Source organism: Emticicia aquatilis (assembly GCF_014644295.1).
GTDB lineage: Bacteria > Bacteroidota > Bacteroidia > Cytophagales > Spirosomataceae > Emticicia > Emticicia aquatilis.
The window spans coordinates 1-54203 of sequence record NZ_BMKK01000020.1 but is presented as its reverse complement, the minus strand read 5'-3'; the positions used below and the strand labels follow the sequence as shown (position 1 = coordinate 54203).

29 protein-coding genes are annotated in these 54203 nt (G+C 37.1%); 7 read left to right on the top strand and 22 right to left on the bottom strand.

What is annotated here, in order from left to right:
- A partial coding sequence (locus IEX65_RS26915; protein ID WP_188771326.1) for a beta strand repeat-containing protein occupies positions 1-5066 on the bottom strand: 5066 nt, incomplete at its 3' end.
- A gap of 385 nt (positions 5067-5451) precedes the next feature.
- On the opposite strand from IEX65_RS26915, the gene IEX65_RS26910 reads away from it, so the two are divergent.
- Complete coding sequence (locus IEX65_RS26910) at positions 5452-7452, top strand: tetratricopeptide repeat-containing sensor histidine kinase (protein WP_188771325.1); 2001 nt, start codon at positions 5452-5454, stop codon at positions 7450-7452.
- Complete coding sequence (locus tag IEX65_RS26905) at positions 7449-8087, top strand: response regulator (RefSeq protein WP_229250928.1); 639 nt, start codon at positions 7449-7451, stop codon at positions 8085-8087. The genes IEX65_RS26910 and IEX65_RS26905 overlap by 4 nt, the downstream gene beginning before the upstream one ends.
- Before the next feature lie 467 nt (positions 8088-8554).
- Here the strand turns inward: IEX65_RS26905 and IEX65_RS26900 are convergent, their stop codons facing one another.
- From IEX65_RS26900 to IEX65_RS26885, 4 genes are all read right to left on the bottom strand, one after another.
- Positions 8555-18646 carry an ELWxxDGT repeat protein gene (locus IEX65_RS26900; RefSeq protein WP_188771324.1) on the bottom strand — a complete coding sequence of 3364 codons (10092 nt, stop codon included), beginning with the start codon at positions 18644-18646 and terminating at the stop codon, positions 8555-8557.
- 809 nt (positions 18647-19455) lie between these two features.
- On the bottom strand, positions 19456-20964 hold the full coding sequence (locus IEX65_RS26895) for a sulfatase family protein (RefSeq protein WP_188771323.1): 1509 nt from the start codon (positions 20962-20964) through the stop codon (positions 19456-19458).
- A gap of 178 nt (positions 20965-21142) precedes the next feature.
- On the bottom strand, positions 21143-23944 hold the full coding sequence (locus IEX65_RS26890; protein WP_188771322.1) for a response regulator: 2802 nt from the start codon (positions 23942-23944) through the stop codon (positions 21143-21145).
- A gap of 167 nt (positions 23945-24111) precedes the next feature.
- Positions 24112-24456: a LytTR family DNA-binding domain-containing protein gene (locus tag IEX65_RS26885; protein ID WP_188771321.1), complete on the bottom strand. Its 345-nt coding sequence runs from the start codon at positions 24454-24456 to the stop codon at positions 24112-24114.
- Between the two features lie 332 nt (positions 24457-24788).
- On the opposite strand from IEX65_RS26885, the gene IEX65_RS26880 reads away from it, so the two are divergent.
- Positions 24789-26150 carry a DUF2254 domain-containing protein gene (locus tag IEX65_RS26880; protein WP_188771320.1) on the top strand — a complete coding sequence of 454 codons (1362 nt, stop codon included), beginning with the start codon at positions 24789-24791 and terminating at the stop codon, positions 26148-26150.
- Positions 26151-26210: 60 nt separating this feature from the next.
- On the opposite strand, the gene IEX65_RS26875 is transcribed toward IEX65_RS26880, so the two are convergent.
- From IEX65_RS26875 to IEX65_RS26815, 13 genes are all read right to left on the bottom strand, one after another.
- Positions 26211-26537 (bottom strand): LytR/AlgR family response regulator transcription factor, encoded by a 327-nt coding sequence (locus tag IEX65_RS26875; RefSeq protein WP_188771319.1) that lies wholly within the window; start codon positions 26535-26537, stop codon positions 26211-26213.
- 3 nt (positions 26538-26540) lie between these two features.
- Positions 26541-28325 carry a tail fiber domain-containing protein gene (locus tag IEX65_RS26870; RefSeq protein WP_188771318.1) on the bottom strand — a complete coding sequence of 595 codons (1785 nt, stop codon included), beginning with the start codon at positions 28323-28325 and terminating at the stop codon, positions 26541-26543.
- A 20-nt stretch (positions 28326-28345) separates the two neighbouring features.
- The gene (locus IEX65_RS26865; RefSeq protein ID WP_188771317.1) at positions 28346-29557 is read right to left on the bottom strand and encodes a hypothetical protein; all 1212 of its coding nucleotides are present in this window, start codon (positions 29555-29557) and stop codon (positions 28346-28348) included.
- Positions 29558-29645: 88 nt separating this feature from the next.
- The gene (locus IEX65_RS26860) at positions 29646-31019 is read right to left on the bottom strand and encodes an FAD-binding oxidoreductase (protein ID WP_188771316.1); all 1374 of its coding nucleotides are present in this window, start codon (positions 31017-31019) and stop codon (positions 29646-29648) included.
- Positions 31020-31031: 12 nt separating this feature from the next.
- Positions 31032-31832 carry a DAPG hydrolase family protein gene (locus IEX65_RS26855; protein WP_188771315.1) on the bottom strand — a complete coding sequence of 267 codons (801 nt, stop codon included), beginning with the start codon at positions 31830-31832 and terminating at the stop codon, positions 31032-31034.
- Between the two features lie 88 nt (positions 31833-31920).
- Positions 31921-32532 carry a TetR/AcrR family transcriptional regulator gene (locus IEX65_RS26850; protein ID WP_188771314.1) on the bottom strand — a complete coding sequence of 204 codons (612 nt, stop codon included), beginning with the start codon at positions 32530-32532 and terminating at the stop codon, positions 31921-31923.
- Positions 32533-32621: 89 nt separating this feature from the next.
- Positions 32622-33173 (bottom strand): hypothetical protein, encoded by a 552-nt coding sequence (locus IEX65_RS26845; protein WP_188771313.1) that lies wholly within the window; start codon positions 33171-33173, stop codon positions 32622-32624.
- 87 nt (positions 33174-33260) lie between these two features.
- A complete protein-coding gene (locus tag IEX65_RS26840) occupies positions 33261-34112 on the bottom strand; it encodes an STM4011 family radical SAM protein (protein WP_188771311.1) in 852 nt (283 codons plus the stop codon).
- Positions 34113-34157: 45 nt separating this feature from the next.
- A complete protein-coding gene (locus IEX65_RS26835) occupies positions 34158-35480 on the bottom strand; it encodes an STM4012 family radical SAM protein (RefSeq protein ID WP_188771309.1) in 1323 nt (440 codons plus the stop codon).
- A gap of 1 nt (position 35481) precedes the next feature.
- The gene (locus tag IEX65_RS26830; RefSeq protein ID WP_229250926.1) at positions 35482-36291 is read right to left on the bottom strand and encodes an STM4013/SEN3800 family hydrolase; all 810 of its coding nucleotides are present in this window, start codon (positions 36289-36291) and stop codon (positions 35482-35484) included.
- The gene (locus IEX65_RS26825; protein ID WP_188771307.1) at positions 36278-37402 is read right to left on the bottom strand and encodes an STM4014 family protein; all 1125 of its coding nucleotides are present in this window, start codon (positions 37400-37402) and stop codon (positions 36278-36280) included. Before IEX65_RS26825 ends, IEX65_RS26830 begins: the two co-directional genes overlap by 14 nt.
- Positions 37402-38316 carry an STM4015 family protein gene (locus tag IEX65_RS26820; RefSeq protein ID WP_188771305.1) on the bottom strand — a complete coding sequence of 305 codons (915 nt, stop codon included), beginning with the start codon at positions 38314-38316 and terminating at the stop codon, positions 37402-37404. The genes IEX65_RS26825 and IEX65_RS26820 overlap by 1 nt, the downstream gene beginning before the upstream one ends.
- A 171-nt stretch (positions 38317-38487) precedes the next feature.
- Positions 38488-38979: a YMGG-like glycine zipper-containing protein gene (locus tag IEX65_RS26815; protein ID WP_188771303.1), complete on the bottom strand. Its 492-nt coding sequence runs from the start codon at positions 38977-38979 to the stop codon at positions 38488-38490.
- Between the two features lie 365 nt (positions 38980-39344).
- On the opposite strand from IEX65_RS26815, the gene IEX65_RS26810 reads away from it, so the two are divergent.
- Both IEX65_RS26810 and IEX65_RS26805 read left to right on the top strand, forming a co-directional pair.
- Positions 39345-41240 (top strand): YgiQ family radical SAM protein, encoded by a 1896-nt coding sequence (locus IEX65_RS26810; protein WP_188771301.1) that lies wholly within the window; start codon positions 39345-39347, stop codon positions 41238-41240.
- An 85-nt stretch (positions 41241-41325) separates the two neighbouring features.
- Positions 41326-44529 (top strand): VCBS repeat-containing protein, encoded by a 3204-nt coding sequence (locus IEX65_RS26805; protein ID WP_188771299.1) that lies wholly within the window; start codon positions 41326-41328, stop codon positions 44527-44529.
- Positions 44530-44553: 24 nt separating this feature from the next.
- On the opposite strand, the gene IEX65_RS26800 is transcribed toward IEX65_RS26805, so the two are convergent.
- From IEX65_RS26800 to IEX65_RS26790, 3 genes are all read right to left on the bottom strand, one after another.
- Positions 44554-45429, bottom strand: coding sequence for a glycoside hydrolase family 16 protein (locus IEX65_RS26800; protein WP_188771296.1), 876 nt, complete (start codon positions 45427-45429; stop codon positions 44554-44556).
- 142 nt (positions 45430-45571) lie between these two features.
- Positions 45572-48733, bottom strand: a complete 3162-nt coding sequence (locus tag IEX65_RS26795) for a tail fiber domain-containing protein (protein WP_188771295.1) — start codon at positions 48731-48733, stop codon at positions 45572-45574.
- 91 nt (positions 48734-48824) lie between these two features.
- Positions 48825-49085 (bottom strand): LytTR family DNA-binding domain-containing protein, encoded by a 261-nt coding sequence (locus tag IEX65_RS26790; RefSeq protein WP_188771293.1) that lies wholly within the window; start codon positions 49083-49085, stop codon positions 48825-48827.
- Positions 49086-49247: 162 nt separating this feature from the next.
- Between IEX65_RS26790 and IEX65_RS26785 the strand changes: the two genes are divergently transcribed.
- On the top strand, positions 49248-49889 hold the full coding sequence (locus IEX65_RS26785) for a response regulator (RefSeq protein ID WP_188771291.1): 642 nt from the start codon (positions 49248-49250) through the stop codon (positions 49887-49889).
- A gap of 34 nt (positions 49890-49923) precedes the next feature.
- Entirely contained in the window at positions 49924-53094 is a 3171-nt protein-coding gene (locus tag IEX65_RS26780) for a sensor histidine kinase (protein ID WP_188771289.1), read from the top strand.
- 24 nt (positions 53095-53118) lie between these two features.
- Here the strand turns inward: IEX65_RS26780 and IEX65_RS26775 are convergent, their stop codons facing one another.
- Positions 53119-53997, bottom strand: a complete 879-nt coding sequence (locus IEX65_RS26775; RefSeq protein WP_188771287.1) for a helix-turn-helix domain-containing protein — start codon at positions 53995-53997, stop codon at positions 53119-53121.
- Positions 53998-54203: the final 206 nt, after the last annotated feature.

Here is a 54203-nt window from a genome sequence, read left to right as displayed (position 1 = left end):
GAGCAAACTACCGTATTAGTTGGTGGTGTAATAGTCGGCACTGTTGGTTTATCTTTGATTTCTAAACTGGTAGCCGAACTTGGGTCAGATTCACAGCCGTTCAGAACACATTTAGCTGAAATTGAATATGTCCCGACTGCCGAAAGCGTCAAACTTGTGCTTGTTGAATTATTCGACCAAAGAATAGTTCCAGTAGTACAATTGGCTGTTAAAGTCAGCGAATTTGGCGAACAAACTACCATATTAGTTGGTGGTGTAACAGTCGGCACTGTTGGTTTATCTTTGATTTCTAAACTGGTAGCCGAACTTGGGTTAGATTCGCAGCCGTTCAGAACACATTTAGCTGAAATTGAATACGTCCCGACTGCCGAAATTGTCAAACTTGTGCTGGTTGAATTATTCGACCAAAGAATAGTTCCAGTGGTACAATTGGCTGTTAAAGTCAGCGTATTTGGCGAGCAGACTACTGTATTAGTTGGTGGTGTAATAGTCGGCACTGTTGGTTTATCTTTGATTTCTAAACTCGTAGCCGAACTTAGGTCAGATTCACAGCCGTTCAGAACACATTTAGCTGAAATTGAATACGTCCCGACTGCCGAAATTGTCAAACTTGTGCTTGTTGAATTATTCGACCAAAGAATAGTTCCAGTAGAGCAATTGGCTGTCAAAGTTAGCGTATTTGGCGAGCAGACTACTGTATTAGTTGGTGGTGTAATAGTCGGCACTGTTGGTTTATCTTTGATTTCTAAACTCGTAGCCGAACTTGGGTTAGATTCGCAGCCGTTCAGAATACATTTAGCTGAGATGGAATATGTCCCGACTGCCGAAATTGTCAAACTTGTGCTGGTTGAATTATTCGACCAAAGAATAGTTCCAGTAGAGCAATTGGCTGTCAAAGTTAGCGTATTTGGCGAGCAAACTACCGTATTAGTTGGTGGTGTAATAGTCGGCACGGTTGGTTTAGCTTTGATTTCTAAACTCGTTGTTGTACTTGCATCTGATTCACAACCGTTTAAGATACATTTGGCTGAAATTGAATATGTCCCGACTGCACTTAAAAACAAACTTGAAGTAGTCGAATTATCCGACCATAATACTGTGCCTGTTGCACAAGTTGCCGTTAAGGTTAACGTATTTGGTGAACAGACTACCGTGTTGGTCGGTGGCGTAATGGTCGGCACACTTGGTTTGGCTTTGATTTCCAAATTCGTTGTAGAACTTGGGTCTGATTCACAGCCATTCAATACACATTTGGCTGTTATTGAGTATGTTCCGACTGCACTTAAAAACAAACTTGAAGTAGTCGAATTATTCGACCACAAAACTGTGCCTGTTGTGCAGTTAGCTGTTAGAGTTAAACTTGTTGGAGAACAAACCACTAATTGACTCGGTGGTGTGATGGTTGGCACATTGGGTTTGGCTTTGATTTCCAAATTCGTTGCCGAACTGGCATCTGATTCACAGCCGTTCAAAACACATTTCGCTGAAATGGAATGTGTTCCGACTGTCGAAATTGTCAAACTCGTGCTTGTTGAATTATTCGACCAAAGGACAGTTCCAGTGGTACAATTGGTCGTTAAAGTCAGCGAATTTGGCGAACAAACTACCGTATTAGTTGGTGGTGTAATTGTTGGCACATTGGGTTTGGCTTTGATTTCCAAATTCGTTGCCGAACTGGCATCTGATTCACAGCCGTTCAAAACACATTTCGCTGAAATGGAATATGTCCCGACTGCCGAAATTGTCAAACTTGTGCTGGTTGAGTTATTCGACCAAAGAATAGTTCCAGTGGTACAATTGGCTGTTAAAGTCAACGTATTTGGCGAACAAACTACCGTATTAGTTGGTGGTGTAATTGTTGGCACATTGGGTTTGGCTTTTACTGTCAGTGAATTTAAAGATGCCGTCAAGCCACTCTCACAAGTAGTTTTACATGAAGCATAAAAGACTTGATTATTTCCCACAGGTGCATTATAACTGAATGCACTCCCTGTTCCGATTGCTGTTCCTCCAATAGATGAATTATACCAAGTTACTGTGCCTAATACACAAGTAGCTGACAAAGTAACGTTAGTCCCTTCACATACTGCTGAGGTATTTACGTTAACATTACTTGGAGACGATAATTCTTGAGTAACAACAGTACTGGCAGTTGTAGTACAACCATTTTCTCCTGTAACAGTAACGGTATATGTACCAGAAATATTAATTTGAGCTACAGCATTAGAAGAGGTATAACCATTTGGACCTGTCCATACATAAGATTGACCAGAAGCAACACTCCTTGTTACGGTCTGTTGAGCACATGTGATATTATCAGTTCCAGTGATATTCACCACAGGTGGAGTTATATCCTGTGATACCATAGTTGTTGCAGTTGCCGAACATCCTCCTGCCTCGGTCATTGTAACCATATAAGTTCCAGGTGTATTTATTGTAGCGGTTGCCGTTGAGGCTGTATAACTATTTGGCCCTGTCCATGAATAAGAGATTCCTGTAGAAACTGTTCTTGTAACCGAGGACTTCAGACAAGAAAGGTTTTCTGTACCTGTAATATTAACAGAAGTTGTAGCTCCTTGAGTTAAAGTCACACTTGTAGTGGCAGTACATAAATTTATATCTGTCACCGTAACTGAGTAATTACCAGAAGAAAGATTACTTAGGTCTTGAGTTGTTACCCCGCCAGTCCAAGCATAAGTGTAGGGTTGAGAGCCACCTGATACTGTTAAATCAATAGCTCCATTTGCCCCCCCGAGACAAGTTACGTTTTGGATATTAGTAGTTAGAGAAAGTGCTGCTGGTTGATTAATTGTAAAATTTTGAGCCTTCGTACAGCCATTACCATCTGTTACTGTACAAGTATAAGTTCCTGCCGAAAGACCTGTGATACTCGAAGTACTCCCACCGCCTGGAGACCAACTATAAGTATAACCAACTATGCCACCAGTAACCGATACACTTGCTGAACCATTAGTACCTCCATTGCAACTTACATTTACTTGTGATGGACTAATCGTTATTGCAGAAGGTTGTGTAATTGTGGCAGTCACTGTACCTGTACAGCCATTTACATCTGTAATGATGACCGAATAATTTCCAGCAGCGAGCCCAGTGCGGTCTTCTGTTGTGACGCCTCCACCCCAATTATATGTATATGAACCAGTACCACCTGTTGGGGTTAAATTTATTGCTCCGTTGAGTCCTCCATTACAAGAAACATTTGTAACCGAGGTAGTCCCAGACACAGCCAATGCTGGCTGTGTTACATTAAAAGTTTGAGTAGCCACACATCCATTATTATCCGTTACAGTACACGTCCAAGTTCCTGCCGAAAGACCAGTTACCGAGGTTGTTCCGTCACCTGTCGGGTTTCCTGGAGTCCAATTGTAGGTATATGGAGCAGAACCACCAGTTGCTGCATTGACTGATGCCGTACCATTAGTACCTCCGATACACGATACATTGGTTTTATTAAGTTGGCTTAATATTATTGTTGAAACAGTAAGTGTAGCAGTATTTGAATTTGTACTACAGGTAGAAGTTCCGTTTATTACAACGCATCTGTACACATAACCATTCATAGCCGAAGTAGCACCAGTTATTGTAAGCGTACTTGTAGTTGCATTGCTATAGACACCTGTGTTTGATATATCCGTAAACCCAGAACCTATATCTACTTGCCATTGATAAGCCGTAGCATTAGAAGCCGTTACGGAAAATGTTGTGTTATTACCATTACATATAGTACGGTTCGATGGGTTTGTAGAAACTGTTGGTGAAATACAGGAAACCCCAAAACTTGCAGTTGCGTATTGAAGTTGTCGAGGATTATCAGGGGAATATGAAGGCGAGCCACTTCCAGCAAAATGGTCAAACCATGTCATCGCAACATTACTATCGTTTAGTTCAGCTACCATAGTTACGGTAGCAGTTCTATTATTTCCAGCCATGATACTTCCTGTGTCCCAAGTAGAGGCACCTCCCGCTTTGTAAGCATACCTAACATCTCCAGTATTTGTTCCTGAAGATTGACCATTATAAATAAAAAAGATATTATTTGAGGAATTAATAGCTAATGATTGCCAAATACTATTACCAGTGCCGAAGTTCGAAACACTCCAAGAGCCACTTTCATTGGTGGCGTATTTAATTGCAAAAGAAGCATCTCTATTTAAAATATGAGCTTTCACATTACTATCTACCACAATATCCATTGAAGAAGAAGCATTATTACCAGTACTACCTGCAATTATTGTGGTAGGCGAACTCCATGTACCTGATACATTATTCAGATATACAAGACTGGCATCGACCCCACCATTGGTTTCTAAAGAAGCCGCAATGTGTGCTTTATTATTTTTATCAAGAGCAAAAGCAAAACTATTAATATCAACATTTGCTGTACTACTCACTGGTGCAGTCAATGCAGTTTGCATAGTCCAACTGGTTCCATTATAATACTGATACCGAATATACTGTCGTCTATCAATGAAATTAGCCGAAGTACCATCTTTAATTCTATAAGCCACATGGGGTTTATTATTAGAGTCTAACTCTAATTGTACTTCAAAATAGGTATAATTATTATATACATTTGTGTTAACGTTTTCCAATACAGTAAAGGTCCAGTTATTCCCATCCGAACTTTTTGCATAGGTTACATTTCCATAAATAGTGACACCGTTATCGGTACTGGTATAATTAATCAATGCAACATGATAATTGCCATTTGCATCAATTTCAAGAGCAAAACGTTCATACATACTACTACTACCAATATATTGATTTGGTATATCTGTTTGGTCAAATGAACCTACTACTGTCCAAGTTGAAGTGGCACTATCCCACCTTCTAATATCAAAAAAAGTAGTTTTTGGGTTTGAAGAATTAACAACTGTCCCGTAATTTCTCAGTACATAAAACTTGCCATCGGGGCCAATGTCTGAATCAGCGTAAATTAAAGCACTTCCATATCCAGTTGCCACCAAGCCGTTTGTAAAGGTTTGGGCATAAATGAAAGGTGATAGGAATATTAATAAGATGGTAAATGATAAAATTTTTCGCATTACAAGTATAGATAAAATGTCATTAATTTTCATTTTGTAGAGATACTTCTCTACTGCGGCCATAAGAATCTGAGCTTCAAGCTTTCGATATATATTGATGAGTTTTAGAATAAAAATCAAGTTCTAAAGGTGGCTAAAATATGTGGCTGTGTCCTTGTTAGTTATACGAAAAGGCCATTTCGGTTATGAGTATTTAATGTTGGGCAGATACTTTTTGGGGATTTCATAGTATTTTTCGGGTTTTAATTTACTTATGTCTTTCAATTAAACTTATGCCCTTTGGAGCATGTATTATTTGCTCAAAATTAGCCCCTTACCAATCCCCAAAAAATAATGGTTAACCCTTATTTTAATTTGCAGACAAGTCCATTACTTTTGTTTTATGATGCGAAATAGAATATTTATCATAGTGGGAATGGGTCTGTTGATATCGGCTATTGCTTGTAGGGATTCAGACCAAAAAAAAGGTAGTTTAAATACTACCCAAACTGGAGAATTGAGTAAATGGCTAACTAAACACAAACCAGAAGACTCTCTTTATCAAGAAAAATTATTAAAGTCATGGGAGCAAAGTGCTGTTAATGATTCTACAACACTTCGATTGATAGAAAAGTATGGGAATTCTTTATTGATAAAGAACAAAGTAGATTCGATATTTTTCGGTAAACTCATAAAAAACTTACCAAGCATCACTCACAATAAATTTCATCATAGTCTACTCAATATAGCAGGCGGCTATCTGAATATCGTAGGTAAAGCTGATAGTGCTATACATTTTTTTGAGCAGGCAATCAAGATATATGAAAAGTCAGGTAGTGACTCGCTAATGGAGAGTTCATATCTTAATCAAGGAAGAAGTCTATACAAAAAAACCTTGTATAAGGATGCTCTTTTAGCTTATAAGAAAGCACTAAATTACTCAGTAAAACTTCCACAAAATGGCAATCGCTGGACAATTGAAGCCTCTATCGGTAATGTATATTTAGACCTCAATGAAGACGAAAAAGCTGCCGAACAATACAGAATCGCTGCCGAAGCTTTTACCAAAGAAAAGCATTATGAAAGAGCCTTGGTAAATTACAGTAGTCTTACCAATGCCTATTCGAAACTAAAAGATAGTGTTAGGGGTATTAAAGCCTCTAACAGGGCATTATTTCTGCTCGATAGCCTAAAACCAGATGATTATTCAGCTTTTACGGTTTATTATAGTAGAGCTAATTTGTTAAAGAAAATAGGTAAGTTAGATGAGTCTTTGGAAATGCTTGAGAAAAGTATAGAAGCACAACGAAGATTAAAAAATATCTTTCTGGCTAATCGTTTGCAGCTTTATAAAGTTGAAGTTTATGCGGCATTAAAACAATGGGATAAAGCCCGAGAAATACTGGTACAACTATTGTCTTTTGCCAAAAATTACAAGGAGGACCCCTCATATTTGATGGATGTCTATGGACAACTGGCTCGAGTAGAGAATGCCAGCCAAAATTATAAAGATGCTCTGACTAATTTCTCAAATTATTATCGTATAAAAGATTCTATTGATGTCAGAAAACAAGCAACTGACATCATTAAACTCGAAAAAGAGTTCCAAACCAAAGAAAAAGACCTTCAACTTAAACTACAAGCTCAAAAACTTCAGTCGATTGAAAAAGAGAAAAACATGTGGACAGCAATTACGATTTTAGCAATCTTAACCGCTGGAATAGGCATTTATTACATTTATGCAAGAAGAAAGCAGCAAATGCAAATAAGAGAAGCCGAACTAAAACAAAAATATCATCAAGATTTAGTGATTGCTACCGAAAACGAGCAAGCTCGTATAGCAATGGACCTTCATGATGGAGTGGCATCCGAATTGCTGGTTTTAAAATCGTCTTTGGTTACTAATCCGCTTCAACACACAAAAAAGCAGATTGATGAAATCATTCAAGATATAAGGATGCTTACCCGTAAACTTTATCCTGTTCAACTTAAAAAAGTAGGGCTTTGTACTGCAACCATTGACCTTATTAACCAACTTGACAAGGAACACGATGTGTTTTTTTCTACTGAAATAGATGAATCGCTCAATAATATTCTTTCTGCTGAAAAACAATTGTATGTATTTCGGATTATTCAAGAAGGGCTTACCAACATCTTAAAACATGCCAATGCACAAGCAGCGTTTATTGAAATAAGTGCTAATTATGAAGGTAATTTTGAGTATGTTAACCTTACTATCAAAGATAATGGAAAGGGGTTTAGATGGCCTTTTCCTGAAGGCATTCATACCGAAACTCTTGGCTTAGCCTCTATTCAGCATAGAGCTGGGGTAATAGGTGCATCGCTTATAATTGATTCTATCGTTGGTCAAGGCACAACGATTTATTTGAAAATTCCCGTGTTATGATACCCATTACAATATTAGTTGCCGATGACCACCCGCTTATTGTAAAGGCTCTTGCTGATTTTTTGAGTAGTCATGGATATAATATAGTAGCGACCGAAACAAATGGCATACGTGCTTTTCATAAAATAATTAACCTAAAACCTCGGATTGCTCTTTTAGATATTGAAATGCCAGACCTTGGGGGCCTTGAAATAGCTGAAAAACTCTTTGGTAAAAGCGATGAAACTTTTATTATTTTTAATACAGTACATCGAGAGCAAAGTATTATTCAAAGAGCTAACGAATTAGGTGTAAAAGGTTATCTATTAAAAGAATACGCTTTAGACCAAATATTAGAGTGCATACAATCTATCTGTAATGGTAAACCATACTTTGGGAATGATTTAACAGTTTTAACTGAATTGGGTCAAGAAGAAAATATTCTTACAAAACTATCTCCATCAGAAATAAAAATTCTTCGTTTTATTTCTCAGGAGAAAAGCACCAAAGATATTGCTGAACGATTATTTATTGCCGAAAAAACCGTCGAAAAACATCGTTCTAATATCATTCGTAAACTTGGATTGTCTCAAACCAAAAATTCGCTCCTAATTTGGTCATTACAGCACAAAGAGGAATTATTAGGAATACACTAATGCGAATTGTTCAATAGCATCAAACATAGGAGATTAAATCAAATATATTAAATATAACTGGCTAATTTTGTTATTACATTTTATCATCTTTCTTACTTAAGTTATATCTTTCACTCAATGATTATATCTTCCAAACGAATAGATTTATCATATAACCGTGATTATTATAACGTGAGTTCGGGGTAATAAAAGAAATTTAAAACAATTATAGTCAATAAGTTATGTACTTAAAAATACTCCATAGAAGTCTTTGAGTTTGTTTTCTACGGCAGCGGGCCGACCGTCAATATAAAACTCCTCTGGGGCAAAAACAAACTATTCTAATCCCGAACTCACGTTATTATAGATAATCGAATGTTTATATAACTCAAAAGGCTCGATTGGTCGAGCCTTTTGAGTTATTCAATAATTGAAATTAAATTTTATAGAGTAGTAACCTATTATTTACTCTGACTCTAATTTTTGGCCTAATTACAACTTCTAATTTCCGCTTTGAAAACAGTACCAGAATTTGCTTCAAAACCTGCATTCAGAATGATAGCCTTTCCAGCTTGGTAATTTACATTAGCAGGAGAAATAATTTTATTTGAAGCTGTAATTGTCTGTGAGGCTTGCTCTATCAGCGTTCCTGTAAGATTGCCTGTGATTGTTTTTGAGGCCGGACTTATCGAAAAACTATTTAAACTTGGATTGCTTGCTAAAGCTTGGTTTGTTGAAATTACTCTTAAACGATAATTTGTGCCTTCATTGGTAGTTTGTGGAATTTGACAAGTAATCATACCTGCGATATTCGTCGTGCCAATAGTTACTGGATTATTGAAACCACCATTTGCATCAGAAAGTTGTACTTGAAAATTATTACTTGGGTTGAAAGAACCTGTTGTCGAAAAATTAACATTAACTGAACTACCGGCACAAAGTATGTTGGTTGAAAGGGTAGGAGCAGAAATAGTAGCCAAGTTACCTTCGATAGTAAAAGTCGTAACAACAGGTCCATAAACAATCCCTCCCAGACGATTGTCTTGGGCATAGCCAGTTATTGTAATAGTATAAGTACCTGGCAAAAAGTTTCTTCCCCAAATATCCGAACCATAATTATCGAATAAGGCAAACGGCTCGACATTTTGTAGGATTGTCCAATTTTGTTGAGGGCCAACGATAGTCATTTCAACACTTTCGATTGGCGTTGTTTGGCAAATAGGAATGGCAAGAACTGAAACTGGTTCTGCAATCTGTTGGATAGACATTCCATCGATTAAAGAGAATAAGGGTTGATGAGGATTACCCGCTTTTACGAACTGTAAATCTACTATTTGAGTACATGGGTCAACTCCATTAACAATTACATTGGTAGTCGCTGTCGCAACAAAGTTACAGATACCCGTTACGACCGTGACAGTGTAAATACCACCATTAATCAGCGTAACATTAGGAATCGTTGGGTTGGCTATGGTACTACTAAAATTATTTGGTCCTACCCAAGAATAAGAAACTCCTTCACTTACACTCAATTCAATTGTCTGTCCACCATTGTAGGGGCCACCATTTGAGGCCGTAATAGGCTGATTTGTATTGATACTTATGGTTATTTGTGTTCTTGTACTTTTGCACGAACCACTTTCACAAGCAACATAATAGTTGGTATTGTTTGTCAATGTAGGTGTGTTGAATGGGCTATTAGCCGTTCCAATTCCTCCTTCAAGACTTGTGTACCACATAACAGTAGAACCTTCGCAAGTTGCCGAGAGAGTAGTGCTTGTTCCGCTACAAATCGCCAAGTTTTCTGATACGTTGCTTGGCGTGTTTGGAATATTTGTAACCACTATCTGACTTGTTGCTACTCGTCCACTATTGCAATTTTCAGTTTCGCAAGCCGCATAATAAGTTGTAGAAACTGATGGTGTTTGACTTAATGAATTACCATTGCCAATGGCTACTCCGCCAGTTGCTACATCATACCAAGTTATTGTTCCGATACTACAAGTGGCAGATAATGAAACACTTTCGCCATTACATATCGCCGTGTTATTGGCAGATACATTGCTTGGTGAAATCGGTTGAGCATTAACTGTAATCGGACTTGTTGCTACTCGTCCACTTTCGATATTATTATCAATACACGAAGCGTAGTAAGTGATGTTTCCAACCGAAGGAATTAGGGTCAATGGATTACCCGTTCCGATGGTACTTCCGCCTGCCTGCTGATTATACCAAGTGACCGTGCCAACACTACAAGTGGCTGATAATGAAATACTTGAACCACTGCAAATTACAGTATTATCAACCAAAACATTTGTAGGATTACCTAATTGACCATTGACATTGACCGTGCCAGTTGCAATACGTGTGCTTTTACAATTGGCTGTCTCACAAGCGGCATAATATTGGAAACTTCCTGCCGACTGTGGCGAATAACTCAGTGAGTTTCCAGTGCCTATTTGTGTTCCTCCAGTAGCCTGATTGTACCAAACGATACTACCACTATTACAATTTGCTGATAGAGAAATACTTGTTCCGACGTTAACATTGCTCAGGTTCGATACTACATTGGTTGGCGAAGAAGGAAGTGCTTCAACGGTCAAAATACTGGTAGCAACCCTCTCGCTTTTGCAAGAACCGTTTTCACAAGAAACATAATAAGTATAGCTACCCACTGCTGGCGATTGAGCCAATGGAGAACTTGTTCCAATAGCCGTTCCGCCAGTTAATTGATTATACCATGTAATGACTCCTGATGAACAATTTGCCGTCAAATCGACAGATGTACCCACGCAAATGATATTATCGTTGATGGCTACATTGGTCGGCACTGCTGGTGTTAGTGTCACATTTACGGCACTTGTTGCCACTCTTCCGCTAACACCACAAATGTTTTCACAAGAGGCATAATAGGTGATGTTGGCATCTGGGGTATGAGCAAATGGTGAGCCGTTTCCAAGAGCAGTGCCACCCGTAGCTTGGCTATACCAAGTTAGAGTGCCGATACTACAATTTGCTGTCAATGAAACACTTGAACCTTCACAAATGGATGTGTTAGAAACCAAAACATTTGCAGGGTTAATAGGTAGTGAGGTAACAGTAACCGGACTTGTAGGAACTCTACCACTTTCAATATTATTATCAAAACATGAAGCATAATAAATAGTAGTTCCAACTGAAGGAGTTTGACTCAATGGACTGTTTGTTCCGATAATAACCCCTCCAGTCGCTTGATTGTACCAACGTACACTCCCCGAAACACAAGTAGCTGATAATGAGATATTATCTCCATTACAAATATTAGTGTTATTGACCGATACATTGGTCGGATTATCAACTAAGCCAATAACATTAACCGAAGGGCTGGCAATTCGACTACTCACACAATTATTAGATTCGCACGCAGCATAATATTGAAATGCTCCTGGAATTTGAGGCGTAATTGACAAATTATTACCTATACCGATTTGATTTTCGCCTGTGAGGTCGTTATACCATACTAACGAACCAGATGCACAATTAGCACTCAGGATTGTGGAGTTTCCTAATGTAATCGAGGTAGGATTCGCATTAACACTTGTCGGGTTACTCGGGATATTGTTTACAACCACTTGATTGGTTGCAACTCTGGCACTTAAACATTGCCCGTTTTCACAACTTGCATAGTAAGTTGTAGAAACCGTAGGTGTCTGCTGAAGGTTATTCCCAGTACCAATGGCTGTTCCTCCACTTGATTGATTGTACCATTTGAGCGTACCAGTACTACAGGTGGCCGATAGAGTAATGTTTGTTCCATTACAAATTTCGGTTTCGCTAACTGTCACGGTGGTAGGTATGTTCGGAAGAGCAGTTACTGTCACTGCATTGGTAGCGACTCTGGCACTATTACAGTTTGGCGTCTCACAAGCGGCATAATAAGTAGTTGTCCCTACGTTGGGCGATTGAACTAGTCCATCTCCATTGCCAATGGCTGTTCCGCCAGTAGCTTGCGTGTACCAGACGACATTACCCGATGAACAAGTCGCATTCAAAGTAATATTTGCATCATCACAGATAGCAGTTGCACTTACCGAAACTCCAGTAGGATTTGATGGAGTCGGGCTTACTGTTATGGGTGATGTTGCTGTTTTTGAACTTTCACAAGTAAGAGTTTTACACGATACATAATAGATATTATTTCCTACTGGAGGAGTAACCGAAAGCCCGTTGCCTGTTCCGATTGCACTACCCGTTTCGCTATTGTACCAAGTTATTACGCCTGAAGTACAAGTTGCTGATAAAGTTACGTTTGTTCCTGAGCATACAGAATAATCATTAACACTGATATTGGTTGCACTTGTAGGTGTTTCATTGACTGTCAATGTAGTTGTAGAAACCCTCGAACTTACGCATATTCCGCTTTCACAGGCTGCATAATAAGTGTAAGTACCAACCGTAGGTGATATTAATAGAGAGCTTCCAGTTCCAATCATACTTCCACCCGAAAGTTGATTATACCAAACCACTGTTCCAGTCGCACAAGAGGCTGTTAGGTTTACATCAGTACCTGTACAGATACTTGTTTGGCTAATATTGACAGAAGTAGGACTTGACGGAGTAGGAGTGACTTGAACCGAACTTGTAGGAACACGTCCACTTTCTACAACATCATCTAAACAAGAAGCATAATACGTTATATTTCCGGCCGAAGGCGTGGTATTAAATGGGCTACCATTACCGATTGAGCTTCCGCCCGTAGCTTGATTATACCATTGGACGGTTCCTGTTGCACAATTGGCGGTAAGAGAGAGTTGGGTTCCGACACAAATATTGGTATTATTGACCGATACAGAGGTTGGATTAGCAACGGCTCCGTTGACTGTAACCAAAGGACTCGCCACACGAGTGCTGGCACAAGTGCCATTATCGCAGGTTGCGTAGTAATTGAATCCACCTTGGATAGGAGGAGTGTAATCGAATGAACTACCAGTTCCTAAAAGCGTTCCACCAGAGAGTTGACCGTACCATTTTACAGTTCCATTAGCACACGTTGCCGATAAGATTGTATTATTTCCTAAACTTAAAGTAGTAGGGTTTGCAGCCAAAGCGGTTGGAACATTTGGTACTTGAGTAACTGAAACTTGGGTAGTAGCTTGACGAGTGGCATTTTCGCAATTATTCAAACGACAAGCGGCATAATACGTAACGTTTGAAGTAGGTGATTGAGTTAAGCCAGTGCCTGTCCCAAGAATTGAACCACCCGTTAATTGATTGTACCAAGTTACCGTACCCGTAGCACAAGTAGCCGAAAGTGTCACACTCGTTCCACTGCAAATAGTAGTATTATTGACCGAAACCGCCGTTGGATTACTCGGAACTTGAGTAACTGTAACCTGATTAGTAGCCTGTCGAGTAAGGTTTTCGCAGTTATTTAAGTTACAAGCAGCATAATAGATAGTATTTGATGTTGGAGATTGGCTTAATCCAGTGCCTGTCCCAAGAATTGAACCACCCGTTAATTGATTATACCAAGTTACCGTACCCGTAGCACAAGTAGCTGATAAAATTACACTTGTGCCATTACAAACACTGGTATTATTGACCGATACTGCCGTTGGGTTATTAGGTCTTGATGTGACAACAACTTGCCCAGTACTTTGACGAATCGTATTTTCGCAACTATTCAAACGACAGGCCGCATAATAGGTAGTATTGACGGTTGGAGATTGCGAAAGATTCGTACCTGTTCCGATAGCTGTACCTCCAGTTAGTTGATTATACCAAGTTACTGTACCCGTAGCACAAGTGGCTGATAAAGTTACACTCGTACCATTACAAATATTTGAATTATTGACCGAAACCCCAGTAGGGTTACTCGGAGTTTGCGTAACTGTAATTAAACCAGTTGTTTGACGAGATGTATTCTCACAGTTATTCAGACGACAAGCGGCATAGTAGGTGGTGTTGGCAGATGGAGCTTGAGTAAACCCTGAACTTGTCCCAAGAATAGTTCCTCCAGTTGATTGATTGTACCAAGTGACTGTACCCGTGGCACAAGTGGCTGATAACGTAACATTTGTACCACTACAAATACTTGTACTACTCACCGAAACCGCAGTAGGGTTTGCAGGAATTAGTGTAACAACTACCTGACTGGTATTTTGGCGAGTAGGGCTTTCGCAATTATTTAATCGGCAAGTAGCATAATATGTTGTATTTGAAAGAGGTGTTTGACTTAACCCTGTTCCTGTACCAAGGATACTTCCTCCAGTTAATTGACTATACCAAGTGACCGTACCTGTAGCACAGGTAGCCGACAATGTAACACTTGCACCTCGACAAACTGCTGTACTACTTACCGAAACAGCCGTTGGGTTGGTAGGAATTTGCGTAACAACAACTTGACTGGTTGCTTGACGAGTAGCGTTCTCACAGTTATTTAAGCGGCAAGCGGCATAGAATGTTGTAGTTGTTGTTGGCGTTTGGCTCAATCCGCTTCCTGTACCGAGTGCTACTCCTCCAGTAAGTTGATTGTACCATGTAACCGTACCGGTGGCACAAGTAGCGAAAAGCGAAATACTTGAACCATTGCAGATATTGCTATTATTGACCGAAACTGCAGTAGGATTTGCTGGAACTTGAGTTACCACTACTTGATTGGTAGCTTGGCGAGTAGGACTTTCACAATTATTCGAACGACAAGCAGCATAGTAAGTAGCTGTTGTAGTAGGAGACTGGCTTAAACCAGTACCTGTACCCAAGATACCCCCACCAGTAAGCTGATTGTACCAAGTAACTGTACCAATGTTACAGGTGGCCGAAAGTGTGACACTTGAACCATTACAGATATTGGTATTATTAACCGAAACAGCGGTAGGATTAGCAGGGATTAGGGTTACAATTATTGGACTGGTAGCTTGACGAGTGGCGTTTTCACAATTATTCAAACGACAAGCCGCATAATACGTAGTGTTCGAAGTTGGTGTTTGGCTAAATCCTGTTCCTGTACCGAGTGCTACACCTCCCACAAGTTGATTGTACCAAGTAACTGTACCCGAAGCACAAGTGGCCGAAAGTGTAACACTTGTGCCTGTACAAATATTGGTATTATTGACCGAAACAGCCGTTGGATTATTCGGAGCTTGTGTAACCGTCACTTGGTTTGTTGCTTGTCGGGTAGTATTTTCACAATTATTTAAACGACAAGCCGCATAATACGTAGTATTTGAAGTTGGTGTTTGGCTTAGGCCTGTTCCAGTGCCAAGAATACTTCCTCCAGTTAATTGTCCATACCAAGTGACAGTACCTGTGGCACAGGTGGCAGATAATATAACACTGGTACCTGAACAAACACTTGTAATGCTTACTGAAACTGCTGTTGGGTTATTGGGTCCTTGTGTGACTGTAACTTGGTTCGTAGCTTGTCGAGTGGCAGATTCACAGCCATTTGAGCTACAAGCAGCATAATAGGTAATATTAGTAGAAGGTGTTTGTACAAACCCAGTGCCTGTTCCTATTGCAACTCCTCCTGTGAGTAGATTATACCAAGTAATTGTACCAGTAGTACAAGAAGCAGATAGTGTGACACTTGTACCATTACAAATACTTGTGTTATTAACCGAAACCGATGTTGCATTTGGTGGACTTGAGACTGTTAGGGTAGCAGGATTTGAGTTTACACTTCCTTGTGTGTTGGTGGCTACACAACGATATTGATTACCATTAAGGCCCGTTGTGTTGCTAATATTAAGCGTAGGCGATGTTATACCCGAATATGGACTTGTATTGGTGAGATTTGTAAAACTTCCATTATTGACACTTACTTGCCATTGATACGAAGTTGCATCGGTTGCTGTAACAGAGAAAGAAGTTGCACTTGACGGACAAGTTGTAACACTTGTTGGGTGGCTCGTAATTGTAGGTAAACTAACGGCACTTGTTGAAAGAATAAAGGGTTCTGTACCAGAAACTGCATCATTACCAACTATCAATAGTTTTGTGCCGAATGCTGTCAAACTTGTAGGTAATAACTCCGTAATACTGCTTGGATTAGAAACTTCTACTGTACCGCTGGTTGTACCATCAGACTTCCAAAGTTTTACGATACCCGATGAGTTTTTGGCGATGAAGTATAAAGTATTTCCAACAGCTGTGAGATTTGAAATAGTTGAACTGGTTGTGGCTGCGTTTAAATCTTTGACTAAAACTGTTCCATTGGGTGAGCCGTCTGTTTTCCAAAGTTCTTGCCCGCTTACACCGTCGTTAGCTATAAAAAATAGAGTATTATTACAAACTACAAAGCTACTTGGCGATGAACTTGCCGTAGATGTAGTAGTATTTATGTCTTTCAGCATAAAAGTACCCGTTTCAGTTCCATCGCTTCTCCATAGCTCTGTACCATTTACATTATCAAAAGCCGAGAAGTAAATGACGTTATTCAATAAGGTTAATCCACTGGGTGTTGATGAACTTACTGGATTTATATTTTTAACCATAACTGTACCCTGACTTGTACCATTCGACTTCCATAACTCAGAACCGTTAGTATTATCAGTAGCTTGGAAAAAAAGTGTACCATTTAAATCTATCAAGTTACTTATTTGTGAACCGACCCCCGTATTGGTATTTATATCTTTGACCATTTCCGTTCCGGTACTCGTACCATCGGTTTTCCAGAGTTCACTACCATTGGTGCTATTGGATGCCGTAAAGAATAGAATATTATTTGAAATCGTAAAGTTTTGAGGAAAAGACCCCGAATTTCCAGTATTAATATCTTTCAATGTAATAGTACCGTTAGCTGTACCGTCACTTTGGCCGAGTTCGGTACCATTGACACCATCATTAGCAGAAAAGTATAATTTTGAATTATATAGTTTAAATTGAGAAGGAGAGGCATTTCCACTTAGATTAAAGTCTTTAAGCATGGTTGTACCAGTTGCCGTACCGTCGCTTTTCCAAATTTCAGTACCATTAATATTATCATTGGCCGAAAAAACTAATGTATTATTAAAGTTATATAAGTTGCTTACAGACGATGGATTTATTCCTGCTCTAATATCTTTTACCAAAGCTGTACCTGCATTTGTACCGTCTGTTTTCCAAAGTTCTTGTCCATTTACGCCATCATCTGCTACAAAAAAAGATTGCCCCCCTACAGTAGTGAAACTTGCTGGATAAGAACTATTGGAATCATTATAAATATCTTTTACCATGACTGTTCCGCCTGCTGTACCATCGGTTTTCCAGAGTTCAATACCGTTTACGCCATCAGTTGCTCTAAAGTAAAGCACACCATTATGTATAAAAAATTTATCAATACTTGATGATGCCGTACCTGGGTTTATATCTTTTACCAGAACCGTTCCGCCCGCTGTACCGTTGGTTTTCCAAAGTTCGTTTCCGTTGGTAGCATCACTTTGGGTAAAATAGAGATTGTTATTGAATAAGAAAAATGTTGATGAAGGTGAAAGTGTAGTTATAAATACCGTTCCATTAGTAGTTCCATCGGTTCGCCAAAGACCATTATTTGAGCCTCCATCCGTTGCAGTAAAATACAAATAACTACCCAGCACAGTCAAATAACCCGGATTCGAACTGGCAAGTGTATCCACTACATTGAGGTCTTTAAACAAAGTAGTTCCGGCTTCTGTACCATTCGTTCTCCATAATTCTCTACCATTATATCGTTGATTGGTGGCAGAAAAATAAGTATATCCATTAAAATTAGTAAAGAAAGCTGGGCCACTATCACGAGTTAAGGTTTGTCCCCCTAAAGTATAAGTCAGAACGTTTATATCTTTTAGTACGACTGTACCACCACTTGTACCATCAGTTTTGATAGGTTCTGCACCTTTACTACCATCATAAGCACTAAATAAAGCATAGCCATTTCCTGTATCAAAAAAGCCTCCTGGATTTGATGACCCAAGCCCTCCGTTTATTTCTTTGACGAAACTGGCTGTATTGGCATCACTTTTATAAAATTCTGTATTCTGATATGGTTGACTGCTATCAACTGTATTGGCCGAATAAAGCAAAATATTGCCAAATGCCTTGAGTCCTCTCGGAGCAAATCCAGAATTACCACCTATCATAACAGTACCAGCGGCTGTGCCATCGGTCTTCCAAAGCTTTGCATCGGCCCCTTCGGTTGCCACAAAGAATAGCACATTGTTTACAATACAAAACCAACCTGGATTAGAGTTACCGCTGCCTGGTTTAATATCTTTCACCATGACAGTTCCTTCGGTAGTACCATCGGTTTTCCAGAGTTCTTGTCCGTTTATACCATTATTAGCACTGAAATAAATAGCACCATTGTAAGTTATCAAATCGGATACACCACCCCATGCTGTCCCTGGGTTTATATCTTTTACTAAGACCGTACCAGCGGCAGTACCATCTGTTTTCCATAATTCGCCACCTAAATTGTTCACTGCCGAAAAATACAAAGTAGTACCGAGTGTAGCAAAGGAGTTTGGTGAACTCGAACCATTGGTCAGAGTAGTATTAATATCCTTTAGAAGGGAGGGAGCTTGGGCTTTTACCAAATCATTAATCCCGATAAATAATAAAATGAAGTATAACAGTTTTTTCATAAGAGTATAAGTGAAATTGATTTTTTGCTATGGTATTTGTTAAAAAATAGGAGAGGTATTCTATAAATCCCCTTCAATCTTTCTACCATGAAAGTTAGGTTTATCTTGGACTTTTGTTTTTGATTATCGAAATAATAAATTGCTTTACTCATCTATAAGATATGCTTACAATCTCTTCTATATTGAGCTTGATTCTATTGAAAAGATATTGTCATTAATAGAATGGGTTTAAACATGATTTATAATCGTTTTAAAGCAATAGAGTATTTGTGGTGTGGGCAAGGGCTGCCAATATTTGGGAATAATTTTTTAGTTTTCATGGGCATTTAATTGAGTAGTAAAAAGATGTGCAAACATATATCAATAAAGGGTGAAAGTGTTAACTCATTTTTGACATTCTTTAACTCATTTTTGACATTCTCTTTCTCATTTTTAATATTTGATGGTTTTTTACCAAAGTGATATAAAAACTGTTTAGGTAAGAGTTCTTGATTTTTTATATATTGTTAAAATGAAAGGGTTATGTTTTTAAATGTATGATGGGATTTGATTAAAATGCAAGACGAATAATTTCATCAAAACTATTGAACTGTCAATTTTTTAGTAAGTCAAGAATAAATAGCCATTAATCTTGCCAAACCAAAAGCTTTTAAATTTGAATACAGAATAGCTATGTCTTGATATTTGAATAATTTGTAAAAAAGCCTTTCAAAAAGCCAAATATTTATTGAATGCTCAACTATCCAACCAAAACCCACAAAAAGAAGTTTTAGCACATCTTTTTGTGGGTTTTAGAAAACTTTACATTATTACCAGTTTAATTTTTGGTCTTTTTGTTGGGCCAGTTTGGCCGCTAAACGATTGCGTTCTGCTACTATTACAGGGTCGTTATACATCGGATTTTCAGGATTTGCCAAATTATTTAGCTCCAATGGGTCATCGAATAAATCATACATTTCATATTCATTCGGGTGAGCCATTCGTTGGGTTTTACCAGGTGGAGCAATGTAAAAGTATTCAGAGTATTTCCAGTTCTTTTCACGGATACATCTGATACGATTTGCTACAGGCATTGGGTCAAGTTCGTTAGCGTTACCTGCTCTAAAATCATCAAACGTAAATAAGATTTCTTCTTGCAACGGCTCTGTAGTAGTCCCCAAAATTGCAGGTGTCATATCAGTACCTTTCAGTACATAATTCAATGGATTATTGACATTCAAGAGTGTCGAAATCGTTGGCATAATATCAACTAATGTCATGAGCTGGTCGGTCACTTTACCTTCTGGAAACAAAACAGGATTTGAAATCACCATCGGCACGTGGATTGTCTCTTCGTAAGCGTTATAAGCTTTCTGACGCATTCCTCCGTGCGTTAGGCCCATCTCTCCGTGGTCGGCTGTACGAATCACAATCGTATCATGTGCCAATGATTTCCCTTCGATTGTATCATAAACTTGATAAAGCGTATCTAATACAGTATTGATGAGGGAATCTGATTGACGAATGAGATTACCGTAGAAATTAAGATAATTTAGCTTCATTTCTTCCGACGACAGCGGTTGAAGAGCTGCGTTACTATAAGGCAAAAACAACTGCTGAACCGTAGGCTTATGGTTGGCCTTTAGGTCTTCATTGACAGTTGCAGGTAAGCCAATATCACCCACCAAATATTTATTACTATAATTCGGACTTACTCCATTTACCCAGTCAGTAGGGTAGGCCAGTACATCATGCGGATTTACGAGTGATAAAATCAATGCAAAAGGTTGGTCGGTTGGGTGCATTTGTTTGTGATGCAAAAAATCAACGGCTTCATTGATATAACGAAGGTCATTATTGGCGATTCCACCACCAAAATGCTCTGGAAGTGTATCTTCGCCCGCATCAGGCGGAATCCATCCATCAAAACCATAAGAAGCAATTCGTTCGGTAGTTAAATGTTCGTAGTCGCCATCTCGGTCTTTGCTCAAATGCCATTTTCCGATATAATTCACCGAATATCCCCCTGCTTTTAGCATTCGAGCCATGTTTTGTGTTTTTGTCAGTAGAGTTGGCTCTTGGTCTGAGTATTTCATATCTTCGGTGAGTGTCAGAATTACTCCGTGCTGTGGCGGATAAACGCCAGTGAAGGTTGTTGCTCTACTTGGCGAACACATACAGGTGCTACAAAAGGCATTTGTAAAAGTGATGCCTTTCTTTCGCAATCGGGGCATCGCTACTAAATTTTGTTCTTCCCAACCTTCAGGGAAGTGCATTATTCCCCTGTCTTGGTCGGTCATAATTAGGAGTAGGTTTGGCTTGTCGGGTAGTTTTCCCATGGCATTAGAATTGTTTAAGATTTAGAAATAATTTCGATGGCTATAAGATTTATAACGGTTGAAGTTTATAAATAAATAGTAAACAAATCTATGCTGATAATACCATTGGGTGTTAGCTCAAAAATGACATTCTTTCGCTCATTTTTAACGTTTAGTTTTAAAAACGAATAAATTGAGGCTATTTTACTGTAACACTTCTATAATCAGAAGGTAGTACTCCGTAAGTTTCTTGGAAAACTTTGGCAAAATAACTGAGGCTATCGAAGCCAACATTGAAGGCAATTTCCGAAACATTTCCTGCATTTTGTGAAAGCAGATGTGCTGCCTTTTCTAAACGATAAAGTCTGATAAATTCAACAATAGTGAGGTTGCTTAATGCCTTTATTTTGCGGCGAAGTTGGGTGGTGCTCAACGATACTTCGTCGGCCAGTTGCTCGATACTAAATTGAGAATTTGCCAGATTGGCATCTATTGTTTCTCTCACTTTTTGAATAAAACGCTCGTCGATTAGATTGATTTTTATCTCGGCTTCAATTACCTCAGTTTTTTCGCTTTGTTGATAATATTTCTTTAGTTTTTCTCGAATCACTAATAAATTTTTCACACGAGCCTGCATTTCATGGCTATTGAAAGGTTTAGTTAGATAATCATCGGCTCCAAGTTGGAATCCCTCTATTCTGCTCTCAACATTGGCTTTGGCAGTAAGCATTACAATCGGAATATGACTGGTTTTTTCGTCAGCTTTCAAGATTTTACAAAATTCAAAACCATCCATTTCTGGCATCATCAAATCGCTAATAATAATATCAGGTATTTGGGTGCGGGCTTTCTCTACGCCGTCCTTTCCATTGACGGCTTCAACGATTTTGTATTCTTTTTCAAAAATACTGCGGATATATGTCCGTATATCTTCATTGTCATCGACAACTAATAAGATATTATCATTTTCGATGCAAGTTCCACCTGCTGAATTGATTTTTTCTGAATTGTTGTTGGTAAAATTGGTCTTTTCAGAAATCAGATTATCAGCATTTTCAATGATATATTCTTTCCATGTTGCAAAATCTATGGGTAGTTTTGTGGTAAAGGTTGTGCCGATATTTTTCTGACTTTTTACTGTAATTTGCCCCTTCAGAACCTCTACTAATTCTTTAACCAAAGCCAAGCCAATACCTGTTCCTTCAAATCTTCGATTGTGAGAGTCATCTACTTGGAAAAAGCGGTCAAAGATTTTACTCAGTTTTTCGGGTTCGATTCCAATACCCGTATCGCTAACTTCAACAATCATTAACTGTTCAGATGTATCAAATTTGGTCGAAATCTTTACACTACCATCTATGGGCGTAAACTTAAAGGCATTTGAAAGCAAATTTGTAATGATTTTGTCGGTTTTATCTTTGTCGATATAGCCGTAAGTATCTTTTTTATCAAACTCAATTTCAAACTTGATACCTCTACTTTCGGCAAGTGAAGTAAACGAACTCGTAAGTGTACGAAAATACTTAGTAATATTCTGTTCGCTTATTTCGGGCCGCATTTGACCAGCTTCGAGCTTACTAATGTCTAAGAGTTGATTGATAAGCGTCAGTAATCTATCGGTATTTCGCTGAATGAGTGGAATCAGTCGCTCGCTTGGATATTTTTCAGCTAATTGCTGAAACGGCCCAGTTATGAGCGTTAAGGGCGTGCGTAATTCGTGCGAAATATTAGTAAAAAATGTTGTTTTGAGATTATCAAGTTCTTTCAGTCGATTATTTTGTTCGATATTGAAAGTAAGTTTTTGTTCGGCAATGAGTTTGTTTCTTTCTTCTACTTTAAAAATCCTACCCAAAAAGAACACAAAAACAAAGATTTCGGCCACGAATAAGAGAGTAGCGATATCGAATAATGGCTTAAATTCAATCCAACCAAGTAGCCTGACATTGATGAGGAAATAACTAATTAAACCCAAAATGAATGGAATGGCGTAATATTTACTAATCGGAATTTGTTTGATGATACAATAAGCATACAAGCCAATAAAATACAGACTCGATAAAATAATAGTATAAAGACCAGCTTTCAACCAATACCACTGATAAGTAATACATACCATCGTATCGACAAAAAGAGTGAAGAAAATTACCGAATAAATGATGTAAGTATGCCAAATAGGAAGCTTTTTACGAGCCAGCGTAAACAAAATAAACAATGCTGACCCCATCGTGATAGAGTTGTAGCAGATGAAGTCAATCTTCTTAGCAATATCTGGATTATCAGATATAATTGGCCCCAAAATATTCATTAAACCCCAATATGCAAGGGTTTTAAGTACCGTATGAAAAGAGTATAGTTTAAAAGCAATGTCTCTGATAATGAAAATACTGAGAATCAAAACCAAGAAAAGGCGAAAGAAAACCAAGCCATTACTGAAACTCTGTCGAGAATAATCATTGATTCTTGTTTGGTAGAATGAATCATTGGTGTGGATATAGAGCGAGCAGTAATGTCCTCGTTTAGAACTTAATTTGACATAAACAATTTTGGTTTGGTGGGGATTTAGCTCAAACGGGAATCTGGGGTCTTGGTCAATGAGGGCTTTATCTCGCTTTGAGGTAATGAGTTTTTGTTGGGTATGAGAAAAGTTTTTCTGAGTACTATCTGAAATATAAAAATCAAGTTGCTCAACTAAGGGGTTACTCCAAACAAAAAACCAGTTTTTGTTAGTAGGCAAATTATTTTTTAGGGTAAAACGTACCCAAAATACATCATCTGAATACGGAAAAATAAAATGGTCTTTGGGCGATTTTAGAAATGGTTTCTGCTTTACTTGTTCTAAAGTTAATTTGGCCGAACTATCCCTAAAGACCTCAACCGAAGTGCTTATATTAATAGGAAATTTTTGAGTAGATTGTAGGTTTATTTCTTGTGCATAAACTACATATCCGATTTGGCAAAGCAAAAATAAGATAAGCTTAAAGCAAAGTTTGTTAGTTTTCATGGTCATGGGTTCATCTCTGTACCAACAAATCTAATTTAGAAATTGATAATGTACAATGAAATCAATGTTAAAAAACTATCATTTAACTTGATTAGAGATAAAAACAAGGATTGTTTGTTTTAGAATGAATAGAATTTGCCTGTTATTGACTAATAAATGGAATATAATCAAGAATCTAAGCTATTACGTTTTTGTGCGATTTCAATTTGGTCTAAACAGTTCTTCACTCGTCTTCTTGAAGCTGTGAATTTTTCGCCATTCGATAATTTCAAAGTAAGTTTATTGTTTTCAAGGCTATAAGCTGAGATATGCTCAATATTTAAGATATAACTGCGACTAATACGCACAAAATTATCGTAGTTGATAGATGAATGGATGATGTGAAGTGTCTGCGATGCAACTGTTTTTGCTTGGTTGATGGTGTGGATTAAGGTGTAATTGCTTTCACTTTGCAAATACATTATATCATTTACCTCTATTTGTTGGCGGCGTGTTAAGTAAAGAGTTTTCATGGTATAAAATTGGTTGTAATGACAGCAAAATTACTGACTATAATGAGCTGATTATTAACTCAAAAACGACATTCTTTAACTCATTTCTTACAAAGTGCTAAAAAATTGCGGCTTTTAGTAGTTTTTGAAGCAATTCATCATAATTACTCCATTATGTTTTGGGTTATCGAACGTTTGCAAATTTAGGTGACATCGAGAACAGATATATGCGTAAAAATACCTGTTTTTAAGTGATGGGTTATTTCATCGGCTTTAAGAATTTATCAGAGGCATGTACATTCTGCTTGGTCTTTTCTGTATTTTTATGCTTCAAAATCAAAAACACATAAAAATTGAAACGTAAATTTTTCTTACTCCACGAGCATATCAAACAAGATTGGCGATACCTATCGGTAGTAGCTTATGTAATAGTAGCTACGCTAACTATCATTTTACACATACTTCGTCCAGGGCAAGAAGGCGTACTACTCGACGGGTATCTTTCTACTTTGGCCAGTATCGTTGCCACTTTGGTTGTAACTACATTCTCTTTTGTTTTTGTGGCTTTGCAGTTAGCTTCGGTACAGTTTTCTCCACGAATTCTTCGTTCGTTTTTTGAATACGACCATTTCAGTCGCTTCTTTCTATGGTCGTTTTTGGCTTGTGTTGGGTATCTGATGGGCCTACAATACTTCGGTTTTTCTGATGCTTCGTTGATTTACCCAAAATTCGGAATAGTTGGGTCGTTTTATCTGATTTTGTTGGTGTTTCCGCTATTCATTCATCATGTAGTTGATAATATCAATGCGTCGAGCATTACGCAAAATATTGCCAAACGTACAATCAAGGAAATTGACGAACTTTATGAAGTAGCAGAATTTGATTTATCAAAACCAAAACGACTACTGATTCTAAATAAAGAAAGTGGCTACTTAGATTCGATTTTATATAAAAAACTTTTTCAGATTATCCCAGATAACAATCAATCAAAAGTACTGGTAAAGCCACATGTTGGAAGTTTTGTGCTGGTAGGAATGCCATTAGTTGAAATCGAATGCTCAGAAACCGAACGAGATTTTTATCAACAAAACCTTGCAAAAATTTCTAATCAGTTTATTATCAGTAAATTCCGTAGTTATGAGCAAGATATTCCTTTTGGTATTAGACAATTAGTAGATATTGCCATCAAGGCGATTTCGCCCGCTGTGAATGACCCAACCACAGCCCTTAACTGCATTGATTATTTGGGAAATATTATTAAGAAAGCTGCATTGAGCAATACAATCTCAAAAGAAGCTACTTTATTACAAAAGAAGAATATCTACATTCGAGAGTTTAATTTCGAGCAGTTGGTCGATATGGCCTTCGACCAAATTTATCATTGGGGAAAAGAAGACTACATTATCGTTCGTCATCTTATCAAAACGATTACGAACATTCTACCATTTGTAAACGACCCCGATAAACTTTTTTTACTTCTTGCTGAAGTTGAAGACATGGAATTGTCATTTTTAAAAGAAGATTATGGAAAAGTAGAGGCCGATTGCCCATTTAAGAAAGCAGAACACCGCAATAGTTTGCGAGACCATCTCGCCGACTTATACGAAATGGCAATTAGCAAAATCGAGCAACTTGGGCTTGATGATAGAAAACTATTAACCCTAAAAAAATCGTATGAAAGAAATCTAACCTTCATGGAGAGAAATAGAGGATAAAAAAATGAAGCCTACAAACGGAGGCTTCATTTTATAAATATACATATTGCCTTAGATTGATTAGATTGGTTGTACTTTTTCTAAAACGGCCATGAATTCGACTCTTAGTCGTTTTTTTCTTCTTTTCGAGGTTTCGATGCTATCGCCATTCGACATTTTGATAAAAAACAACGAATTATTTTCAACAACTTGCTCAATGTATTTGGGGTTAATAAGAAACGACCTATTCGGGCGAATAAAACCACTGAGAAATGCTTTATGTTCGTGATGTTTTAGTGTAAACGAAGACATCATTTTTTTGCCTGATGCTAAATGAAAAACGGTGTAATTGTTATCAGCTTTTAGATAAACTATCTTGTTGCGTTCGGGGTATGGGTTGCGTGCCATGGCTTATTTATTCAAGGCCGACATTTGACCTATTTGTTGTAAAATTTCTTTTTGTATTTTTTCTAATTTACTAATTCTACTCTCTGCCTCATTCAATCTTTTCAACAATGCTTGCGTAGCCGAAATATTAAGCGTAGAAAGGGCCTCATAATCGACCGAACGGAAGTCTGATATTTCACGACCATAAACGAAAACACTTTGATTGAAGATTGACGATTGGGGATTTATGATTTGAAAACCTTTTTCATTTACTTCTTTTACCTCCACTAATTCTTGATTTTTATCAAAAATTAACTTTACTTTTTCGCCTACTTTGAGATTATGGTTGGGCAGATAAATGAAGTTGTTTTCAATTTTTGTTAACTGATAAATATCTGGAATACAGTCGGTTAGATTGCTTACCGCTTGCGGATACACCGATTCTATTTGCTGAGCAATAACCTTTTTGTACTGTCCATTTCCTTTACCGATTTTATCTATGAATTGATAATCAGTGATTTGGATTTTTGAAAGTGTTTCGAGGTCTTTTTCGTTGTTTGAGATACCTTTAATGTCTTTGATTCGGGCATCCGAAAAAGCATTAAATTCGGTGGCTGCGATGCGGTCGGAGGCATAAATAGAATAATAGTTTGTGCCGCTTGCAGTACCCGAATTACCTTGGCTATTTAAATATCCATAGTTGAGAGTGTTCAGTTCTGACCCCGTAATCGTCAATTTGGCCTTTGTTAAATCGGTTGTTCCGATTCCGACATTACCCTTTTGATTTACTAAAAACTGGAAATTATCAGAAGCGTTTTTTATTCCAAACAATGAACTTTGAGTGCCCTTTACCGTAAAAACGACGTTGGAATTTATCTGATTAATTCCCACATTTCCATCGCCATCTATTCTTATTCCTTCATTATCACCATCCGAGGAAATCCATTTGGCGTTGGCTTTAAGATTATTATCAAGGTTTAAAATTCCGTTGACGGTCAATGTGTTATTAACACCGCCGTTGCTAAGCACTTTGAAGGATTTCAAATACAAATCGCCATTGATGTTTGTATTTCCGTTTACATCTAATTTTTGAGTAGGGTCTGAAGTACCGATGCCCACATTGCCAGAATTACGAATAATCATGCTTCCTTGTCCACCCGTTGTCCCTTCTCGTGCTGTGCTAAATCGCATGGCGGTTGGGATACTCGTGCTTGTCGGTACACCATCTACAAATAGCTCAACTCCACCAGATTCGTAGAAGTCATTGTTACTATATGCCGAGCCAATTATTTTAAATAAATAATCGTCTTGCTGTATATTGGCTGGGTTAGCAACTGTGCCACGAGCTTTTCCGAATTGAAGCCACGGCGAAAAACCAGAATTTTCGTATAAAACCAAGGCAATATCTGAGCTATCTTGCGACTCTGAAACCGAAGTGATTTGAGCAAAACTAAGATTTGAATTAGGTGTGTTAGGTAAACCATTTTTGGTATTGATAAATAATTTACCTTTTAGTTGGGTACGGCCTTCTACATGAAGTATATTTTGAGGAGTGCTCGTTCCAATGCCCACTTTTCCAGCATCATCTACCAACAATCTTACTTTATTATTGGCGTGGACTTCAAATTTATTACTGCCTTTTAAGGCATATTTGGCTCCCACTACCAATTTTTTCTGAATACTAAGTGTATCCGAAACCGTTGATTTGCTCGGGGTAATCAATACGCTTTGAGCAAATGAATTTTGATTAAAACTAAAAAAAATGTACAAAATGAATATCTTAGCCGAGATTTGTATGAGTGTTTTCATGCTTATTTGAAAAAATATTGTTATTTAATTTGTTGCCAGACCAAGCCATCGCTCACAATCCAAACTGAAGTTGATGAGGTTATTGTGGTTTGTGTAGTATTCAACATATTTTGAAATTCTGAAATTGTCAGGCTTGAAGTAGTCTTATTTACTATTGTATAAGTACGATTTGGGCAGGAAGATGCAGGTGGGAGAGTTATGGGGCCAAAAGCAGTGGTATAAATCCAAATCCCTGCCGAATCGTCGGGGTCAGTTGTGCCACTTTCTAAACCCGATTTTACTTTCAATCCCATTGAGCCATTTACATCTAAAGTTGACATAGGTGTTTGGATTTTTACTCCTACACTGTTTGTAGTCGAGAATTTGCCATTGATTTTCAATGAATTAGCTGCAAAATCTCCATGTATGAGAGGGGCTTCTGTATTTTCTACATCAATCCAAAGTGTATTGTCTAAAGTTTTATTAGAGCCAAGTTCTCTACCAATAATGATATTTCGTGTGCCAATTAATGACTCACCAGCACCCGAACCTATCAAAATATTATTGCTACCATCTGAGGCATAACCTGCAAAATTCCCGATGGCAATATTATCGTTTCCATTAATGTTATTCTGCAAAGCGTGTGTATCCAAAGCAAAATTATAAGACCCCAAACTGCCCGAAAAAGCTTCCGTTCCGATAGCCACATTGTTTTCGCCTTCGACATTGGCGTTACCAGCCCAATGACCTAAGTAAACATTATTGTTCTCGGTCAAATCATCATATTTTCCTGCATCTTCACCAATAAAAACCGAACGCCCAGCATCTGTAAAAGTTAATCTTTTTCTTACATTAAGCTGTCCAGCATTTGTTATTGTCAACATTGGGTCGTCATCATATTCTATGACAAAATCTAACGTTCCTTTTCTGCCAATATCAAAAAAACTGTGTCCCTCACTTTCAAATCGAACCTGTGGAGCATTTCCCGTTGGAGAGTAAAAATTACCAGTGATAATTTCTGTTCCCGATAAACCCCAATTTGGGATATAAAAAATAGCATTTTCGTCGGGTTTTACCTGAAAAATAGAACCCGATTCGATAGGAAAGCCCCCACCGATATACAAGAAACTATTTACATTCAAAGTGTCAGAAATCTTCGATTTCTGTGGCGTAATCAGCACACTTTGGGCATTCGTAATATTTACTACTAAAATTAAATGTAAAAAAATGGCTATTTTTTCTAAAGTTTTCATTTTAAAATGACTGATTTTGAAGAATAAAATAAATTCGCTATATACATAATTATTTGATTTACAGGAGCTTGTGAGCGAGTTGGTTTATTCAATCATTCACTAATTCTTTCATTCGCTCATTGAAAATAGGCTTGCTGTGCCACTCATAAAAAAGCCCATCGGGGTCTCTTTTGGCTCTAATTTCTTGTACTTTTTGTAGGTTTTCATCACTCATAAATGCAGCGATACGGCGGTGCAAACCTTCATCGGCTAACTGAATTCCTACCGCCAGATGCTCCATTTTCCGCATCGTGTCAAACGCCCAATTATTGTATTTTTCGGTGTCTTTAGCATCTTTCCAGCAACTGTACAAAGCCATATAAATATTATCTTCTTTGCTGTAAGCCATGTCAGTTTTCAGGTTACCTGGGTGCCAATTCAACCACAAAAAATGCGAGGGTGCAGGCGGTAATGTCTCGGCAATTTGCTTGATATGCGGCAACAAATCATCAATCGAAGCGTGTGTCCACATATTATCTACGCCCCAATGGTGGTCTTCGGGGTAATGAGACATCGTGCCTTTGTAGAGCAGCTCAATACCAGGGTTGAAGGCTGGTGTGGCAATTATGGCCTTTTTCTTTATCGGACTGTTGTGCATGAAAGTCTTCGCTTCTTCAAATTCGTCTTCGGTATCGGCAAAAATCGGTGCAAAAGCCTCAATGCCCGGCCCTAAGATATTGAGCATTTTCTGAATCATAATCATCTGAAATTCAATAGCTTTCGGAATCGAAGAGCCTGCTTCATACGCCCAACGATAGACATCATCGAGGTGTTTGATGCTGAAATCATGAGCCATAATAGCTCGGTATTTAGGCAAAGGGTAGATTTTGAGATAGAATTTAACGACAATGCCAAAGAACCCCGGCCCCGAACCACGAGCCGCCCAAAACAAATCAGCATTTTGGGTCGGACTGGCATGAACCAACTCGCCATTGGCCGTGATGATGTCCATCGCCAAAACACTCTGACAAGCAATACCCAATTTACGACCATTCCAACCGTAGCCGCCTTGAAGCAGATAACCACCAATGCAAACACCCTTGCAATGTCCCGCAGGAAAGAACAAATTCTCTTTGTAAAGTGCTTTCATTAATACACTTCCACCTACACCTGGGCCAGCCTCGGCGGTCATAGCATCTTTATTGACGGAGTATTGATTGAAGTTTTTCATCAGAATCAAAACCGCACCTTCTCTGATGAAATTCGCACTGAAACTATGTCCGCCCGAACTGATGGTAATTCTTTTTCCAACCGATTTTGCGTAGCGAACTATATTGATTATATCGTGAATGTCATTCGGAATCACCACCATTGAAGGGCGTTGTTTTGGGTCAATTTTATTAAAAAGTGTACCCATTACTAACTCATCGAAGCCTTTTTCGCCTCGTATGATTATATCTCCAGAAATTTTTAGGTTTTCCATAATTTTAAAGCATTAGTTGTTTTGGTTAAATTCATTGTACAAATCGGGTAGAATAGCCGCCAAATGATTCATTTCTTCCGAGCAATGAGTCATCAAATCTTTGGCTTGTTGTTCGGGAAGTTTGACTATTTTTTGTAGAACTTTTGAGACTATCTTTCCAAGAAAATTATCGGAACGAATGGCTATAAACTTGCCACCCATCCAAAACCTCGAACGCATTTCGGCACCACCGTCAGTTTTTCGGATTTGATGAACCAACCAGCCAAAGTCAAGTGGATAGTCCACATACCCAACTCTGGCACAGACATAAACTACTTTGGCTTTATCAGCAATCTGTGAATCAGAAAACCCGAATTCGAGTGGAGATTTGAATTGAATAGCAGCTTTTTCGAGTTTTTTGCCAATGTATTCTTCGATAATAGAAGTACGATTAACGTATGCTACTTCATCACGTCCATCTGCCCAAACCACCGATTGATGGGCTTTCGGGTGCCACAATTTGTAGCGACTGTCTTCGCAGCTATGCCAGCCAAACCACCAATCCCATATTTCGGGGCTTACATTTGGCATTGGCGTAAGCACCGCCACATGTATTGAGCCGTCGTTGTTTAGTAGATAACCGTTCTCTAAGTCAAGATAACCTTTGTTGTGCATATCACGCACATTTTCGAGTTGAAGCCCGTTTTTTGATGATTTTTTAATAGCTTTTTCAACCAGTGTAGGGATTGGCCTTATGATTTCATCATAGAATTTGGCATACGGCAATGCAAAATCTGTCGATTGATAGCCGATGTATTTCTTAGTATTTTTCATATAAACAAATATGTTCGACAAAATTGTTTAATATAATTTAAAAAAATATGACTGAATCCAGTCATAATGAAAAAGTATTTAGAAATGTCTATTTTCTGATACCATGAAGTACAAATACTTTGATTTTCTCGCGTCGTTGTTTCAAAAACTCAAGCATTTGCTCATCATTTCGGTTTTCTTTTGCTTTGATGTAAGGAATACCGAGATACGGAACTGCACAGAGCGAATAAATATTCAATATCAAATCTTCACCAGTGATGTTTTCGATAACTGTGCCTTTTTGTTTTTCTACTGCCAATAGTGCATCTAATTTTGACGGAATATCATCTTGAACATTAGTGGCGAGCATCATGACCACATCGGGCGACTCGTTAATAATATTGGCAACGAAATTCGGAAAAGTTGGTTTTTCTTCAAACAAACCGCACATTGTGTCAATAATATGGCATATCCAATGCTCTAAATCCATTTCCTGCCCCAAAAGGCGACTTAAATGCGGTATTACAGCACCAAGAGTTTTGTTCAAAACTTCTTGAAAAAGGTCTTCTTTGGTGCTGTAATAATAGTGCAACATGGTGCGACTAATTCCCGCTTCTTCAGCAATAGCAGTTGTCCGAGTTCCTTTAAATCCGCTTCGATGAAATACTTTTTCAGCAGCAATAAGTATCTTTTCTTTAGTATTGTGGTCGATTTTAGGCATAAAATATTTTTGTTCGACAAAATTGTTTAAAATAAATTATTTATGCAAATATTTCTTGAAAATTTATTTTTTGTCTGAAAATGAGTGGTTTATCTGAAAATATCACGTCGGCGTTTCTTTCGGAAATACTTTTTGAAACCCAAGTAAAGGAAGAAAATTGCGGCCAAGCCAAAAAGCAATGAAAGCGAATTGAGCGAAATCAAAGCAAGCAAGATAGCAATGCCTAAGATGATAAAGCCAGTATAAATCGTAGAATTAAGTGGAACAGGTTTTCTACGCTTTTTTACCGATTGTTTTTCTTTTGAATGCTGATTCGGAAATATTTTCTCAAAAAACGTTTCTTGTTTTTTGCTGACATTTTTTCGTTTTTTTCTTCCTCCATCATCATTGATTTGTGTATTTTGAGTACTTATTTCATTATTTTCTGACTGAAAAGCTTCTTTTGATTCAGTAAAGGCAAACGAATTTTGGGTAGAAACAATCAGATTAGGTTGTTCGGGTTTAATGATTTCGAGAGGAATTTCTATTGGCTTTTTCTTGGCAGCATAGTTGATGTTTGGAGACTTCTGAAAGCTGGCAAATTCTTTTCGGCACGATACAAGGAGTGTAAAAGCAAGAAGTAAAAACGTTAGTTTTTTCATTAATTTTATCAGAGAAAATCTATTTTTAGACTTACAAAACGTTGTTTCTTCTGATTTGTTGCTAAGGTTGAAAGATTATTATCTAATTCAAAAGTTAGTAGCTATTCGTTCTAATATTCCATCCCCAAAGTCTTTTTCTATATTTAGTTTTTCTAAGTGTACATAGCCAATATGGCAACCACAAGTATCGTTTATACAAAGTTTTGGAAAAAGTCTTTGCTCAAAATCAACATCATAGATATTGCCAATAATTTCTTTTATGAAATGACAACGACTAACATCTCCATCCCCATTAACACTGAAAGTAGTATGACCTGCTCGACAATAAAACCCTTTACTTTCATGGTTCTGAAGGTTATAGTGGATATGAGGGTCAACTACTGACATGCGTCTAATATCATCAGTTGAGTAGTAGTCAGGGTTCTTTTTTAGTGCATTTATCCATAAGTAGGTGCTTTTAGAAAGTTTTTGACGCATCATTTCAATTTCTGGTAAGGCTTCTCGGAAACCAACAACACCAACACTATATTTTATCTTTAGTATGTCTAATTGTTGACATTTGTTCAAAAACTGTGTTAAAGTAGTCTGGGTAGGATGATAAGTTGTCCATAATGCTACTTTTTCTTTATTACTACTTTCAAGCCATTTCAGTTTACACGAAAGATTGGTTTGTATAGACACCTTTCCAACATTTGGCATTTGACTTAATTGTATGATTGCATCTTGATAATGCTTTCTAATTAAGCCTTCACCCCAAGGAGTAAAGAGAATATTAATTGTTTTATCTGATTGAATAGATACCCAATTTACAAATTTGTGCAATTGTTGGGAGTCCATTTCAAGTACCTTTTTACTATCTTTTTTCTTTGCAAAAGGGCAGTATGTACAACTGTAGTTACAGCCAGAAAGTGGACCTCGATATAAAATTGACCAAATCATAAATTAGACACTATTGGTTGAAAATTACTTTTTTAGTACGGCAAATTATTTCAAATTAAATCCTTCCATTTTTGTTTTTATTTCATCTGAATACAACCAAGGACCAATTGCATCAGACCAGTCAATCCCATCTGTAGTTAGTTTAAATAGAGTCTCATTTTCTATAAAACCCAAACCTGAGTCTAATAATGAAAGTAGTTTTGGATGGTCTTTAATGAGGTCTGAGTTGAAAAAAGTATTATATTGATTTATATCTAAACCAGATACTTGTAAAATGGATTTTATTAGATAACGCCTTTTTAATTCGCTATCGTTTAGTCTGATACCATAATCTATACTGGCAAAATCAGAGGTTGATTTGGAAATATAATTTTGAATAATATTTTTAACATTTTTACTTCCAACTGCATATTCTGAGGAATAGTGAACTCTTTTTGTATAGGAGCGAGCTCCAGACCCTAACCCAACCATTCCATCTTCTTGACAACAATACTGTAAACCATTCATTGTTTGAGAAATAGCCTTTTTACGGAACAATCTCATTGATATTTGTTCGTAACTTTGACTGAGAAGGAATTCTTTGGCCAGCAAATACAAATTAAAACGATTATCTGTCTCACTTTTATTCATCGACATAATTCCTGTAAGTGGGCGTGTATAAAGAGGATAAATAAAAATTTCCTCTGGGTCATACATTAATGCTGATTCTAAAGAAAATAACCAAGAATTAGCTGTTTGCCCAAAAGCACCATATATTAAATCAATATTAAGAGTTTTAAAATTAACCGAACGCATCATAGAAAGAGCATCGAAAACCTCTTTGTTTTTTTGTGGTCTTCCCAGCGTTTTTTGTTCATTTTCTATAAAACTTTGAATACCAATACTCACTCTATCTACTCCATTTTGATATAGAAAATGGAGTTTTTCGAGGGAAACAGTTTTAGGAGACATCTCAAAAGAAAATGGTGTTTTTGAGGTATCCACCTTCATTGTTTCTTGGATTATTGAAAATAAAGATTCTAATAATGGCAAATTTAAAAATGTTGGTGTTCCACCACCAACAGCAATTCGAGAGAATTGGCTTTCTCCGATAGCCTTACTTACAACATTTGCTTCGGTTTGAAGGGCTTTCATGTACTGTTCTTCAAGATTCCCTTTGGGATTTGCCACTGTAAATAAATTACAAAATCCACAACGCATTTCACAAAATGGAATGTGTAAGTATAAGAATAAGCCATCTTTTGACTCTTCCTTCCACAAAGATTCTAAGGGTATTGCTGTTTCAAATGGGCGATAAGCGTGTTTATGTGGATAAGAGTAAGCATACCCTTCAAATGGATTGTTAAATAAAGTATTTTGTATATTCATATCATTTTTTTAGTATAAATGTTGCCATTGGCACTTCCCAAACTGTTGGATGGCCTAAACGATGCCCGAAAAAACCATCTTCTCCATAGGCTGTGCCGTGGTCGGAGCAAATAATACAAAATGTATCTCTTTTAAGCTTGAGTGCCGAAAGAAGTAGAGGCATTTGGCTATCTACGTATTTTAAAGCTGCTTCATGGGTTTCAATTGTATCTTCTTTATTTTCATTAGGTGAATCAGCATAAAACCAATTGGGTTGATGTAAGGCCGATACATTGATAAATAGAAACAATGGTTGTTTTTGTGTAGAATGTATGATTTCTATTGCTTTTTCAAATTGATAAGTTGTTGATAGTTTTTCAGTTACACCATATTTTTCAGTCCAATAACTTTCTTCAAAAAGAGCAGGAAGAACGTTTCCTAAAGCAGTTTTTTTATTGAAAAATCCAACTCCACCTATACAAACTGTTTTGAAACCTTTTTGCCTAAAGCCTGAAACTATATCTGGGGTTTCAAAAATTAATGTTTGTGAGGATGTGGTTTCGCTTCCTGCAAAGTTTGCTGCAAATAATCTCGTATGCCGACCTGGATAAGCTGGTGTTGGTAAAAAACCAGCAAAAAAAGCTTGATGAGAGGCAAAGGTAAAACTTCCAGGAGCATGACACTTTTCCCAACCTTCTGGAAAATAGTGTTTAAAGTTAGGGGTTTGGTCAGTATGAAAGAGTTTATCAGCTACATCAAATCGTAAAGTGTCTAAGGTCAGAAACAGAATATCCATCTGTTCGACGACCTCATTCATATTATATTGTTTCATGTTTTGACCATTTTTGAATACTTGCTTTAATTTGAGCTTCATATACAGTTTCGCCATCATCAATTAAGTTGGGTAGCAAATCTCCAAAAGCATTTACTTCTAATACCATTATATGCCTTAAATTTGCCGAAATTAATACGTCAATACCTAAGTAGAGACAGTCAGGAAAACATTTAGCCACATTTTCTGCTACGGCTTTTATCGACTCAAACCTTTCATTACTAATATGGGTAACAATTTCTGATAGATTTCCACGGGCATTGCCCAAATGTAGATTGGTGATGGGTGATTTACTCGTTCGTGCGACAATATGCCGAGCTTTACCATTTATAACTACCACTCGAAAATCAAATGACAAACCCTTGAAACTTGCTTTAGGAATCCATTGTTCGAGACTAACCTTACCTAATAAAAAATTATTAATTAGCGTAATGATTGATTTTTCGTCAGTATAGGTACGAACTTTCAAAGAATTGTAAAAGCGTACATCTCCTTGGTCACTAATTAGTTCTACTGAAGAAATTGCCTTAACAAATGAACCTTGAGTTCGAAAAGCAATTACACCAGAAGCTGACGAACTATGTGCAGGTTTAATAAAAACATTATGAATTTTTTTATTAAACATTTGATTTCTTAACTCGGTATAATTATAGATATTATCTAAGGCAATCGGTGTAAGGATTTTATTTTGGTTTAACAGTTTTTTTGTTTCTACTTTGTCAAACATGATAAGAATAGAGTCAATGCTATTCATAAAATGTAACTTAAAAGGCGAGAACTTATCTTTTAAATCCAACAAAAAACTAAAAAAGCCTCGATACCATTCGTCTTGATAGCAAATTCTCCCAAATTCAGATAAAAAAGCGTTGTTTATATGTTGGATATTAATCTTTCCATATTCGATTAACTTTTTTCTAACAGTCTGGTTTTCGCCAGGTGAATCAATTTTTACTACAGTATTGGGCCGAATATAATTGTCAAGTTTGACTTTATCATCTAATAGGTCAATATATGATATAACCGAATGACTACATTCTTTTAGTGCATCAACTTCTACTATAAAAGAATGTAGTCGTCTGTTTTCTGGATTACCAATAACTAAAAAATGCATTATTCACTAACTTCAATATATCGATAACCATCATCTTCAACCTCTCTGTCATTCATCGAAACAGGTATCCCTAAGGACTTTATTTGTTCCATCATCTCATCAGACATGTAGTGATGGTCTAAATTTAAAAAATGTAGATTACTAATTGCAGGATTTCTCAATAAAGCATTTGCTCCTAAATCAGTTAAAGTCCCCATTGATAAATCTAAAGTATGTAATTGACCTAAAATTCGAGATTGGCTAATTTTTATAGCTATTTCATCTTGAAGGAAGCTATTTTTAAGACCTAAGTAAGTTAATTTAGGGAATTTTCCAGCATTAATAATTATGTCTAAATCTTCTATTTTAGATTCAAAACCATAGTTTTCATCTCCGAGCCAAAGTTCAAGTTTTTCAAGGTTTGGTAAATGAGAATTATTAATTTCTTCAATGACATTTGGGGGGAGTCCTCCAGTTTGAATGATTAATGATTTTAGGTTATCATGTTTCAGATTACTAAAACTCAAACTTGTACCTCCTCTAATCTGAAGTAGTTCAAGATTAGGGTATGCTGCTAAAATTGGACTCAAATCACTTTGTTGTATCCATGATATTTCTTGTTCTTCATAAGTAATATCTCCAATAAAAAGAGTTTTTAAATTTTTAAATCCCTCTTTTAAATTAACTAAAGCGTTTACAACACCTTCAGAACCACTATCAAAACTCCACTGGCCTATAATCAACTCTTGGCACTGATGGATATTGGGTAATTGAGCAAACGAATGAATAAGTTCATCAATTGTAGAACCATTTTCAATGGAATCAAAATCTAATCTTAAACGGTAAGTGTGATTAGTAAAGTCGACTTGGGTCTCATTAGGAATGAAGTCAGAAACAAATTTTCCATTAAAGATTTCTAAGTTGTCGTGTACCATAGTAACTAAAGATTTTAGAGTTTTTAAGTTAAATAGATTTTTTTGGCAAATATAGAGCCATTTCATCTATTCTTTAACTTTACTTATATTTTTTTGCTGTTATGTCCATAACGAAAAAAGCTTAGTCTAATACAAACTGTATTAGACTAAGCTTTTTTACAAAACTCAGAATTATCTAAAATAAATAACATTATCTTTTTGTTTCTGTTTTTTATCAATGACCGCTCCAACGCCAGCACCCGCACCAGCTCCCAAAACGCCACCAACAATAGCCCCTTGACCTTTCTTTTTAGAAACAACCGCACCAGTTATCGCTCCAACGCCCGCTCCGATGATAGCACCTTTCGCTACATTACCCATTTTTTTCTTCTTTTTTGTGCTTGCATAACTCACTGGTGTTGAAGGAGTTGTAGTTCTTGGACTTGAAGTATAAGCATTTGCCGAAGAGGCTGCTACCGCAGTATTCGCCTTATCTGGTTTAACTTCAGCTACGTTTTTCAACGAATCTATTTGTCTTTGTTGTTGACTTATCAAATTTACTTGTTTCATCGAATCGACGGCTGCTTGTTTTGCTTTTGCAATTTCTGCATCTAAGTTAGTCGATTTTGTATTACAACCATATATTCCTGTGAGCGTCATTAAAATCAAAATTACTTTTTTCATGATAGTATATATTTTCGTGTTAGATAATTGATTACTGAATCAATTTGCATTAACAACTAAAACTTCTGTACCACCGTGTTTTATGCTCTGATTTAGATGTAATTGGGGAAAATATTACTCAATTTGAGGTTCTCTTTATGATGCTTCGATTAAGTGAGGTTGTATTCTTCTTTTATTTTCTCAAAACCTTCCCATTTAGCATAAACCTCAAACCAAATCCGAGTAATTTTAGTTAACCTAAGTAGAATTTGCGTAATTTTGCAGAAAGTTGATAAGATTGTATAGTCAATCAAACAACTAAATAGCTTTTGGGGAGCATTTGGCAATAACTGCCGACGGTGAACCAAAAATTACAGACTATTTATATGATAGAAAGACCAATAACTGACTGGTTGCCGCTTACCAAAAAAGAGGTTGAGAAAAGAGGCTGGACCGATGTAGATGTAGTATTGATTTCGGGCGATGCCTACGTTGACCACCCCGCTTTTGGAACAGCCGTAATCGGCAGGATTATAGAAAGCGAAGGCTTCAGAATTGCAATCGTGGCACAGCCAAACTGGCAAGATGATTTGCGTGATTTCAAGAAATTTGGTAAACCCAAATACTTCTTTGGCGTAACGGCCGGCTGCATGGATTCGATGGTGAATCATTATACTGCCAACAAGCGTTTACGCTCCAACGACTCCTACACCCCAGGTGGCGAAGCGGGTTTTAGACCTGATTATGCTACCACAGTTTATTCCAAAATTTTAAAGCAGCTTTATCCCGATGTACCAGTTTTGATTGGTGGAATTGAGGCTTCGCTTCGCCGTGTAACGCACTACGATTATTGGAAAGATGAATTGATGCCAACAATCTTGGCCGACTCTGAGGCTGATATGTTGGTTTATGGTATGGGAGAGCAGCCACTACGTGAGCTATTGAGTCGTTTGAAAAATGGTGAAACTTTTGAGCAAGTAAGAGATATTAACCAGATTGCGTATTTGCACGAATCGCATGACGACGTTCCCGAGCATAAAGGTTGGAGTTCGGTAGAAATTGCGAGCCATGAGGTTTGTTTACAAGATAAAATCAAGTATGCTTCAAACTTTAAAGTTGTAGAAGTAGAATCGAATAAATGGCAAGCGAACCGAATTTTGCAGAAGGTAGGAGATAAAACGTTGGTGATAAATCCGCCATTCAAGACAATGGAAGAAAAGGAAATCGACCAATCTTTTGATTTACCTTATACTCGTTTGCCACACCCGAAATACAAAAACCGTGGACCGATTCCTGCCTACGAAATGATTAAGTTTTCGATAAATATGCACCGTGGGTGTTTTGGTGGTTGTAGTTTCTGTACGATTTCGGCTCACCAAGGCAAGTTTATTGCTTCTCGTTCCGAAACTTCGATTATGAAAGAAGTGGAAGAGTTGGTAAAACACCCTGAATTTAAAGGTTATATCTCAGATTTGGGTGGGCCATCGGCCAATATGTATAAAATGAAAGGCAAAGATGAGTCAATCTGTAATCGTTGCCAAGCTCCGAGTTGTATTCACCCAGTTATTTGCTCGAATCTTGATACTTCGCACAAGCCAATCACCGAAATTTACCGAAAAGTAGATGCTCATCCCGAAATCAAAAAAGCCTTTGTGGGTTCGGGTGTTCGATATGATTTGTTGGTTGATGATTTTAATAAAAATAACAAAGACGGCAACCACGACGAATACATGGAGCAGCTCGTTACTCGCCACGTATCGGGGCGTTTGAAAGTTGCACCAGAGCATACATCAGATGATACGCTGCGTGTAATGCGTAAGCCTTCGTTTAAGTATTTCAGAAAATTTAAGGAAAAATACGACAAGATTCAAGATAAGCATAATCTGAAGCAGCCGTTAATTCCATATTTTATTTCTTCACACCCAGGTTGTGAGGAGGCCGATATGGCAAATTTGGCCGCCGAAACCAAAGATTTAGGTTTTCAGTTGGAGCAAGTACAAGATTTCACACCAACCCCAATGACAGTGGCTGAGGTGATATATTATACGGGGGTACATCCTTACACGCTTCAACCTATCAAAACGGCCAAAACTCGTGAAGAAAAATTGGCTCAAAACCGATTCTTTTTTTGGTATAAACCCGAATTTAGAAGCTGGATTCGCAGCCGACTACACAAATTGAATCGCCCAGACTTAGCCGATAGATTGCTGGCAAGTCCAAAGAAAAAAGAACAGCAAACTGTGGCGGTAGGAGATAAGAAGAAGAAAAAGAAGAAATGGTAGGATTTAAGAAATGATTTGATGCCTTCGTATGAAAATATGAAGGCATTTTTCTAATTTCGTACCCACAAATCACATATTATTTTCAATGAAATTTATAAATTTATCGTTTATTCTGCTCTTTTTTATCGGTTGCAAAAGTAATTCGGATTCTATTTTTGAAAAACTGGATGCCGATGATACCAATATCAAATTTGTCAATAAAATCGAAGAGACAGAAAAAGATAATGTACTTAACTACGAGTATTTTTATAATGGTGGAGGCGTAGCTGCCGCCGACTTTAATAACGATGGATTGACTGATTTGTACTTTACGGCTAATCAGGGAGAAGATAAATTGTATATCAATAAAGGTGGTTTGGAGTTTGAAGATATTACCGAAAAATCGGGTATCAAATGGAATGGAGAATGGAAAACTGGCGTAACGGTCGTGGATATTAATAACGATGGTTGGCAAGATATTTACGTGTCGGTTTCGGCAAATATTGAGCATCCCGAACTAAGAAAAAATAAACTTTACATCAATAATAAAAATAATTCATTTTCAGAAAAAGCTGCCGAATATAATCTTGACCTAAACACCTACACTACACAAACTGCCTTTTTTGACTACGACAAAGATGGTGATTTAGATGCCTATGTGCTGAATCATAACGTAAAAGATTTCAAACGTTTTGATGTGGAGGCCATTCATTTCATGCGAGATTCGTTGGCTGGCGACAGATTATTAGAGAATATCAACGGAAAGTTTACGGATGTGAGTGTAAAAGCGGGCATCAAAGGAAACCCAATTGGTTTTGGTTTGGGTGTTCATACGGCTGATGTCAATGGCGATGGTTGGATGGATATTTATGTATCAAACGATTATTTGGAAGAAGATTATTTGTACATAAATAACCAGAACGGCACATTTAGCGATGAAATCAAGTCGAGAACTAACCATGTGAGTTATTTTTCGATGGGAAATGATATTGGCGATGTCAACAATGATTTACTGCCAGATATTATTTCAACCGATATGCTTCCCGAAGATAATAAGCGTCAGAAGTTGCTTTTTGGCCCTGATAAATATGGTGCTTATTTGTCGATGTTACAAAATGGAATTCATCCATCTTTTATGCGAAATATGTTGCAAATCAATAATGGCAACAATTCAACTTTTTCGGAAATCGGACAACTGGCAGGAATTTCAAACACAGACTGGTCGTGGTCGGTTTTGTTGGCCGATTATGATAATGATGGCTACAAAGATTTGTTTGTGACCAATGGATATTTACGAGATTACACCAACATGGATTTTCAGAAGTATTATGCCGATGAAGGCCAGCAAGCGGGCGTAAATATCATGGATGTTATCAAGAAAATGCCTTCGACCAAAACACCTAATTATATTTTTAGAAACGAACATAATTTACAGTTTTCAAACAAGCAAAAAGACTGGGGTTTTGAAACGCCAATTATTTCAAACGGAGCGGTTTATGCCGATTTAGATAATGATGGAGATTTAGAAATTGTTACGAACAATATCAACGAACCTGCTTCGGTTTATAAGAATCTTAGTACTGAGAAAAAGATTGGAAATTACATCAATATTCAACTCAATTCTTATAAAAAAATAGGAGCGAAGTGTTATCTGTTTGTTGGGCAAAATTCTCAATATCAGCAATTTACGCCTACGCATGGTTATCAAAGTAGCATCATGGCTCCACTCCATTTTGGTTTGGGTAAAAACGAAAAAATTGATAGTTTAGTAATCGTTTGGAATGATGGCAAGATTCAGAAACAGACGAATATTAAGTCAAATCAAATGCTGAAAGTGGCTTATGCTCCGAATGCGACTTCATTTATTTTACCTTCCGAAAAACCGCTTTTTGTTGAAACCAATACACTTGATTTTGTGCATAAGCAAATGCCTCTAAACGATTTCAATCGTCAGGTTTTATTGCCACAAATGTATTCTTATCAAGGCCCAAGAATGGCCAAAGGTGATGTAAATAATGATGGATTAGAAGATATTTTTATTGGCGGAGGAAAAGGTCAACCTGGCGAGTTATTTATTCAAAATAGTACAGGAAACTTTGTGAAAAAAGCAGAGAATCCTTTCAAACAAGACGAACTTTGTACCGATACTGATGCGGTTTTCTTTGATGCAGAAGGTGATGGTGATTTGGATTTATTTGTAACAAGTGGTGGTTACGAATATTTGCCTAATGATTTGGTGCTACAAAATCGACTATATTTGAATGACGGTAAAGGAAATTTTACCAAAACTTTTGATGCTTTTGAAGATACTCCGTACTCGGATTGTGCCGTAGAAACGATAGATTTTGACCACGACGGCGACCTTGATTTATTTGTTGGTGGCTCGTTGATTCCGCTCAATTATCCTCTGAGTAATCCAAGCCGATTGTATCGCAATGATAAAGGTAAATTTGTGAAAGTTGAAGACCCAATTTTTAATGAATTAGGCCTTTTAACCGATGTTTTAGCAGTCGATTTCAACAAAGACGGTTGGCAAGATTTGATTGCTGTTGGCGAATTTACAGGAATTGTGTGCTTACAGAATAACAATGGAGTTTTTACGAAAAATGCTGATAATCTGAGTCTTATGAAAGGTTTTTGGCAAAGAATCTATGCCGATGATTTCGATAAAGATGGCGATTTGGATTTTGTTGTCGGTAACTATGGACTTAACTCACAGCTTCGTGCATCAGAAAAAGAACCGATGACTTTACTCTACGAAGATTTTGACGATAACAGTCGCCTTGACCCGATTTTGTCTTATTACATTCAAGGGAAAAACTACCCGATTTTTAGTCGAGATGAAATTTCGGAGCAGTTGGTGGCACTAAAGAAAAAATATACTTCACACGAATTATATTCTACCGCCACGACCGAAGAAATTTTGGCTGAATTTAAGGGTAAACAAGCCAAAAAATTAGAAGCTAATATTTTGGAAACAGTGTATTTAGAAAACAAAAATGGCAAATTTGAACTAAAAAAGTTACCGATTGAAGCCCAATTTGCTCCAGTTTTTGCCATTACTTCCGATGATATAAACAATGATGGATTCAAAGATTTAATTTTGGCAGGAAATCAATCACACGGACGAGTGCGAGGAAATATTGATGCCAATTTTGGGCAAATTTTCTTGAATGACCGAAAAGGAAATTTTAAGTATCATTCAAGTCTCGGCCTAAAAGGTGATGTGAAAGATTTGAAAGTGGTTGGTAATCAGTTGATTAGTTCGATAAATAGTCAAAAAGTACGAGTTTTTAAGAAGAACTTTTAAATAGTTTATCAGAAACAATAACATTTACTGTTTCTGATAAACTCTCACATAATCAACTTCATACTTAATTAACTTAGTGTCGGTTCTTGGTTCACCGCCATTTTTTCCACCAATTGCTAAATTTAGCAACAGAAAATGTGGTTGTAGAAAAGGATTTTTTCCATCAGGATTGATGGTTTCTGAAAGCAAAGTAGAGTTGAGCAATTCATCGTCTAAGTATAGATTAATACTTTCGGGTGTCCAATCCATTCGCCAAATATGAAATTGTTTTACCCAATCTTTATTTTTTTCAGTAAAATGTTTCAGCCTCGTTTTTGAGTCGTCCCATTTAGCTACATATTGTTTACCAGTTCCGTGGGCCACATTTGCCAAGATTGTTGGCTCAGATTTTACCCGATAAAACTCCATCAAATCAATTTCGCCATTAGATGGCCATTCTCCCGAATTTCCTAACGTCCAGATTGCTGGCCATGAACCAAGTGTAGTGTCGATTTTAGCTCTGATGAGGAAAGTGCCAAATTGCCATTCTTGCAAGCCTTTGGTCTGAATACTGGCCGACGTAAAATTGATTTCTTTTCTATTTTTTCGCCAACTTGTATTTCCTTCCTCATAGTTTGGGTTTGGAATTAGGACTCTTTTGCCTTCAATCAGCAAGACACCATTTTTGCAGGTAGCATTTTCTTCTTGATACCACTGCAATTCTTCGTTTCTGACAAAACCTTTTTCAGACTTCCAAAATTTTGGATTTGGCTTGCCATTATTATTAAATTCATCCTGCCAAACGAGCTTCATACCCGCAATTGGTTTAGCTTCGCTGAAATCGGGGAGTTGGGGGTTTGGACTTTGCCCGTAAGAGATACTAATTCCCAAAAAGAGATTAAAAAAGAAGATTTTATTCATTTTTTGTTTGAACATTTATCAACTTTAAAGATTATATTAATTACTAATATTTACAAGAAAACTAAGCTTTTATAATAAAATTACATAAAAATGCCCCCACTTTTTTCAAAATGAGGGCATTGTGATTTTGTGTTACAAAAAATCATTTATCTTCTCCAACTAATGCTTTTTTTGTATCATTTTTCAAAATCAGACTTTCAATGGAAGCCAAACGGCTTTCAAACGATTTGTTTTCTGACTTCAAAGCTGAGTTTTCACTTTGTAATTTTTCAATCATAACTTGTTGTTCCTGCATGGCTTTTATCATTGGAGCCAAGAGGTCATTGTAGCGAACTGAATAAAAACCTTTGTCATCTTTATGAATTATTCCCAAATCCTTTACACCTGATTTGATTAACGTTTCTTCTAATTCTTGAGCAATTAAACCTAATTCAATATCTTTATTTTGATTACCGATTCGATGGTAGGTAACAGGGTGAAGTTGCTTGATAAAATCTAAACCAAGTGGTATATTCTGAATGTTTTCTTTGTATCTTCTATCAGAAGTTACAGTCCAAGCAACACGCACTCTTGCAGATGTTATAGTAGCAGCATCAATACCCATTTGTATTTGACCAGAACCCGTTATTGAAGCTGGCTGAGCATTAGCCCCGATAATGATATTATCACTTCCTGTGGTTAAGGTACTACCCGCTAATGACCCAAGCGAAGTATTATTTCCACCTGTCGAAACCACCATCAATGCTTGATGGCCAATAGCAGTATTGTTCAGACCTGTATTATTGGCATAAGTTACACTACCTCTTAATGCTTCGTTACCTAAGGCTGTATTTCCGGTTATGGTTGTAGAACCAGCATTCATTAATTGCATAGCTAATCTACCAATAGCAGTACTTCTATAACCTCCAACATTGCCGTTTAGAGCTTGATAACCAATAGCAGTATTGTCAATTCCTACCGTATTTAAAGCCAACGCATCATGCCCCATAGCTACGTTATATTGTCCTGATGTATTGGCTGTTAAGGCTGTTCTACCAACTGCTGTATTTGAATTACCTGATGAATTTCCCATCAATGCTTCATCTCCAATTGCTGTATTAAATTGTCCTGTGTTACTGGCAGGTGTGACACTTCCCCTCAAAGCCGAAGTCCCTATTGCGGTGTTGTAAGTGCTAATTTTAGTAGCAGTATTATTAGCATTAAACATGGCTTCAAAACCAATGGCTGTGCTTCTGTCATTAGCTACATTATTGTATAAAGATTTAAACCCTAATGCAGTATTGCTCCAACCTGTTGTATTTGAATACATAGACTCTTGTCCCAAAGCTATATTATAATTACCCGTTGTGTTTGATACCAGTGAAGCAGCACCAATAGCTGTATTCTTATCACCTGTAGTATTGCTATATAATGCTTGGTTACCTATGGCATTGTTATTTGTGCCTGAAGAAATAGAGTAGAGGGCTTCATCGCCAATAGCAGTATTTCTGACACCCGTATTGTTGGCAGGGGTTGAACTTCCTCTCAAAGCTGAAGTGCCTATTGCGGTGTTGTAGGTGCTAATTTTAGTAGTAGTATTATTGGCATTAAACATGGCCTCAAAACCGATAGCAGTGCTTCTATCGTTGGCAACATTATTATACAGAGATTTAAACCCTAATGCAGTATTGCTCCAGCCTGTTGTATTTGAATATAGAGCTTCAGCTCCTAAGCCCACATTATAATTCCCTAAATTATTATTTGGCAAAACATTTTGCCCAATGGCCGTATTTCTTTCTCCAGAAGTATTAAAAAATAAAGCACTTTCTCCAACTGCTGTGTTTTTAGCCCCATCAACATTAGTATGTAAACTTTTATAACCAACGGCTGTATTTTGAGAGCCGGTAGTATTAAATGTCATTGACCTTGTGCCATTCGCAGAGTTAAAGTTTCCTGTGGTATTTGAATATAAAGTTTGATTGCCAATAGCACTATTTTCCGAACCAGTCGTATTGCTTAGCATTGCTTCATCACCAATTGCAGTATTTCTTATACCCGTATTGTTGGCAGGAGTAGCACTTCCCCTCAAAGCCGAAGTGCCTATTGCGGTGTTGTAAGTGCTAATTTTAGTAGCAGTATTATTGGCATTAAACATGGCCTCAAAACCAATAGCAGTGCTTCTGTCATTAGCTACATTGTTATAAAGAGATTTAAACCCTAATGCAGTATTGCTCCAGCCTGTCGTATTCAAGTACATAGCTTCTTGCCCAAGAGCAATATTATAGTTACCTGTTGTGTTTGATACCAATGAAGTAGCACCAATAGCTGTATTCTTATCACCTGTCGTATTACTATATAATGCTTGATTACCTATGGCATTGTTATTTGTGCCTGAAGATATAGAGTAAAGTGCTTCATCGCCAATTGCAGTATTTCTGACACCCGTATTGTTGGCAGGAGTGGCACTTCCCCTCAAAGCCGAAGTACCTATTGCGGTGTTGTAGGTGCTAATTTTAGTAGCAGTATTATTGGCATTAAACATGGCCTCAAAACCGATAGCAGTACTTCTATCATTAGCTAAATTATTGTATAAAGACTTAAACCCTAATGCCGTATTGCTCCAACCGGTCGTATTCAAGTACATAGCTTCTTGCCCCAGAGCGATGTTATAATTACCTGTTGTATTAGATACTAATGAAGCCGCTCCAATGGCTGTATTCTTATCACCTGTCGTGTTGCTATATAATGCTTGATTACCTATTGCATTATTATTTGTCCCTGAAGTAATACTAAACAAAGTCTGATTACCTATGGCGGTATTTTGAGTGCCAGTATTATTAGCAGGGGTTGTACTTCCACGTAATGATTCATTACCGATTGCGGTGTTATTGCCATCAGCTGCACCAGCATTGTCGTTAGCATAATACATAGAATAATATCCAATGGCTGTATTTTTCGACTTCCCGACACTATTAAAAAGAGCATACGAACCCAATGCAGTATTATAATTCCCAATCGTATTACTTCTTAGAGAGGCTATTCCGAATGAAGCGTTGGCATTACCTGTTGTAATAAAATAAGACGATGACATACCGAATGCTGAATTATACAAGCCCGAAGTCATAAGTGCAAATGGATAATAGCCAAAAGCCGTATTACTTGGGTCTTTACTTACCGAACCTCCAGGTGCTGCTGTTCGTCCAGAGGTAACTCCTTTAGGTGTTATCGTCAAAGAACCATCATTCGGGTCAGTTACAAACATCTGTGCAAAGCTACTCGCTGAAACAAAAACAAGCAATATTGGAAAAAGTAATTTAGTTTTCATTTGTTTTGGTAAATTTTAGGTTTAACTCAATAATTTTAGAATAATAGAGGATAATTTGCTTTAAGTTTGTTTAATCTTCTGCGAGAAACATTCATTGCATCGCCATTGAAGAGCAGGATAGAGCAAGCATTTTTTCAACAAATGCTTTTTGGATGAATGAAACATTGACTAAATTAGAGCGATTGACTTTGATAAAGTTGCTGTTTTCATACAGTGTTTCAAAGACTTTGATATTATAACCCGATATCATAGTCTTGCCATTCTCCAAGAGCAGTATTGTATAATTGATGGAAGATTGAAAATAGCAGATTGTATCTTCATTGATTGAATTTAAAATTTTAGGAGTTTTCATGCTTATAATTTCAAGAGTTGCTTTTACAAAATTGCTATAAAATAGGATAGCAAGAAATCACCCTGAAATGTGATTTTTTAACGTTTTTACTGCTAATTATCACCCGTTAGGGTGATAGGAATTTCGTTTTAAAAAAAATATTTTTGTACAAATTTTTTGATTATGAAAAAGACGAAAATCAGCATCATAGAAGACAATAGAATAATCAGAGATAATGTATCAAAGTTTATTGGGTTTCACGAAGAGTTTGAGTTATCAATAATTGAAGGCTCAGTAGAAGCATTTTTGCAGGAAAAAAACTTCAATCCCAGCAAACAAACCGATATTTTACTGCTCGACATTGGCTTACCTGGAATGTCGGGCTTGGATGCTTTGCCTATTTTGCTTGATTTGATGCCCGATGTAAATATCATTATTTTAAGTACCTACGAAGAAGAATACATGATTTTGAAGGCTTTGTGTTCTGGAGCGTGTTCTTATATTTCAAAAAAAGCCAGCCTTTCCGAAATCGTCGATGCCATCAGAATCGTAGTCAATGGTGGCTCGTATATGTCGCCGAGTATCGCTCGTGAAATCATCAATCACTTTATGGGTGGGCGTGTGAGCAAAGCCACTATTCTCTCAGACCGACAAAAAGAGATTTTAGAAAAATTGGTTGATGGAAAAAGCTACCAAATTATTTCCGAAGAACTTTTTATTTCGGTCGAAACCGTACGTTCGCATATCAAAAAGATGTATAAAATCCTGCATGTCAATAATAAAACAGAAGCAATAAATAAATACATGAAAGGACAAATTGGGTGATATTTTTAATATATTTGCTTAAAACAACCTATTCTTGAAAAGAAATATAAAATTCAGACAATTAAATTACGGCATTGTCATTTTTGCCCTAATTTTTTGTTGGTCTTGTAAAAGTAGCTCCGAAAAAACGCAATCAGCCCCAAAACTTACCAACGCTTCTGTTCAAAATACTTCATCTTCCACCGAAAAACTTTATTTCAATCAATTCACCTCAAAAAACGGACTACCTTCAACCCAAGTTTGGAATGTTTACCAAGACCGTTTTGGCTATATTTGGGCAGCTACCAATGAGGGTGTAGCTCGTTTCGATGGTTATCATTTTTATCCTTATTATGACGATACCAAAAGAAATGTTCATCTTAAAATGGCGAGCCGTTTTTTTGAAGATAGCGACGGCACGCTTTGGTTGCTTAGTGGAAGCGGCTATTTAAATAGATTTGATAGAAATTCGGACAAATTTATTCATATTAAAACCCCCTTTGAAAATGGCTGGTCGGAGCAAAGTACGCATACGATTATCGAAGATTCACTCAAAAACTTTTGGATTGGTGCATATGGGGGCTTGCAGTATTTCGACCGAAAAAAAGATACATTTATTACTTATCCGATTTCGAGAATTCGAGATACGACATGGCTTCACGAAGAAAAACTAAGGTTTGGAGCCATGCACCTTGACAAGCGAGGGAATATCTGGATTGGCACTCGGAAATTCGGTTTTGTAAAATTCAACATCGCCTCAAAAACCTACCATACTTATCGTTTCGATAAAGAATATTATTACAAAATTTTATCAGATTGGATTACCGACATCGTTCCATTACCCGATGGTACATTGTTACTTTCGGAGTGGGATGTAGGCATCATTCATTGGAATCCTGTCACTGAAAAAATAATCAAAATCATCAAAATCAACGAGGTTTTACAGCAAAATCAAGTAATTAATATCCGAGATATGTTTCTCGAAGATAAGAATACGCTGTGGTTAGGCACCGATAACGATGGTTTGATTGTATTTGATTTGAGCCAAAATAAAGTGATTGCTCAATATAAAAAAAATTCAATCGCCCAAAAAGGGATATCAGGGAATACCGTTAGGCACATTAGCAAAGACCGTCAAGGTACATTTTGGGTGAGTTCGGGAACGCTTGAAAATGCTTCACCCAAATTTTATCACTTCGCAGATTTTTTTGCTTCAGCGACTCCCAACAGCCTAAGAAATGATAATATTTATAGTTTGGCGAATGCTCCAAAAAATAAATTGCTGGTTTCGACAGCAAACGGTTTGAGTTTGTATGATGACAGTACTCAAACATTTGACAATTCGATAGATTTTGGCACAAAAAACCTTCAAACTTATGGCGTTTTGGCAGCTCAAGATGGTACATATTGGTTGAGCTTTAAAGATAAAATCGTACATTTTGAATCAAATACACAAAAAATCATCAAAGAGTATGATGCAAAATTACCAGTTGATAGCAGTAAGGCTAATTTTCTGAAAAGAGCCTGCCGAATGATGCAAGACAGCAGAGGGGTAGTGTGGACAATTAATCATTGGGGGAGGCTAAACAAGATTGACGAAAAGACAGATGAGGTCATTCAAATAACAGAATTATCTCAAGACGAAACCAAACAAAAGTTTGTCAATTCGCTCGGTATGATAGACGACCCCAATCATCAACGCATCATCGTTTGTAGCGATTATGGCTTGGCTACAGTTGATTATTTTACTAATAAAATATTGCATAAAAAATTGATAGTCAATGGTTTAGATTTGTCGAAAGAAAACATCTCATATATTTATAAAAGTAAGTCTGGCGGCAATGCTTGGCTCATTATTGCAGGAAAACCATATAGTTTAAATCTTGAGAATTTTGAGTTAGTAGAATCAAAATTAGCCAAAAAATACAATGTTGATAGCTTCAAATGGATAGTTGAATCTCCCAAAGGTACGCTTTGGTTAAGCTGTTTTCGAGGAATTGTGAAGTATGACATTGCTCAAAAAAACTCTTCGATTTATTATTCGCAAAATGTCGCTGATTATACTTTTGACTCACCAAGCCCTGTCACCGAACTCAACAACAAGATTTTTTTTGGAGGCTTCAAAGGCCTGACTATTATTGAGCCTGCCAAAGTCAAAGAAAATAGTATCGAACCTCAAATACTTATCGAATCGGCTACTTTTACCACTAACAAAATGCGTCGAAAGACTGACACCACACAATTACTCTATGATTTAAAAAATCTGGAATTGGACTATTATCAAAATAAAATTACATTAAAATATGCAGGCTTGCATTTCGATAACGCCGACCAAACCAAATACACCTACAAGTTAGATGGCTACGATACCGATTGGATTGAAGCAAACGACGAACAAGAAGCGATTTACACCAATTTATCACCCAAAAAGTATGTTTTTCGGGTAAAATCAGCCAATTGTAACGGTGAATGGAACAAAGAAAGTGCTAAACTGAATATCGAAATCCACCCACCTATCTGGCAAACATGGATAGCGTATTTATTTTATTTAGCAGCAATTTCTGCTATTATTTACTATTTTATTCGTTTTAGGGTACAAAGTCGCTTGCAGAAAATCAAGGATTTGGAAGCAGTAAGGGTGCGGATTTCGAGCAATTTACATGATGATGTCGGCACGATTTTGTCGGGTTTGGCAATGCAGTCTCAAATGATGGCATTGACGACAAAAGGGAAAGAAAAAGAATCGTTGCTCCAACTCAGTGATATGAGCCACGATGCCATGGAACGTATGCGAGACACCGTTTGGGCGATAGACTCACGAAAAGATAAATACGAAAATCTAATTGACCGAATGAGGGCTTTCGCTGAGAAAAATCTCAATATGAAGCACATCAAACATACTTTTAAGGTTGAGGTTGAAGATTCAAAGAAATTTATTGACCCCGAAAAACGACAAAATATTTACTTGATTTTCAAAGAAGCTATCACTAATATTTGTAAACATTCTGACGCAAAAAATGTGAATATTGTTTTTAAACAAGAAAAAAATACTTTGTATTTATTGATTCATGATGATGGTTCAAAGAAAGAAATAATCAATGACGATGGCTTAGGACTAAGTAACATGCAAATGCGAGCCAAAAACCTTGGTGCAATTTTAAATGTTTTTTATGATGACGGTTTTATGGTTGAATTAGCCATAAATTCAATATTTCAAACAAAATAGGATAGATAAAACCTCTACATTTCCTCATTTTCTATCTTGAAGCCTAAACTCAGTGGGCGACATTCCAACGTATTTTTTAAACAATTTCGCAAAATAATTGGGGTATTCAAATTTAAGCAAAAATGCAATTTCTGAAATCGAATACGAAGTATGTAGTAGGTATTTTTGAGCTTCGTTAATGAGGTTTTGGTGAACTAATTCGATGGCCGATTTTCCAGATACTGCCTTGCAAATCCGATTCAGATGCACTGGTGTAATATTGAGTTCATCGGCAAAGTCAGGGATACTCTTCGGATATTCAGAGTGCTTAATGTTTTGCTGAAATTTGCGGAAATGTATCATCATCAACGAATCTCCTTTTTGAGCTTCCACTTGCTTATTGAGCCGATGCAGAAAAATAAAAAACTGCGTAAGATATGAACGTAACATCAAAAAGCGTTCGGGGTTTTCTCTAAATAACTCTGTTTCGATGTTTACTAAGATTTGCAGAAGCTGTTCAAAAGAAATTTCTTCTTCAAAACTATTCAAAATCCTGATGTCTTCATAAGTTTGCCAAATCGGATTTGATGTTTTAAAAATATCCTCCATTATGCTTTCCGAAAGCGTCAGTATATATCCTTCAACATTAGGCGTATATACCAAACCATGCAGTTTTGTAGGAGGTATCAGCATAATACACGGAGCATGAAGTTCTTGCTCTTTCGTAGCTTCTTTAAACAAAAGTGAACCTTTTTGTACAACAAATACTTGAAAAAGCTGCGTGTGGATGTGTGGTTTGATGCTCCAATCGAATGTTTGGCTACGAGTGGCTATCAATTCCAAGAATATGTATTCTGATGAATAACGTCCATAATCATCGCCATAAAGCCCATCAAAGTTGAGGATATTCTTTTCTTGATTCATTGAGTCAATGTTTTATTTTTATCCATAAAAGTAAAAATAGTTTCCTATTAATTCCAATTAAAGTCAAGAAATTTGTATCAGAAATTTCAACGCATTTTGTGTCAACTTAATAGTGTTTGTAAATCAAATTTAAACGACGTAGAGACGTTGCATGTGCCGAGCGAAGTAGGGTTGAACCCTATTAAGGCGAAATGGAGTTGTCCTTT

Excerpts from the sequence above, each read along its gene's own strand:
- IEX65_RS26900 (WP_188771324.1), bottom strand. The coding sequence starts at position 18,646 with ATGAAAAAACTGTTATACTTCATTTTATTATTTATCGGGATTAATGAT.
- IEX65_RS26800 (WP_188771296.1), bottom strand. The coding sequence starts at position 45,429 with ATGAATAAAATCTTCTTTTTTAATCTCTTTTTGGGAATTAGTATCTCT.
- IEX65_RS26805 (WP_188771299.1), top strand. The coding sequence starts at position 41,326 with ATGAAATTTATAAATTTATCGTTTATTCTGCTCTTTTTTATCGGTTGC.
- IEX65_RS26790 (WP_188771293.1), bottom strand. The coding sequence starts at position 49,085 with ATGAAAACTCCTAAAATTTTAAATTCAATCAATGAAGATACAATCTGC.
- IEX65_RS26885 (WP_188771321.1), bottom strand. The coding sequence starts at position 24,456 with ATGAAAACTCTTTACTTAACACGCCGCCAACAAATAGAGGTAAATGAT.
- IEX65_RS26775 (WP_188771287.1), bottom strand. The coding sequence starts at position 53,997 with ATGAATCAAGAAAAGAATATCCTCAACTTTGATGGGCTTTATGGCGAT.
- IEX65_RS26810 (WP_188771301.1), top strand. The coding sequence starts at position 39,345 with ATGATAGAAAGACCAATAACTGACTGGTTGCCGCTTACCAAAAAAGAG.
- IEX65_RS26860 (WP_188771316.1), bottom strand. The coding sequence starts at position 31,019 with ATGGAAAACCTAAAAATTTCTGGAGATATAATCATACGAGGCGAAAAA.
- IEX65_RS26815 (WP_188771303.1), bottom strand. The coding sequence starts at position 38,979 with ATGAAAAAAGTAATTTTGATTTTAATGACGCTCACAGGAATATATGGT.
- IEX65_RS26825 (WP_188771307.1), bottom strand. The coding sequence starts at position 37,402 with ATGCATTTTTTAGTTATTGGTAATCCAGAAAACAGACGACTACATTCT.
- IEX65_RS26855 (WP_188771315.1), bottom strand. The coding sequence starts at position 31,832 with ATGAAAAATACTAAGAAATACATCGGCTATCAATCGACAGATTTTGCA.
- IEX65_RS26845 (WP_188771313.1), bottom strand. The coding sequence starts at position 33,173 with ATGAAAAAACTAACGTTTTTACTTCTTGCTTTTACACTCCTTGTATCG.
- IEX65_RS26795 (WP_188771295.1), bottom strand. The coding sequence starts at position 48,733 with ATGAAAACTAAATTACTTTTTCCAATATTGCTTGTTTTTGTTTCAGCG.
- IEX65_RS26840 (WP_188771311.1), bottom strand. The coding sequence starts at position 34,112 with ATGATTTGGTCAATTTTATATCGAGGTCCACTTTCTGGCTGTAACTAC.
- IEX65_RS26890 (WP_188771322.1), bottom strand. The coding sequence starts at position 23,944 with ATGAAAACTAACAAACTTTGCTTTAAGCTTATCTTATTTTTGCTTTGC.
- IEX65_RS26910 (WP_188771325.1), top strand. The coding sequence starts at position 5,452 with ATGCGAAATAGAATATTTATCATAGTGGGAATGGGTCTGTTGATATCG.
- IEX65_RS26820 (WP_188771305.1), bottom strand. The coding sequence starts at position 38,316 with ATGGTACACGACAACTTAGAAATCTTTAATGGAAAATTTGTTTCTGAC.
- IEX65_RS26850 (WP_188771314.1), bottom strand. The coding sequence starts at position 32,532 with ATGCCTAAAATCGACCACAATACTAAAGAAAAGATACTTATTGCTGCT.
- IEX65_RS26875 (WP_188771319.1), bottom strand. The coding sequence starts at position 26,537 with ATGGCACGCAACCCATACCCCGAACGCAACAAGATAGTTTATCTAAAA.
- IEX65_RS26895 (WP_188771323.1), bottom strand. The coding sequence starts at position 20,964 with ATGGGAAAACTACCCGACAAGCCAAACCTACTCCTAATTATGACCGAC.
- IEX65_RS26830 (WP_229250926.1), bottom strand. The coding sequence starts at position 36,291 with ATGAAACAATATAATATGAATGAGGTCGTCGAACAGATGGATATTCTG.
- IEX65_RS26905 (WP_229250928.1), top strand. The coding sequence starts at position 7,449 with ATGATACCCATTACAATATTAGTTGCCGATGACCACCCGCTTATTGTA.
- IEX65_RS26785 (WP_188771291.1), top strand. The coding sequence starts at position 49,248 with ATGAAAAAGACGAAAATCAGCATCATAGAAGACAATAGAATAATCAGA.
- IEX65_RS26835 (WP_188771309.1), bottom strand. The coding sequence starts at position 35,480 with ATGAATATACAAAATACTTTATTTAACAATCCATTTGAAGGGTATGCT.
- IEX65_RS26870 (WP_188771318.1), bottom strand. The coding sequence starts at position 28,325 with ATGAAAACACTCATACAAATCTCGGCTAAGATATTCATTTTGTACATT.
- IEX65_RS26865 (WP_188771317.1), bottom strand. The coding sequence starts at position 29,557 with ATGAAAACTTTAGAAAAAATAGCCATTTTTTTACATTTAATTTTAGTA.